Origin of the sequence: Buttiauxella sp. S19-1, assembly GCF_022134725.1 — a bacterium.
Lineage (GTDB): Bacteria > Pseudomonadota > Gammaproteobacteria > Enterobacterales > Enterobacteriaceae > Buttiauxella > Buttiauxella ferragutiae.
Window position 1 is genome coordinate 1 of the sequence record NZ_JAHWLU010000005.1, and the last position, 57671, is coordinate 57671.

The 57671-nt window shown below is 50.6% G+C and carries 44 protein-coding genes and 1 pseudogene (1 of these 45 running past the window's edge); 30 read left to right on the forward strand and 15 right to left on the reverse strand.

The annotated features are described in order from the left end of the window. Window positions 1–735 (reverse strand): 2-hydroxyacid dehydrogenase (locus MES37_RS02235; protein ID WP_237930013.1); only part of this gene is annotated, 735 nt, incomplete at its 3' end. Between the two features lie 222 nt (window positions 736–957). Between MES37_RS02235 and MES37_RS02240 the strand changes: the two genes are divergently transcribed. From MES37_RS02240 to MES37_RS02265, 6 genes are all read left to right on the forward strand, one after another. Then, window positions 958–3600 carry a YdbH family protein gene (locus MES37_RS02240; RefSeq protein ID WP_237930014.1) on the forward strand — a complete coding sequence of 881 codons (2643 nt, stop codon included), beginning with the start codon at window positions 958–960 and terminating at the stop codon, window positions 3598–3600. Beyond that, window positions 3597–3797: a YnbE family lipoprotein gene (locus MES37_RS02245; RefSeq protein WP_064546921.1), complete on the forward strand. Its 201-nt coding sequence runs from the start codon at window positions 3597–3599 to the stop codon at window positions 3795–3797. Before MES37_RS02240 ends, MES37_RS02245 begins: the two co-directional genes overlap by 4 nt. Before the next feature lie 5 nt (window positions 3798–3802). Then, window positions 3803–4126: a YdbL family protein gene (locus MES37_RS02250; RefSeq protein ID WP_064546919.1), complete on the forward strand. Its 324-nt coding sequence runs from the start codon at window positions 3803–3805 to the stop codon at window positions 4124–4126. A gap of 106 nt (window positions 4127–4232) precedes the next feature. Next, a complete protein-coding gene (locus MES37_RS02255; protein WP_121813407.1) occupies window positions 4233–4538 on the forward strand; it encodes a hypothetical protein in 306 nt (101 codons plus the stop codon). Between the two features lie 530 nt (window positions 4539–5068). Beyond that, a complete protein-coding gene (locus MES37_RS02260; RefSeq protein WP_133521417.1) occupies window positions 5069–6454 on the forward strand; it encodes a diaminobutyrate--2-oxoglutarate transaminase in 1386 nt (461 codons plus the stop codon). Window positions 6455–6472: 18 nt separating this feature from the next. Beyond that, window positions 6473–7945, forward strand: coding sequence for a pyridoxal phosphate-dependent decarboxylase family protein (locus tag MES37_RS02265; protein WP_232885919.1), 1473 nt, complete (start codon window positions 6473–6475; stop codon window positions 7943–7945). A gap of 487 nt (window positions 7946–8432) precedes the next feature. On the opposite strand, the gene MES37_RS02270 is transcribed toward MES37_RS02265, so the two are convergent. Continuing rightward, on the reverse strand, window positions 8433–9767 hold the full coding sequence (locus tag MES37_RS02270; protein ID WP_237930015.1) for an aminotransferase-like domain-containing protein: 1335 nt from the start codon (window positions 9765–9767) through the stop codon (window positions 8433–8435). A 114-nt stretch (window positions 9768–9881) separates the two neighbouring features. Here MES37_RS02270 and MES37_RS02275 point away from each other — a divergent pair, with 114 nt between their 5' ends. Together MES37_RS02275 and MES37_RS02280 are read left to right on the forward strand one after the other, a co-directional pair. Continuing rightward, the gene (locus MES37_RS02275; RefSeq protein WP_237930016.1) at window positions 9882–10772 is read left to right on the forward strand and encodes a DMT family transporter; all 891 of its coding nucleotides are present in this window, start codon (window positions 9882–9884) and stop codon (window positions 10770–10772) included. 28 nt (window positions 10773–10800) lie between these two features. Beyond that, window positions 10801–11691, forward strand: a complete 891-nt coding sequence (locus MES37_RS02280; RefSeq protein WP_237930017.1) for a dihydrodipicolinate synthase family protein — start codon at window positions 10801–10803, stop codon at window positions 11689–11691. 81 nt (window positions 11692–11772) lie between these two features. On the opposite strand, the gene azoR is transcribed toward MES37_RS02280, so the two are convergent. Then, a complete protein-coding gene (azoR, locus tag MES37_RS02285; RefSeq protein ID WP_064546909.1) occupies window positions 11773–12378 on the reverse strand; it encodes an FMN-dependent NADH-azoreductase in 606 nt (201 codons plus the stop codon). Window positions 12379–12584: 206 nt separating this feature from the next. Here azoR and hrpA point away from each other — a divergent pair, with 206 nt between their 5' ends. The 15 genes and pseudogenes from hrpA to MES37_RS02360 all read left to right on the forward strand — a co-directional run bounded on the left by hrpA (window position 12585) and on the right by MES37_RS02360 (window position 30163). Beyond that, on the forward strand, window positions 12585–16484 hold the full coding sequence (gene hrpA, locus MES37_RS02290) for an ATP-dependent RNA helicase HrpA (protein ID WP_237930018.1): 3900 nt from the start codon (window positions 12585–12587) through the stop codon (window positions 16482–16484). Between the two features lie 342 nt (window positions 16485–16826). After that, window positions 16827–17591, forward strand: a complete 765-nt coding sequence (locus MES37_RS02295) for an SDR family oxidoreductase (protein WP_121813413.1) — start codon at window positions 16827–16829, stop codon at window positions 17589–17591. Window positions 17592–17772: 181 nt separating this feature from the next. After that, a complete protein-coding gene (locus MES37_RS02300) occupies window positions 17773–18897 on the forward strand; it encodes a 1-propanol dehydrogenase PduQ (protein WP_237930019.1) in 1125 nt (374 codons plus the stop codon). 2 nt (window positions 18898–18899) lie between these two features. Continuing rightward, window positions 18900–19556 carry a phosphate propanoyltransferase gene (gene pduL / locus MES37_RS02305; protein WP_237930020.1) on the forward strand — a complete coding sequence of 219 codons (657 nt, stop codon included), beginning with the start codon at window positions 18900–18902 and terminating at the stop codon, window positions 19554–19556. A gap of 13 nt (window positions 19557–19569) precedes the next feature. Then, complete coding sequence (locus MES37_RS02310) at window positions 19570–20274, forward strand: hypothetical protein (protein WP_237930021.1); 705 nt, start codon at window positions 19570–19572, stop codon at window positions 20272–20274. 8 nt (window positions 20275–20282) lie between these two features. Then, a complete protein-coding gene (locus MES37_RS02315; RefSeq protein ID WP_237930022.1) occupies window positions 20283–20552 on the forward strand; it encodes a EutN/CcmL family microcompartment protein in 270 nt (89 codons plus the stop codon). A gap of 12 nt (window positions 20553–20564) precedes the next feature. Next, entirely contained in the window at window positions 20565–21074 is a 510-nt protein-coding gene (locus MES37_RS02320; protein WP_237930023.1) for a GlcG/HbpS family heme-binding protein, read from the forward strand. An 89-nt stretch (window positions 21075–21163) separates the two neighbouring features. Beyond that, a complete protein-coding gene (gene tdcD / locus MES37_RS02325) occupies window positions 21164–22360 on the forward strand; it encodes a propionate kinase (RefSeq protein WP_237930024.1) in 1197 nt (398 codons plus the stop codon). Between the two features lie 185 nt (window positions 22361–22545). Then, a complete protein-coding gene (gene grpH / locus MES37_RS02330) occupies window positions 22546–22827 on the forward strand; it encodes a propanediol utilization system shell hexameric protein GrpH (RefSeq protein WP_064546893.1) in 282 nt (93 codons plus the stop codon). Window positions 22828–22848: 21 nt separating this feature from the next. Further along, window positions 22849–23634, forward strand: a complete 786-nt coding sequence (pduB, locus tag MES37_RS02335) for a propanediol utilization microcompartment protein PduB (protein WP_121813420.1) — start codon at window positions 22849–22851, stop codon at window positions 23632–23634. Between the two features lie 52 nt (window positions 23635–23686). Continuing rightward, window positions 23687–25198: an aldehyde dehydrogenase family protein gene (locus MES37_RS02340; protein ID WP_237930025.1), complete on the forward strand. Its 1512-nt coding sequence runs from the start codon at window positions 23687–23689 to the stop codon at window positions 25196–25198. 11 nt (window positions 25199–25209) lie between these two features. Beyond that, on the forward strand, window positions 25210–25509 hold the full coding sequence (locus MES37_RS02345; protein ID WP_064546887.1) for a BMC domain-containing protein: 300 nt from the start codon (window positions 25210–25212) through the stop codon (window positions 25507–25509). A gap of 84 nt (window positions 25510–25593) precedes the next feature. After that, entirely contained in the window at window positions 25594–28131 is a 2538-nt protein-coding gene (gene grpM, locus MES37_RS02350) for a glycyl radical protein (protein ID WP_237930026.1), read from the forward strand. Window positions 28132–28393: 262 nt separating this feature from the next. Next, window positions 28394–29316: pseudogene (locus tag MES37_RS02355) on the forward strand (glycyl-radical enzyme activating protein). 37 nt (window positions 29317–29353) lie between these two features. Continuing rightward, window positions 29354–30163, forward strand: a complete 810-nt coding sequence (locus MES37_RS02360; protein ID WP_133521429.1) for an MIP/aquaporin family protein — start codon at window positions 29354–29356, stop codon at window positions 30161–30163. A gap of 122 nt (window positions 30164–30285) precedes the next feature. Here MES37_RS02360 and MES37_RS24715 read toward each other — a convergent pair whose 3' ends face one another. The 5 genes from MES37_RS24715 to pepT form a co-directional block, all read right to left on the reverse strand. After that, window positions 30286–30690, reverse strand: a complete 405-nt coding sequence (locus MES37_RS24715; RefSeq protein WP_121813426.1) for a BMC domain-containing protein — start codon at window positions 30688–30690, stop codon at window positions 30286–30288. Between the two features lie 27 nt (window positions 30691–30717). Next, window positions 30718–31866 carry a methionine adenosyltransferase gene (gene metK, locus MES37_RS02370; protein WP_237930027.1) on the reverse strand — a complete coding sequence of 383 codons (1149 nt, stop codon included), beginning with the start codon at window positions 31864–31866 and terminating at the stop codon, window positions 30718–30720. 145 nt (window positions 31867–32011) lie between these two features. Next, complete coding sequence (locus MES37_RS02375; protein ID WP_064546880.1) at window positions 32012–33064, reverse strand: response regulator transcription factor; 1053 nt, start codon at window positions 33062–33064, stop codon at window positions 32012–32014. A gap of 18 nt (window positions 33065–33082) precedes the next feature. Continuing rightward, complete coding sequence (locus MES37_RS02380) at window positions 33083–34312, reverse strand: sensor histidine kinase (protein ID WP_133521433.1); 1230 nt, start codon at window positions 34310–34312, stop codon at window positions 33083–33085. Between the two features lie 136 nt (window positions 34313–34448). After that, entirely contained in the window at window positions 34449–35678 is a 1230-nt protein-coding gene (gene pepT, locus MES37_RS02385; protein ID WP_237930028.1) for a peptidase T, read from the reverse strand. A gap of 134 nt (window positions 35679–35812) precedes the next feature. Here pepT and MES37_RS02390 point away from each other — a divergent pair, with 134 nt between their 5' ends. After that, on the forward strand, window positions 35813–37426 hold the full coding sequence (locus MES37_RS02390) for an ABC transporter substrate-binding protein (RefSeq protein WP_237930029.1): 1614 nt from the start codon (window positions 35813–35815) through the stop codon (window positions 37424–37426). Window positions 37427–37577: 151 nt separating this feature from the next. Here the strand turns inward: MES37_RS02390 and MES37_RS02395 are convergent, their stop codons facing one another. Continuing rightward, complete coding sequence (locus MES37_RS02395; RefSeq protein ID WP_237930030.1) at window positions 37578–39968, reverse strand: glucose/quinate/shikimate family membrane-bound PQQ-dependent dehydrogenase; 2391 nt, start codon at window positions 39966–39968, stop codon at window positions 37578–37580. Between the two features lie 214 nt (window positions 39969–40182). Beyond that, a complete protein-coding gene (locus MES37_RS02400; protein WP_237930031.1) occupies window positions 40183–42480 on the reverse strand; it encodes an FdhF/YdeP family oxidoreductase in 2298 nt (765 codons plus the stop codon). A gap of 246 nt (window positions 42481–42726) precedes the next feature. On the opposite strand from MES37_RS02400, the gene MES37_RS02405 reads away from it, so the two are divergent. After that, window positions 42727–44421 (forward strand): methyl-accepting chemotaxis protein, encoded by a 1695-nt coding sequence (locus MES37_RS02405; protein ID WP_133521438.1) that lies wholly within the window; start codon window positions 42727–42729, stop codon window positions 44419–44421. A 72-nt stretch (window positions 44422–44493) separates the two neighbouring features. Here the strand turns inward: MES37_RS02405 and MES37_RS02410 are convergent, their stop codons facing one another. From MES37_RS02410 to MES37_RS02420, 3 genes are all read right to left on the reverse strand, one after another. After that, window positions 44494–46218 carry an ABC-F family ATP-binding cassette domain-containing protein gene (locus MES37_RS02410; RefSeq protein ID WP_064546864.1) on the reverse strand — a complete coding sequence of 575 codons (1725 nt, stop codon included), beginning with the start codon at window positions 46216–46218 and terminating at the stop codon, window positions 44494–44496. Between the two features lie 289 nt (window positions 46219–46507). Beyond that, window positions 46508–47974 carry an aldehyde dehydrogenase gene (locus MES37_RS02415; RefSeq protein WP_237930032.1) on the reverse strand — a complete coding sequence of 489 codons (1467 nt, stop codon included), beginning with the start codon at window positions 47972–47974 and terminating at the stop codon, window positions 46508–46510. 83 nt (window positions 47975–48057) lie between these two features. Beyond that, window positions 48058–48960 (reverse strand): LysR family transcriptional regulator, encoded by a 903-nt coding sequence (locus MES37_RS02420; protein ID WP_232885901.1) that lies wholly within the window; start codon window positions 48958–48960, stop codon window positions 48058–48060. Window positions 48961–49057: 97 nt separating this feature from the next. On the opposite strand from MES37_RS02420, the gene MES37_RS02425 reads away from it, so the two are divergent. The 5 genes from MES37_RS02425 (at window position 49058) to MES37_RS02445 (ending at window position 53810) form a co-directional block, all read left to right on the forward strand. Continuing rightward, a complete protein-coding gene (locus tag MES37_RS02425) occupies window positions 49058–50023 on the forward strand; it encodes an NmrA/HSCARG family protein (RefSeq protein ID WP_064546855.1) in 966 nt (321 codons plus the stop codon). A 76-nt stretch (window positions 50024–50099) separates the two neighbouring features. Further along, complete coding sequence (locus MES37_RS02430) at window positions 50100–50897, forward strand: MBL fold metallo-hydrolase (protein WP_237930033.1); 798 nt, start codon at window positions 50100–50102, stop codon at window positions 50895–50897. A gap of 286 nt (window positions 50898–51183) precedes the next feature. Further along, window positions 51184–51750 (forward strand): hypothetical protein, encoded by a 567-nt coding sequence (locus MES37_RS02435; RefSeq protein WP_237930034.1) that lies wholly within the window; start codon window positions 51184–51186, stop codon window positions 51748–51750. Window positions 51751–51822: 72 nt separating this feature from the next. Continuing rightward, window positions 51823–53133 carry a murein L,D-transpeptidase catalytic domain-containing protein gene (locus tag MES37_RS02440; RefSeq protein ID WP_237930035.1) on the forward strand — a complete coding sequence of 437 codons (1311 nt, stop codon included), beginning with the start codon at window positions 51823–51825 and terminating at the stop codon, window positions 53131–53133. A gap of 56 nt (window positions 53134–53189) precedes the next feature. Then, entirely contained in the window at window positions 53190–53810 is a 621-nt protein-coding gene (locus MES37_RS02445; RefSeq protein ID WP_121813441.1) for a hypothetical protein, read from the forward strand. 75 nt (window positions 53811–53885) lie between these two features. On the opposite strand, the gene MES37_RS02450 is transcribed toward MES37_RS02445, so the two are convergent. Both MES37_RS02450 and MES37_RS02455 read right to left on the reverse strand, forming a co-directional pair. After that, window positions 53886–56018 (reverse strand): virulence factor SrfC family protein, encoded by a 2133-nt coding sequence (locus MES37_RS02450; protein WP_237930036.1) that lies wholly within the window; start codon window positions 56016–56018, stop codon window positions 53886–53888. Continuing rightward, a protein-coding gene (locus tag MES37_RS02455; protein WP_237930037.1) for a virulence factor SrfB crosses the window boundary here: on the reverse strand, window positions 56015–57671 show its 3' portion. The gene runs 1316 nt beyond the window's last position; 1657 of the gene's 2973 nt are visible here — the last part of the coding sequence; the start codon falls outside the window, past its right edge; it ends in the stop codon at window positions 56015–56017. The genes MES37_RS02450 and MES37_RS02455 overlap by 4 nt, the downstream gene beginning before the upstream one ends.

Below are 57671 nucleotides of genomic sequence, written 5' to 3' on the forward strand. Positions count from 1 at the left end.
ATCGATAGCCGCCTGCGAATCAATCAAACCACCACGACTGGTGTTGATCACCATTACGCCGTTTTTCATCTGTTCAAACGATGAACGGTTTAGTAAATGGTAGTTTTCTGGTGTCATTGGGCAGTGCAGAGAGATAACGTCAGACTGCGCAAACAGGGTTGGCAAATCGACATATTCCACGCCCAACTCAAGAGCTGCCGCACTTGGATACGGATCAAACGCCAGCAGGCGCATACCAAAGCCTTTCAATATTTTCAGCGCGGCAAGGCCAATCTTACCGGTACCAATCACACCCGCCGTTTTGCCGAACATAGTGAAGCCGGTCAGTCCTTCGAGAGAAAAGTTCGCATCACGGGTACGTTGATAAGCGCGGTGGATACGGCGGTTCAGGCACATCATCATACCGACCGCATGTTCAGCGACCGCTTCTGGAGAGTAGGCTGGCACGCGTACCACAGGCAAACCGAGTTCTTTAGCCGCGTCGAGATCGACGTTGTTAAAACCGGCACAACGCAGCGCGATAAATTTCACACCCTGCTTTTTGAGCTCTTCCAGCACCGGGCGGCTGGCATCGTCGTTCACGAAGATACAGACACCGTCACAACCAAGAGCAGTTTTGGCTGTCTTTTCGGTTAGTAAGAAGTCATAAAATTCAAGATCAAAGCCATATTCAGTGTTAACCTGCTCCAGATACTTTTTATCGTACTGTTTTGTGCTATAAACTGCCAGTTTCATGAGACTTATCTCCAGAATGATATTGCTGTAAAATTACCACGCTTAAAATAATCATACAAATTTTAAACTATATTTTTAGGCATGAAATTCTGCTGCTAACTCAAGGTTAGCTACGCTTAAACCAGGCTTGACCTTCACGCCCGGGCTGAATCATGTAAGAATCATCGTATTTACCGAATCGCCGGGTACAAAATTGTCGCTTAATCAGGATCTTAATCGCCCATGAAGGGTAAATATAAAGCCATTATTGCGTTGCTGCTGGTTATCATCTTACTGTTGCTAACGCTCACGATGACTATCGCTAATTGGCTGCCCACGCTTGCCGGAATCTGGCTGCCGCAAGGGACTCGCATCGCCCTGGAGGCCAGCCCAAAATTTAAACGTGGCGCAATTATTGTTCCTGATTTGCGTTACCTTGCCGGGGACTGCGTACTGGCGACAATTAAAGACGCCTCCTTGAGCCATCCGCAGCGCTGGCGCATCCACCTTGATACGCTCAATCTTAATGTCGATTGCCTGAGTAAAATACCACTCGACCAGTCGGGACCGGCAGCACCGCGTTCGCTTGCCGAATGGCAATCATTGCTTCCCGAAAGCCTTATCACTATAGATAAGGTCAACATTACCCCGTTTCAACAGTTCTCTGGCGCCTTACGCCTGACTCTCTCACCGCAGCAGCAATCTATTCATTATGCTGGCGCTTCCTTAAGTGTAGATGCGCAACTGAACGGCCCGCTATTAGAGTTACAAAAGTTAAAGGTTCAGGCGATAGCGGGGATGGAGCCGCTTGAATTGGCTGGCCAAATAACGTTACCACCGCTTACTGACAGCTTGCCGGAAGAAGGTCATCTCGAGACAAAACTGCGCATTCCACAAGAACCTGAGCTGGTTGATGTCGCGCTGGGCTGGAAGGCCGAAGAAGGGGCTTTAACCGTGACAAAACCAGGTGCGGCTGAACCTTTGGTTACACTGCCCTGGACTGTCAGCGATAAAATTTTTGAAGTAAACGGCGGACAGTGGTTCTGGCCATATACCGGTGTTCCATTGCGCGGAGGCATTGCGCTACGGGTGGATAACTGGAAACAAGGGTTCGAAAACGCTGTCGTCAGTGGCCGGATGAATGTCGTTACCCAGGGGCTGGCGGGTAAAGCCAACGCGGTGCTCAATATTGGCCCAGGTAAACTGAGTCTGGAAGACAGTGCATTGCCGGTGCAGTTAACCGGTGAAGCCAAACAGAATGGAATGGTGTTTTATGCGGTGTTGCCGGGGGAAATTAGCGGGGCGATTGCTGACCCTAAACTCCTGTTCCGGCCTGGCGCGCTGTTGCGTTCACGCGGGCGAGTTATCGACTCTATTGATGTCGATGAAATTCGCTGGCCTTTGGCGGGCGTTAGCGTCTCGCAACAAGGTGTTGACGGGCGTTTGCAGGCGATCGTACGTGCGCATGAGAATGAGACGGGTAACTTCGTGCTACATCTTGATGGCAAAGCCGACAACTTTTTACCGGATGCAGGTTTGTGGCGCTGGAAATATTGGGGTAATGGCGAATTCACACCGATGCAGGCGCGCTGGGATGTGCGTGGCTATGGGGAATGGCGCGATAGTGTGATTGAGTTAACGTCGCTATCGACCGGTTTTGACAAACTTGAGTATGGCTCAATGCTTGTTAGCGAGCCGCGCCTGAAACTCGACAAACCGTTGCACTGGCAACGAGATGAAACCACACCCTCATTTGATGGTTCGTTCACGTTAAATGCCGGGAAAACTACCTTCAGCGGTGGAAGCACGTTGCCTCCGTCGGCATTAACCTTCAGCGTCAACGGCGTTGACCCATCATCGTTCCAATATAAAGGAGACCTGCATGCCGGAGATATAGGTCCGGTACGGGTCAATGGTCGTTGGGATGGGGAACGCCTGCGCGGAAATGCCTGGTGGCCGCAACAAGTCCTGACCGTATTCCAGCCGCTGATCCCAGATGACTGGAAAATGGTCTTAAAGGACGGCACGTTGTATTCACAGATCGCTTTTTCCGCGGCACCGGGTCAGGGATTTGAAGCAGGTGGGCATGGCGTAGTTAAAAATGGCAGCGTCTGGATGCCGGATAACCAGATTAATGGTGTTGATTTTGTGCTGCCATTCCGTTTTGGTGACAGTACCTGGCAGTTGGGAACGGACGGGCCGGTCACTCTGCGCATTGCCGAAATCAAAAACCAGTTCACTACCACCAACATTACTGCGGATCTTGAAGGCTGGTATCCGTGGAGTGACGCACAACCGCTGATACTCAGTAACGTAAATGTTGATATTTTGGGTGGAAAAATGCGTGTGCAGCAGTTGCGTTTACCACAACGGGACGCAGCCTTGCTACGCTTAGAAAATATCTCTTCAAGTGAATTGATTACTGCGGTCAATCCCAAACAATTCACCATGTCTGGCCGGGTAAACGGCGCTCTGCCGCTGTGGCTTAATCATCCGCAATGGATAATTAAAGATGGCTGGTTGATGAACCCAGGGCCGCTGACATTACGACTGGATAAAGACATGGCGGATGCCATTGTTGAGAATAATATTGCCGCAGGTGTTGCTGTTAACTGGTTGCGATATATGGAAATTTCTCATTCCTGGACCCATATTAATTTAGATAACCTTGGGGTATTAACTTTGCAGGCGAATGTGCAAGGCATTAGCCAGGTTGAAGGGAAAAGGAACGCAGTAAGGCTGAATTACAGCCATCAGGAAAACCTCTTTACGCTTTGGCGCAGCCTGCGTTTTGGGGATAATTTGCAAACCTGGCTTGAGCAACATACCGCGCTACCGGATGTGCGTTGTCAGACACGCGATAAAGCTTGTGAGGAAACACAATGAAAATCGTCATCGCTTCACTCCTGGCGACAGGGATTGCCACATTAACGGGTTGCACTCCGCGCATAGAAGTGGCGGCGCCCAAAGAACCTATCACCATTAATATGAACGTTAAAATTGAGCATGAAATTCATATTAAAGTGGATAAAGACGTGGAAACGTTGCTTAAAAACCGCAGCGATTTGTTCGGCACGGAGTGAGCGTCATGAAAAATATCGTTAAAGGCGTTTTGTTGGCGAGCATGATGTTTAGCAGCCAGGTGTTGGCGTTAACCTTGTCCGAAGCTCGCCAGCAGGGGCGCGTAGGGGAGACACTCAGCGGCTTTATTGCACCAATCAAACAGGACAAAGAGACGCTGGAGTTAGTGAAAACCATTAACGAAGCGCGTTCAGAAAATTATCAGAAACTGGCGGATAGCAATAATATTTCGGCCAATCAGGTTGCGGAACTGGCCGGGCAAAAGCTGGTGGCGCGGGCACAGCCGGGTGAGTATGTGCGCGGTATTAACGGGCAGTGGATGAAAAAGTAGCGCTCCACTACACTCAATTGGCAGCAATTCTGTATGCGTGAAATAGCCAGGGACGATTCATCCACTCAACTATTCCATACTGCCGGTATCGAATGGGGAACAATTGATGAAAAAGATTATTTTGGCAGTCGCGTTGTCTCTGGTTAGCACGGCGGTGTTTGCTCAATTAACGTCAACCTCTGGCATCAATGCTAGTTCAGGTAGTTCATCCAACACATCCAGCCAGCAAACGTCGACAGTTCAGGGCACCATCGATTTACTGGGGAGTGATACTGTCGCCGGTATTGGCACCAGCGATACGCTGGCAGGGCCAGGTAGCAGTGACTCGCAGACTTCCAATCCGGTATCTTCGCCAATGCCCGCCTTTGGGCATACGGGCAATCTCAGACAACCGGGTTCCATCCGTCACTAATACTCTTCAAACTTTAAGCTACATGTGCATTAGCAATACCCGGCGGAGCCTCGCTCCGTTGGGGTGAGGTAGAAGCGCTTAAATATAAATGCGTTAACAACCGATTAAACTCATTGAAGTACTTTCTTTTTATTCTGTTTACTCCTTTCTCTAATCTTCTTTTAAAGCTGGTATCACGTCAGAACAAACTTAGACCATGAAAAGTGTAACTTTGCCTGTCAAACCGCCTGAAAAACCCCATTAATACCCGTCAAAATTTGTGTACGAAGTGATATAAACTGCTGAAAATCTATTTTTAATCCAATTTAACACCTGAATATTGTTTTTTTTCAGCATGAGAATCCGGTCGACGTTCGTTGCATCGTTTTTCATCACAATGACAAACCAGAAACATTCGGAAATTGGAAAAATAAATTATTGAGCACAGAGCAAAAAGAACCTATATTGGCCGCGATTTTTATAGGGTCCTTAGTTTTTCTAATTCATTTAATCAGCTGCGAAATTAATGATTTAGCAGTTGTAGGAGAGATATGATGACGGATAAAGTCCGTATTGACAGTTTAGGTACGAATTCATTAAACGGAAACAATGAAACCTATTTAGCCAGACAGGCTGAATTTGAATCGAATGTTAGGAGTTATCCACGTAAATTGCCTTTTGCAATTGCGAAGGCCAACGGTGTTTGGATCACTGATGTTGAGAATAATCAATATCTTGATTGCCTTGCAGGGGCAGGTACGCTTGCTCTTGGACATAACCACCCTGACGTGCTGCAAAGCATCCAAAATGTCATTACTAGCGGCTTGCCGTTACATACACTGGATCTGACAACGCCGTTGAAAGATCAGTTCTCTGAATATCTTCTCTCTTTATTGCCTGGACAGGGTAAAGAGTATTGCCTGCAATTCACCGGCCCATCCGGTGCGGACGCGGTTGAAGCAGCGCTGAAACTGGCTAAGAAAGTGACCGGTCGTGCAGGCATCATCAGCTTCTCCGGCGGCTATCACGGCATGACCCACGGCGCACTTTCCGTAACAGGTAATCTGTCTCCGAAAGAAGCCGTCGACGGCATGATGCCTGAAGTTCAGTTTATGCCTTATCCGCATCAGTACCGCTGCCCATTGGGTATTGGCGGTGAAGCTGGCGTTAAAGCATTAACCTATTACTTCGAAAACCTGATCAACGACGTTGAGAGTGGCGTGCGCAAACCTGCGGCAGTCATTCTGGAAGCGGTTCAGGGGGAAGGCGGCGTGAACCCGGCTCCTGCTGAGTGGTTGCAGCGCATTCGCAAAGTCACCAAAGAACACGGCATTCTGCTGATCATCGATGAAGTGCAGGCTGGTTTCTGCCGTACCGGCAAACTGTTTGCCTACGAACATGCTGGCATTGAGCCAGACATCATCGTGATGTCTAAAGCAGTCGGTGGTGGTTTGCCATTGGCAGTGCTGGGCATTAAGAAAGAGTTTGACGCATGGTCACCTGGCCACCACACCGGTACTTTCCGTGGTAACCAACTGGCGATGGCTACCGGCCTGACAACGCTTAAGCATCTGACTGAAAACAAGATTGCTGACAAAGTGGCCGAACAGGGCGAGTGGCTGAAAGGCCATCTGGCAAGCATGCAAAAACGTTACCCGGTCATTGGCCAGGTGCGTGGTCTGGGTCTGATGATCGGTATTGAGATCGTTAAACCAAACGAAGCTAAAGACCATATGGGTTGCTACCCGTCTGACCCAGAATTGTCTGCATTGCTGCAGAAAAACTGCTTCAAAGCTGGGTTGATTCTGGAGCGCGGTGGCCGTAACGGTTGCGTGCTGCGTCTGCTGCCATCCCTGCTTATTACTAACGATGAGCTGGCTATTTTCCTCGATAAGTTTGAGCAGGCGCTGTTAGCGTCCGGCATCAAACCTGTCTGAGTGGAGCGAATGACCACGATGTCTGATTTAAACCCGATTCTGGCAGGCTCAGCGCAAAGCACTGAAGCCTACCAGCAGGCGATTGCACAGAGCAGCGCGGCTGTTGTGCAGTGGCTGCAGCAACCTGAGATGTATCAGGGCAAAAGCGTTACTGAACTGCGTGAGCGCATTCAACTGGATTTTAATCCGCAGGGCCTGGGCAACCAGGCTGCGATTGAACGTGCTATCGAGTTCTTTTTAAAAGACAGCCTGTCGGTGCATCACCCACAGTGTGTTGCGCATCTGCACTGCCCAAGTCTGGTTATCAGCCAGGCGGCTGAAGTGCTGATCAACGCCACCAACCAGAGTATGGATTCTTGGGACCAAAGCCCGTCAGCGACCATCATCGAGATGAAGCTGATTGAGTGGCTGCGTGCTCAAGTCGGTTATCAGGCAGGCGACGCGGGTGTGTTCACCAGCGGCGGCACCCAAAGTAACCTGATGGGCCTGATGCTGGCGCGTGATGCGTTCTTTGCTCGCCAGGGTCACTCTATTCAGCAGGATGGCCTGGTCGGTGATCTGAGAAAGATTAAAGTCATGTGTTCTGAAAATGCCCATTTCTCAGTGCAAAAGAACATGGCTTTGATGGGCCTCGGTTACCAGTCTGTAACGTTAGTTAAAACTGACGAATTTGCGCGTATGGATCTCAACGATCTGCGTGAAAAAGTGGCGCAAGCTCAGGCTAACGGTGAGCAGATTCTGGCGATTGTTGCTACTGCAGGCACCACCGATGCAGGCGCAATCGACCCGCTACGTGAGATTGCCGCACTGGCTGCACAGCACCAGATTTGGGTGCACGTTGATGCAGCGTGGGGCGGGGCATTGCTGATGTCCGAGCAGTATCGTGACTATCTGGACGGTATTGAATTAGTGGACTCCATTACCCTGGACTTCCATAAACAATTCTTCCAGACCATCAGTTGCGGTGCGTTCTTGCTCAAAGAAGCCCGTCACTATGAACTGATGCGCTACCAGGCGGCTTATTTGAACTCTGAGTTTGATGAAGCGGCTGGCGTACCAAATCTGGTGTCTAAATCTTTGCAGACCACACGTCGTTTCGATGCACTGAAACTTTGGATGGGCCTGGAAGCGTTGGGTCAGAAGCAATATGCTGCGATCATTGATCATGGCGTTACGCTTGCTCAGCAAGTTGCGCAGTACGTGACTGAACAACCTTCGCTGGAGTTGGTGATGAAACCACAACTGGCGAGCGTCTTGTTCCGTTTCCGTCCTGAACAAATGGCCAACAGCAGCGATGCAGCTATCGCGCTGCTGAACCAGCAGATTGGTGATGCGTTGTTAGAATCTGGTCGCGCCAACGTGGGTGTGACTGAGCATAACGGTGTTACCTGTCTGAAAATGACGTTGCTGAACCCAACTGTTACGCTGGAGGATATTAAACTCCTGCTGGCGTTAGTCGAAAAGACAGCACATCCGTTGCTGGAAAAATAAGTCATTTTGAATGGGCGGCTTAATACCGCCCATTTAATATTTACCCCACCTAATACCAACCTTTCTGTATATATAACTCTTTTTATATTCATTTAAATTATCATTTCTTTTTTCATTAATACTAACATCTTGATTAAATTCAATTATTTTATTAAATAACACTAATTGCAAAAGAAAATCCAGGCAGTTAGTATTACTTAAAATTAATTGAAGGCATGTTAAGCATTGCTCCACTCTTTGAGCCTACGCTTGTCTACGTTTCATGGATGAAAACGTTATGATTATTCTGACGACAATTACGATATATATTTTACGGTTATGCTATCCACAATATGACTGGAATGGTCTGCGAAGCCGTATTTTCTTTTGGTGGATAATGAACTGTCTTTTCGCATTTGCGTTTCTTTATACGCAATGGTTTGGATTAACATTTCTCATCTCCTCTTTCTTATTAATATTTATGTTCTTGTAAGTATCGTCATATCGTTCAGCGATATTGCTCATATTCAATTGTTTCACGCACCGTAATGAGTGCCTGACGAAGATTAACTTCGCTGACTGAACCCAATGCTAACCGAATGGCATGGGGGACGTTTTGTGAAGTGCTAAAAGGTTCTGCAGTGGAAATTGAAATATTTTTGTCCATCAACCTGCGTACCACGCTTTCTGCGCGTACTTCTTCTGGCAGCGGGAGCCAAATAAAGTAAGATACCGGATGGCTGATATACGGGAGTGGGGCAAGCAATTCACGAGCCAGGCTCTGGCGCTTTTGGGCATCCGCTCGCTTCAGCGATTCCAGCCTGCTGACCGTTCCTTCCTTAATCCAGCCGCAAACAATACTTGTCATCAGCGATGGCGTGTTCCAGGTGGTTGCACGTATTGCGCGCTCCAGGCTGGCACGATAGCGGGAAGGGCAAACAACAACTCCTACACGCAGACCCGTTGCCACATTTTTGGAAAAACCGGTGATATAAATTGTCCGCTCTGGCGCGAAACAGGCCAATGGTCGCGGTGGATGGCTGACCAGATAAGCGTAGGCGGCATCTTCTAGCATCAGAAGATCATACTCTCTGGCAATGGTTGCTAACTGCTGGCGCTGAACATCATTGAGAACCCACCCCAACGGATTATGCAGCGTGGGCATGGTATAAATCGCGCGCACACGTCTGCGTTGACACAATTTCTTTAGCACATTCAGGTCAGGCCCATTTGCAGATACGGGAATCGCTTCCAGCTCAAGGTGAAAGGTTGCCGCCAGTGTTTTAAAGCCTGGATATGTCAGCGCATCGACAGCAACAACATCTCCGGGTTTGAAACACCCCATGACGCTGACCGCCAGGCCATGCTGGGCCCCATTAACAATCAGAACATCAGCGGCGTCAGGAGTCATTCCACTCTCTGCAAGATGTGTTGCTATTGCTTCGCGATCGCTGAGTCGGCCCGCATGTGGCTGGTAACGTAGCATAGCTTCGAGATCACCAGAACTCGTGAGCTTGCGCAGCGCATCGCGCAGCAGTTCAGTCTGTTCGGGCAGAGCGGGATAGTTAAAATTGAGATCTAGCATATCCGTGGCGATGGCTTGCTGATCAATGCCATGTCCCGTTGGCAGAGAGATCTCCCTGACAAAAGTCCCACGCCCTGTCTCGCCGCTCACCAGCCCGATGGATTCCAGTTCTGCATAAACCCGTGTCGCCGTAGCGAGTGATATGTGCTTTTCAGCTGATAACCCCCGATGTGTAGGCAGCCGCGTTCCTGCCGGTAATGTGCCGGAACGAATCGCGGCTGCGTATTCATCAACCAATGTTTTATACCGAGCTTTCATTGAGTGTATTCATGACAATATTTTGATTGTCATGGATTGTGGCGATTATCATTCACTCTGTCTATGAAACAAGAAGCATTGTTTCTCTATTCTTCTGACAAAATGAGGATAATCGTGGGTCATTCAGCAGTAAGTAAAGCGGGGTCAGAATCATTTTCAGGGTGGCTACACGGTCTGATTGGCGTGATTATTTTTAGCGGTTCTCTCCCGGCCACGCGCCTGGCCGTGATGGATATCAATCCTTTTTTCCTGACCTTTATCAGAGCTTCTATCGCTGGCATGCTGGCGCTAATCTTGATTTTGATCTGCCGGGAAAAGCGTCCTCATTCATCGCAGATTTTCTCGTTAATGGTTGTCGCATTTGGCGTGGTTATCGGCTTTCCACTGCTGACAGCCATGGCGCTTCAGTATGTGACATCCGCTCACTCCATCGTATTTCTCGGGCTTTTGCCGCTGTCTACGGCCATCTTTGGGGTTATTCGTGGTCATGAACGGCCATCACTGGCATTTTGGGTGTTTTCCATATTGGGAAGCCTGATGGTGGTAGGCTTTGCCCTTTATCAGAATTTGTCCGTGTCGATAGCGGGTAATTTATTAATGCTGGCGTCAGTGCTGGTCTGCGGTCTGGGTTATGCAGAAGGGGCGACGCTTTCAAGGGCGTCAGGCGGTTGGCAAGTGATTAGCTGGGCCTTAGTTATCTCGCTTCCCTTCATGTTAGTAGCTTCGTTCATGACGATGCCAGACACGTTCAGCGATATTGGTGTTCAGGCCTGGATGGGGCTCGGTTACGTGTCACTTTTTAGCATGTTGATTGGTTTTATCTTTTGGTACAAAGGACTCGCCATCGGCGGTATTGCGGCAGTCGGACAGCTACAATTGCTACAACCCTTCTTTGGCCTGGCGCTTTCGGCGACACTGCTCCATGAAACAGTGAGTTTGCAAATGGTGGCGGTGACTTTCGGAGTAATTTGTTGCGTCATTGGCTCGCGTAAGTTCGCACGATAATCGGCGCAACTGTGTAAAAGGAATAAAGATGTTTAAGGGGCTTTGTGCTTTCCCGCTTACGCCGCTGATAGCTGGCGAAATAGACGAAAGAACTTTCGTTTCATTGATAACGAACCTGGCTGAAGCCAGGGTGGATTCGATTGGCGCACTGGGTTCTACCGGAAGTTATGCCTATTTGACTCGCGCGCAGCGTTTACGGGGCACGCAACTTGCCGTTACTGCGGCAAATGGTATTCCGGTAATGACCAGTATTGGTGCTGTACGTGTAGAAGAAGTACTGAATCTTGCCGATGACGCACAACAAGCGGGCGTGAGTGGTGTTCTTCTGGCTCCGTTATCTTATCAGCCACTTGGTGGCGATGAAGTTTACGAACTGTATAGCCGCGTAGTCCGCGAATTGTCGGTTCCACTGTGTGTGTATGACAACCCGGCGACGACCGGTTTTTCGTTTAGTGATGAACTACTTTCAGCTATTGCGGGCCTGCCAGGGGTAAACTCGGTGAAACTCGGCAGTTTGCCGGCTGAACGTGAAGAAGCCCGCGTGCGAATCGCGGCACTGCGCCGCAAAATTCCTGCCCATGTGACGATTGGGATTAGCGGTGATGCTCAGTCTGCTCGTGGTTTGCTTGCGGGATGTGACGTCTGGTATTCCGTTCTGGCGGGTTTATTTCCACAGTATTCGCGCATACTTACCCGAGCCGCTCAAGCCGGGGATGAGGAAAAAGTGAATCAGCTTGATGGTGCACTTGAAGCGTTATGGGTATTTTATCGACGTTATGGAAGCCTGCGGGTTATTGCTACGGTTGCCGAACTACTGGGTAGAGTTCAAACGCCATGTCTGTCTTTCCCGTTACGAACAATACAGGGTGGAGAACGGGAACTGTTGCAGCAGAAATTGAATCTGTTGAATTTGTATTAATAAAAACGGCAAACATTATGTTTGCCGTTTTTTCACGTAGGGTGGATAAGCGTTAGCGCCATCCACCATTTGCATCAAAAACTATGCAGTTACGATGCTATCAATTGCCGCTTTTGCGTCAGATTGCGCTTTGCTCGCCACTTCCGGACCGTAAGCAATCCCTTCAGCGAACACATAGTTCACATCGGTAATCCCGATGAAGCCGAGGAAGATGTTCAGATATGGTACCAGCAGATCGGTTGGGGTATCTTTATGAATACCGCCACGGCTGGTCAGGATCACAGCACGCTTACCGGTAACCAAGCCTTCTGGGCCTTTTTCGGTGTAACGGAAAGTCACGCCAGCACGCGCCACCAGGTCGAAATAGTTCTTCAACTGTGTTGGAATGTTGAAGTTGTACATTGGCGCGTTGATAACAATCACATCGTGAGCTTTCAGCTCAGCAATCAGTTCGTCAGACAGCGCCAGCGCTTCTTGCTGACGTGGAGACAGTGGGGCGTCGCTTGGACGCAGTGCGCCAACCAGCTCGCCATCCAGTACCGGGATTGGGTTTGCAGCCAAATCACGCACGGTGATCTCATCTGCGCTATGCTCTTCACGCCATTGTTCAACAAAATAGTCGGACAGTTGATTTGACTGAGAGTAACCTGCCAGGATACTGGACTTCAGGACTAATACTTTGCTCATGGGTGATTCCTTTATTGTGTTCATTCGGACAGATTGCCCGTTCGCTGAGGGTTACTTTATTCACAATCCGATTGCAGTGATAGCGCAATATATCGAACTCTATGTTCGATTTTATTGAACAAGGCGTCAAAAGGCGTGATGTGCTAATCTAGCGCCAATTAACGATAAAGACTTACCAGGCAGTGCGCTGCCCAGATGACTACGCAATGGAAAACATAAAACCCTCACTGTCCTCATTATTCTCTCGCCTCGACGGCTTAATGCTACGCGACAGACAACGCTTCTCCCGCCGTATACATGGCGCGAAGAAGGTGAAAAATCCTGAATCGCAGCAGGCGGTGTTAGAGGCTCTGGCCCAGGAAATCGAAGCGGCAGCCGGTAAGGTTCTGCTGCGCGCAGCCTCGCGACCGAAAATCACCTACCCAGAAAACCTGCCTGTCAGCCAAAAGAAACAGGACATTTACGATGCCATTCGTGACCATCAGGTGGTTATCGTGGCGGGTGAAACTGGCTCAGGTAAAACCACGCAGTTGCCAAAAATCTGCATGGAACTGGGGCGCGGGTTAACAGGGCTGATTGGTCACACGCAGCCGCGCCGTCTGGCGGCACGAACCGTTGCCAACCGTATTGCCGAAGAGCTGCAAACCGAGCCCGGTGGTTGTGTAGGCTATAAGGTGCGTTTCACCGATCACGTCAGTGAAAACACCATGGTCAAACTGATGACCGACGGCATCTTGCTGGCGGAAATTCAGCAAGACCGACTGCTGATGCAGTACGACACCATCATCATTGATGAAGCGCACGAACGCAGTCTGAACATTGATTTCCTGTTGGGTTATTTGCGTGAACTACTGCCGCGTCGCCCCGATCTGAAAATCATTATTACCTCGGCGACCATCGATCCTGAACGCTTCTCGCGCCATTTCAATAATGCGCCAATCATCGAAGTGTCTGGCCGCACCTATCCGGTTGAAGTGCGCTATCGCCCGATTGTTGAAGAAGCTGACGATACCGATCGCGACCAGCTACAAGCCATTTTTGACGCGGTGGACGAACTCGGTCATGAAAGTGCCGGCGATATACTGATCTTCATGAGTGGTGAGCGCGAAATTCGTGACACCGCTGATGCATTAAACAAGCTGAACTTACCGCATACCGAAGTGCTGCCGCTGTATGCACGCCTGTCGAACAGCGAACAAAACCGTGTGTTCCAGTCGCATGTCGGGCGGCGCATTGTGCTGGCGACCAACGTGGCTGAAACCTCGCTGACCGTGCCGGGAATCAAATACGTTATCGACCCCGGTACCGCGCGAATCAGCCGCTACAGCTACCGCACCAAAGTGCAGCGTTTGCCGATTGAGCCGGTTTCGCAGGCGTCAGCCAACCAGCGTAAAGGGCGTTGCGGGCGTGTATCCGATGGGATTTGTATTCGCCTCTATTCTGAGGATGACTTCCTGTCACGCCCGGAATTTACCGACCCGGAAATTCTGCGTACCAACCTGGCGTCCGTCATCTTGCAGATGACGGCACTCGGGCTGGGCGATATTGCCGCATTCCCGTTCGTTGAAGCACCGGACAAACGCAATATTCAGGATGGCGTGCGCCTGCTTGAAGAGCTGGGCGCGATTACCAGCGACGAAGAACATAGCGTCTATAAATTAACGCCTTCGGGCCGCCAGCTTGCTCAGCTCCCTGTTGACCCACGCCTGGCGCGTATGGTGCTTGAAGCGCAGAAATTTGGTTGCGTGCGTGAAGTGATGATCATAACCGCTGGTTTGTCGATTCAGGATCCGCGCGAGCGCCCGATGGACAAACAGCAGGCGTCCGATGAAAAACATCGTCGCTTCCATGACAAAGAGTCTGACTTCCTCGCGTATGTCAATTTGTGGAACTACCTTGGCGAGCAGCAAAAAGAGCTATCGTCGAACCAGTTCCGCCGCCAGTGCAAACTTGACTACCTCAACTATTTGCGTGTGCGTGAATGGCAAGACATCTACACCCAATTACGTCAGGTTGTGAAAGAACTCGGTTTGCCGATTAACAGCGAACCGGCTGATTTCCGTTCGGTTCACTGCGCCTTACTGACCGGCTTGCTTTCCCATATCGGCCAGAAAGATGCTGATAAACAGGAATACACCGGCGCGCGCAACGCCCGTTTCTCTATCTTCCCAGGCTCCGGTTTATTTAAGAAACCACCAAAATGGACGATGGTCGCCGAACTGGTGGAAACCAGCCGCCTGTGGGGGCGCATTGCCGCCCGTATCGACCCGGAATGGGTGGAGCCGCTGGCGCAGCATCTGCTCAAACGCTCTTACAGCGAACCACACTGGGAGAAATCCCAGGGCGCGGTAATGGCGACAGAAAAAGTCACGCTGTACGGCTTGCCGATTGTTGCTGCGCGCGGCGTCAATTACAGCCAGATTGACCCAGCGTTATGCCGCGAGTTGTTTATTCGCCATGCGCTGGTGGAGGGCGACTGGCAAACTCGCCATGCCTTCTTCCGCGACAACCTCAAATTGCGCAATGAAATTGAAGAGCTGGAACATAAATCCCGCCGCCGCGACATTCTGGTAGACGACGACACACTGTTCGAGTTTTACGACCAACGGATTGCCCATGATGTGATCTCTGCGCGTCACTTTGATAACTGGTGGAAACAGGCCAGCAAAGAGACGCCGGATTTGCTCAATTTCGAAAAGAGCATGTTGATCAAAGAGGGCGCGGAACAAGTCAGCAAGCTCGACTATCCGAACTTCTGGCATCAGGGCAATCTCAAGCTACGCCTGACTTACCAGTTTGAACCAGGTGCTGACGCCGATGGTGTAACGGTACATATTCCGTTGCCGTTATTAAACCAGGTGGAAGAGGCCGGGTTTGAATGGCAAATTCCTGGTGTGCGCCGTGAACTGGTGATTGCGCTGATAAAGTCACTGCCAAAACCGGTGCGTCGCAACTTTGTGCCTGCGCCTAACTATGCCGAAGCATTTTTAGGCCGTGCCACGCCGCTGGAATTGCCGCTGCTTGAAAGCTTAGAGCGCGAATTCCGCCGCATGTCGGGCATCACCATCGACCGCGAAGACTGGCATTGGGATCAGGTGCCCGATCACCTGAAGATGACTTTCCGTATCGTCGATGAAAACAACAAGAAACTCAAAGAGGGTAAAGACCTCACCGAGTTGAAGGGCGGGTTGAAGGATAAAGTCCAGCAAACGCTCTCTGCGGTTGCCGATGACGGCATCGAACAAAGCGGCCTGCATATCTGGAGCTTCGGTTCATTGCCGGAAAGCTACGAGCAAAAACGCGGTAACTACCGCATGAAGGCATTCCCGGCGCTGGTGGATGAAAAAGACAGTGTGGCGATCAAACTGTTTGATAACCCGCTCGAACAGCAGCAGGCGATGTGGCGGGGCTTGCGCCGTTTGTTACTGCTGAACATTCCATCGCCGATTAAATACCTGCATGAAAAATTGCCCAACAAAGCCAAGCTCGGCCTGTACTTTAACCCGTACGGCAAAGTGATGGATTTGATTGACGACTGCATCTCTTGTGGCGTGGATAAGTTGATTGCGCAGGCTGGCGGGCCAGTGTGGAGCGAAGAGGGTTTTGCCACGCTGCATGAGAAAGTGCGTGCAGAACTCAACGAAACCGTGGTGGAAATTGCCAAACAGGTCGAACAAATTCTCACGGCTGTTTTCAACATCAATAAACGGCTGAAAGGGCGCGTGGACATGACCATGGCGCTCGGTTTGTCAGATGTGAAAGCGCAAATGAACGGCCTGGTGTATCGCGGTTTTGTCACCGGAAACGGCTACAAACGTTTAGGCGATACGCTGCGTTATCTGAATGCCATCGAGAAACGCCTCGAGAAAATGGCGGTTGACCCACATCGCGACCGGGTGCAAATGCTGAAAGTTGAGCATGTGCAGCAAACCTGGCAGCAGTGGCTAAACAAACTGCCACCGACTCGTCGGGTTGACGATGACGTGCTGGAAATCCGTTGGATGATTGAAGAGCTGCGCGTCAGCTTCTTTGCGCAGCAATTAGGTACGCCGTACCCGATTTCCGATAAGCGTATTTTGCAGGCGATGGAAGCGATTACTGTTTAAAACAACCCTCATCCTAACCTTCTCCCTGAGGGAGAAGGGACTGTCTGGTGTTCTCGCTGTCCTGAGGGCTGTCTCTTAGTCACATCTGCGTGAGTCGGGAGACAGTTCCGTTCACCGTTTTCGGGGATTAAAGAGATAACTGAACGCACGGGTGAACGGAAAATCAGCGAGGCTTACAGATCTCACCCTGACAAAATTGCCAGAGTGAGTTGTGTATAAGAGACAGCTCCTGAAGGAGAGGGCCGGGGTGAGGGCATCCCTATAGCCAATAATGCAATAATCCCCTTCCGGAACCATACTCCATGAGTGGTCAAATTCTGACCGCTCCACTGGGGTACTTTCATGAAACGATTAGCCGATAAAGTTGCCATTGTTACCGGAGCCAGTTCTGGCATCGGATATGTCACCGCCAAACTGTTCGCCGCTGAAGGCGCAAAAGTGGTCGTCGGTGCCAGGCGTGAAGCCGAACTTGCTCAACTGGTTGATGAAATCAAAGCTGCGGGAGGCGAGGCCGTCGCCGTAACGGGCGATGTGCGCGAAGAAGCCTACGCTAAAGCGCTGGTGGAAAAAGCGGTGCAAACCTGGGGCCGCCTGGATATCGCCTTCAACAATGCGGGGACGTTAGGTGAAAATGGCCCGAGTACTGAAGTCTCAGCGGAAGGGTTTGCCAATGCGGTTGCCATCAATCTGACCGGATCTTTCCTCGGAGCTAAACATCAAATTGCCGAAATGCTTAAACACGGCGGTGGCTCGGTGATCTTTACGTCTACGTTCGTCGGCTATTCCTTCGCATTCCCACAAGTCGCCTCGTACGCCGCCAGCAAAGCCGGTTTGATTGGTTTGACTCAGGCATTAGCCTCAGAATTTGGCCCGCAGAATATTCGCGTCAATTCTGTTTTACCGGGCGCGGTGGATACCGATATGTATCGCGATATGAATGATACGGCGGAATCGCAGGCATTTATTACCGGGTTACATGCACTCAAACGGGTAGGGAAACCGGAAGAAATAGCGCGAGCGGTATTATGGCTGGCGTCTGATGAATCGTCGTTTGTCACGGGCACCGCGTCTTTAGTAGACGGAGGGGCATCAATTAACGGAGTTTAAGTTTAGTGATACCCCCGAACCACAACATTGTGTCTGTCGTTCGGGGGTGTTTTTTTGCTGCCTTTAAAAACAACCGGGCAAAATAATCCTTATCCTGCACAAGCATTGGTAGCCTGTTTTAAATTCCCTCATGCTAGCTTAAAACCCTCTTTTTCGGTTGGTATTTATAGGTATTTAAGCGATGGCGAATTATTTTTTCTCCTGCCCAAAAATTTATTTTGGTGAAGAGGCGATAAGCTCATTAAGTGCGTTAAATAATAAACGCGTCGCCATCGTTACCGATGAGTTTATGGTGTCATCCGGTAAGACTCGTTATCTGATTGATGTGATGCCACATGCGGCAATATCCATATTCAGTGAAGTAAAACCTGATCCGAATATCGACATTTTAAAAGCAGGTGCGGAAAAATTTAAAGCATTCAAACCGGATGCCATTATTGCATTGGGCGGTGGTTCGGCACTGGATGCGGCGAAAGGCATTAAAGTCACACTTGAAGAACACTATCGCTCACAGGCAATCGAACTGATTGCGATTCCTACCACCAGTGGTTCGGGTTCTGAAGTCACCTCTTACGCGATTATTTCTGACCCGAAAAATGGCCGTAAATATCCCTTAGTGGCGCAAGAATTGGTTCCCGACATGGCCATTCTTGACCCTAATCTGGTGCTAAGCGTACCGCGACATATTACCGTTGACACAGGAATGGATGTGCTGACGCATGCGATTGAAGCACTCGTCTCAACGGGTGCTAACGATTTCAGTGACGCACTGGCGGAAAAGGCGATTGCGCTGGTCTGGCAATATTTACCGCAAGTTTGTAACGATGAGAGCAACCTACAGCTCCGATCGCATATCCATAACGCTTCTTGCATGGCAGGCATGGCATTTAATTCTTCCGGTCTGGGCCTGGTTCACGGTATGGCGCACGCCATTGGCGGCATGCTGCATATTCCCCACGGCAAAATTAACGCCATGTTGTTACCCCTGATCATTGAATTTAATGCCGCTGCTGCGGCACCGCTTACGCTCGAACGCTATATCAAATGTGCTCGAATTATGGGCATCGAGCATGAAAACTCACAGATTGCTATTTCCCATCTGATCAAAAAAATCCGCCTTATTAATCGCCAGTTCGGTATTCCGGCCACATTAAAAGAATTGGGGACCGATAAGCCGTTATTTGAATCGTTATGCCAGCCATTAATTGATGCGGCGCTTGCCGATGGTTGCACCATAACCAATCCACGCCAGCCCAATGTTCAGGATATTGACCGCTTACTTTCACTTATTTATCAGGCCGCTTAGCTATGAATGATATCCAGCAACAAGCCGAATGGATCACCCGGCAAATTATGCAGGAATTAGCTGCCGGTAAAAACCACCCACCGTTGATGATTCCGGTGGGGGTTTCTAACCGCCATATTCACCTGTGCCGCGAAGATATGGACGTGCTGTTCGGTTACGGTTCCACCTTGACGCGCATGAAAGCGGTTAAGCAACCGGGGCAATTTGCCGCTGAAGAGACAGTGACATTGCGCACTCAAAAAGGCGATATCCCCAACGTCAGAGTTTTGGGGCCGTTACGCAACTCAACGCAAATAGAGATCTCGGTAGCAGACAGTTTCGTGCTGGGCGTGAAAGCGCCGGTGCGCATGTCCGGCGATCTCCATGATTCGCCAGCCATCGAAATCATCGGCCCGAAAGGGCACGTCGCGAAACCGCACGGCACGATTGTCGCCTGGCGTCATATTCATATTTCCCCGCAGGAAGCGCAACGGCATGGCCTGCGCGATGGCATGGAAATCGATATTCAGGCCGACGGTTTGCGGGCCGGTGTTTTGGGGCATGTGGTAGTGCGCGTCAGTGCTGATGCGGTGTTGGAACTGCACATCGATGTCGAAGAAGCCAATGGCTTCGGGCTGCGTAACGGTGACCTGGTTTATCGAATCAACCCAACCGTTTGATGTGAGGGGCGCTATGGAACACCGGGCTTTATCCCAACGGTTGGACACTCTGATTGCTGCGTTGCTGGAACAAAAACGCCGCGAGTTAAACGCCGGACGCAAAAAAGTTCGCGTGGTGGTAACGGGCGACAATTTCAGTAGCTTGCCTGCGGCATTGCTCAGCCTTGCGGCGCTGGATCGCGCGGGATATCAATTGCTGGTGACATTCTCCCATAGCGCCAGCGTATCCGGACTGAAAGCCGCTTTCATCAGCGAGGTCGACTCGACTTGTGTTGGGGCATTGTATGGCGAACAAGAACCCGCCGCTGGTGACGATGATTACAGCAGCCTGTTTTTACCAGCACTTTCTACCAATAGCCTGAGCAAAATTGCGCTGGGAATCAGAGACAACATCGCCAGTTCATGGGTGTTTCATGCACTCAATCGGCGCATAAAAGTGATCGCCACCTTAAATCATGAATGCCTGAATCACGAGGCCACGGGGCTTCCGCTTTCGCTGCTTTCACGCCTGGCAGAGTACGTCACCACGCTTGAGCAATATGGCATTGTCATTGCGGGCAAAAAAATACCGACGGCAGGCCAAACGCTACTCACGTTGAGCGACATCCGCACATTTTCAGGGGATGCGGGTTTGCGTGTTGCACGCCACACCCTGATTACCCCTGCCGCGCGGGATGAAATTCGCCGTCAGAACATCACGATTATTCAGGAGCCTTAGGAGGAAATATGTACCTGGCAAAAGTCACGTGTGCGTTGGTTTCTACCACCAAACATGCCTCATTAAACGGCTGCAAATTGCTGGTTGTTGCACGGCTCGATGAACACTACCAACCGACCGGCAGCGCCCAGGTGGCGGTGGATTGCGTGGGGGCGGGGAACGGTGAAATCGTCATTATTACTACCGGCAGCTCTGCGCGTATGAGCAACAGCAAAGACCATTCAGTGATTGATGCGGCGGTGGTTGGCATCGTCGATGCGCTGGAATCTAACGTTTAACGAGGTGCGGATATGTCACAGCCATCAGCCATAGCGTCATCAACCATGGATGGTTGGATAGCCTCAGCGATTACGCGCCAGTTACCTGAACGGCGGCTCTCGCTCAGCCTGGAAGATGCCGCAGCACTTGGGCGTTATGCCTGTCTTGAAGCGCAGGTTTTCGACCTGCCAATCGTCTTCAGCCTGGTAGATGCCAGCGGTCAGCAACGCTACTTTTTCAGCCAGGATAACGCGCTGTTGGTAAGCCAGCGCCTCGCTTTCCAGAAAGCCTGGACGGCCATCGCACTCAAAATGGCGACTCACGAATTAGCGCCTCTGGTGCAGCCCGGTGCCAGCCTGTATGGCCTCCAGCACGAAAAAGACATCTGCTGTTTTGGTGGCGGGGTGCCGTGCTGGGCAAATGGCGCGTTAGTGGGTGCTATCGGCATTAGCGGCGGCAGTGTTGAACAAGATATGGCTATTGCCAGCAACACGTTGCGCCGTTTTAGCCGCGAACATTTCGTATTAACGAGCAGCAAATAAAACATGTTGTCGGATGACGCTTCGCTTATCCGACCTACGGTAGGGGGATAAGCGAAGCGTCATCCACCATTTTCTTTGGGATTACCACTATGTCCAACGTTTCACTGGTTTTAGTTATTAATTGCGGGTCGTCCTCGCTGAAATTTTCGCTGATCCCTTTTAACGATGGTGCTCCCGTGCTTTCCGGGCTTGCTGAAAAGCTCGGGCTTGAAGAAGCCTGCATCACGTTTAAAGACCAGAAGGGCAATAAATCAAGCCACGCACTGCCGGAGGCCAGCCATCCCGGTGCGTTGCAAGCCTTGTTTGCTGAACTGAATCAGCGCCAATTGCTGCCTGCGGTGAAGGCAATCGGGCATCGGGTCGCCCACGGCGGCAACGAATTTAAGCAGTCCGTCGCGATCAATAGCGAAGTCATTGAAAAGATCCGCACACTGTCCGCGTTAGCGCCGTTACATAATCCGGCCAATCTGATTGGCATTGAAGCGACGATGGCCTTGCTGCCAGCGGTGACACAAGTTGCGGTATTCGATACCGCTTTTCACCAGACGTTAGCGCCGGAAGCCTACACCTACGCCATTCCGCTGGAATATCAGGAGCGTTATCAAGTGCGGCGCTACGGTTTCCATGGCACATCACATCGTTACATTGCCGCCGAAGCTATCAATGCATTTGGTCTTGATCCTGCCAATCACGGCATTCTGATTGCTCATTTGGGTAACGGTTCGTCAGTTTGCGCAGTGAAAAATGGCAAAAGCGTGGACACCTCAATGGGGATGACGCCGCTGGAAGGGTTGGTGATGGGCACGCGTTGTGGCGATCTGGATTTTGGCGCCGCGGTGTATATCGCCTCCTGTACCGGGCAATCCATTGAATCGCTATACAAAATGGTGAATAACGAGTCCGGGCTGTATGGGGTGTCCGGGCTTTCCAGTGACTGCCGTACTTTGCAGGAGGCACGCCGCCAGGGCAATAAGCGTGCGGCATTAGCGATTGATGTGATGGTGCACCGCCTGGCTCGTCATTTAGGCGCGCATCTCACTTCGCTTCACCGTTTTGATGCATTAATTTTCACTGGCGGCATTGGGGAAAACTCGGCGTTAGTCAGGGAATTGACGGTTAAACGACTCGGCGTGCTCGGTTTACAGCTCGATGAAAAGAAAAACCAACAAATGTGTGGTGGCTTGAGTGGGGTTATTTCAACAGCCAATAGCGCGTGGGTGGCGGTATTACCCACGAATGAAGAAAAAATGATCGCGATGGATGCCGTCGCTATTTCTTCATTGTGATAACCAAAACAGGATTTTATTGTCTGGAAGCGTTCCTGAAAACAAAATAATCAAGCTAACGGGCAAAACATTTTGTCCTGACATCTCTAGTATTGTAATACGAAAATATATTACGCGCAGAAGAAAAACCTTATTGGTTATTCCTCTGCGTATATTCAATTACCAATGAAATACATAAGGTCATTATGCAACAAGAAGCGCTGGGTATGGTTGAAACAAAAGGTTTGGTTTCTGCAATTGAAGCGGCAGACACCATGGTTAAATCGGCGAACGTCACTTTAGTCGGTTACGAAAAAATTGGTTCTGGCTTGGTGACCGTGATTGTGCGTGGTGACGTGGGTGCAGTGAAAGCCGCGACTGACGCGGGTTCTGCTGCAGCCATTAAAGTGGGTGAGCTGGTTTCTGTCCACGTTATTCCTCGTCCCCATATGGAAGTAGAAAAAATTCTGCCTAAAGCCGTCGGTTAATAATGCCAGAGGATACTGACCATGAGAGATAATCTTGTTGAGCAGATTATATCTGAAGTAATGAATAAACAGACTGATGTCAGTGCAACGGGTAAAAATACCGCCAGTATTGCCGCATGTGGTTTAACAGAATTTGTTGGCACTGCAATGGGGCACACAATTGGTTTGGTGATTGCCAATGTCGATAATCAATTACATGAAGTGATGAAAATCGACAAGAAATATCGCTCCATCGGTATTCTTGGCGCGCGTACTGGGGCTGGGCCACATATATTTGCGGCTGATGAAGCCATTAAAGCGACCAACAGCGAAATATTATCCATTGAGCTGGCTCGCGATACAGAAGGCGGTGGTGGACACGGTTGCCTGATTATTTTCGGTGCAACCGATGTTTCTGACGTGCGTCGTGCCATTGAAGTGGCGCTGGCAGAAATCGACCGCACCATGGGCGATGTTTACGGTTCTCCTGCAGGTCATCTGGAATTTCAATACACCGCACGCGCCAGCCACGCGTTGAATAAAGCGTTTGGTGCACCGGTGGGCAAATCCTTCGGCATGACCTGTGCTTGCCCGGCGGCAATCGGCGTATTGATAGCTGACGCCGCAGCAAAATCAGCCATTATCGAGCCGATTGGTTACGCCAGCCCGGCAAACGGCACCAGCTTTAGCAACGAAGTGATCTTCACCTTTGCCGGTGATTCCGGAGCGGTTCGTCAGGCAGTGATTGCGGCACGAGAAGTCGGGTTGCAACTGCTCGCCACCCTGGACCCCGCACCGATTCAGTCTGCTACCAAACCTTATATCTAAGCCGCGGGCGCAAAATGCTTGTGAAGCGATGTGCAGCAAGGAAATTAACAGCATGAATGATAATGACATTGCTCAGGCGGTTTCGAACGTGCTGAGTAAGTACACCAAAACCACGCCGGATGTCGCTCCACAGGCCAAACCTGCTGCTACGACCGGGCAGGAAAGCGATCCACTGGATGCGATTATCGCTAAAGCGTTGGCACAGCAACCTGCAATTTCTGTGGTTCGCGAGCCAATGACCGCGGGCAGCGGCACTTTCGCCTCCATGGATGAAGCCATTGCGGCGGCAGTGGTTGCCCAGGTTCAGTATCGCCACTGCTCGATGCACGACCGCGCCAACTTTATTCAGGGTATCCGCGAGGTTTTCCTGCAAGATGATATCTTGCGTGCCATCTCGCGTATGGCGGTGGAAGAGACGGGCATGGGGAACATAGAGGATAAGTTCACCAAAAACCGTCTTGCAGCGCTTAAAACACCGGGGCTGGAAGACCTCACCACCGGCGCGTTAAGCGGTGATAACGGCCTGACGCTGACCGAATATTCCGCGTATGGCGTGATTGGTTCGATAACGCCGACCACCAACCCCACCGAAACCATCATCAACAACAGTATCGGCATGCTGGCCGCAGGGAATACCGTGGTATTCAGTCCGCATCCCCGTTCACGTAACGTTTCATTGTATGTGGTTGAATTAATTAACCACAAGCTGGCAAGCCTTGGGGCGCCCGCCAATATGGTCGTCACGGTAACGCAACCTTCTATTGATAACACCAACGCGTTAATCAACGACTCGCGTATCAATATGCTGGTGGCGACAGGCGGCCCGGCGATAGTGAAAACTGTGATGTCATCGGGGAAAAAAGCCATTGGTGCTGGTGCAGGTAACCCGCCGGTGGTGGTTGATGAAACGGCAGATCTTGAACAAGCGGCCCGTGACATCGTTAAAGGTTGCAGCTTCGATAACAACCTACCGTGCATTGCGGAAAAAGAAGTGATTGTGGTCAACCAGGTCGCGGATTATCTGATTCATTGCATGAAAAAAAGCGGAGCGTATTTGCTGTGTGACCCGAAACTGATTCAGCAACTGCAAACCCTGGTGTTAAACGAAAAAGGCACGGGCCCGAATACTGCTTTTGTCGGCAAAGATGCACGCTACATTCTGCAACAACTGGGCGTAAACGCACCGATTGAGACAAAAGTCATCTTAATTGAAACTGAGAAACATCATCCATTTGTGGTGCATGAACTGATGATGCCGGTGCTGCCGGTGGTGCGGGTCGACAACGTCGATGAAGCGATTGAATTAGCAGTACAAGTCGAACATGGCAACCGCCACACCGCCATCATGCACTCTACCAATGTCGACAAACTCACCAAAATGGCACGTCAGATCCAGACCACTATTTTTGTCAAAAATGGGCCGTCGTATGCGGGACTGGGTGTTGGCGGAGAAGGGTACACCACCTTTACCATTGCCGGGCCGACCGGTGAAGGTTTGACGTCGGCGCGGGCTTTCGCCAGAAATCGCCGTTGTGTGATGGTTGAAGCGCTGAACGTGCGCTGAGGTGCCAGAAGATGAAAAAACGCATCATTAATGCACCCACACCTGAAACCCTGGCGATGCTGAAACGGCGGATGCCCAGTGAGTTCCGCTCACGTCTGGACTCGATTCGCATTGATGCGATTGGCCTGGCGATGTTGCCAATACCCGATCTCTATTTCTTTGCCGATGTCGCCAGTAAAAGTGCGCATGTTGTGGTTTCGGAAATTCATGGCAGTTGCCCACAACACGTTACCACCCTTGCCATATTTGGCGAAGTGTCAGCCGTTAATGAAGCCATGCGATTAATAACAGACGACGTTAATACATTCTGAGCATTTGCGATGGAAAGAATATGACTTCTCGCAGGTGATTTCTCTGAAGCCTATTAGATTAAATAACTCATTCCAGGAGTATTTATGTTAGAGAAAGGTTTTACTCATCCAACCGACCGTGTTGTCAGACTCAAAAATATGATCCTACAGGCTAAGCCTTATGTGGAATCTGAGCGTGCAGTGCTGGCAACCGAAGCTTATAAAGAAAGTGAGCAACTGCCTGCTATTATGCGTCGGGCAAAAGTAGTTGAGAAAATATTTAATGAATTACCGGTAACGATACGTCCGGACGAATTAATTGTCGGCGCAGTCACTATTAATCCGCGCTCTACAGAGGTCTGCCCGGAATTTTCTTACGACTGGGTAGAAAAAGAATTCGACACCATGGAGCATCGTGTTGCCGATCCTTTTATTATTCCGAAAAAAACCGCCCAAGACCTGCATGAAGCTTTTAAATATTGGCCGGGTAAAACCACCAGCTCGCTGGCGGCATCGTATATGTCAGAAAGTACCAAAGAGAGTATGGCGGGCGGCGTGTTCACCGTAGGGAACTACTTCTACGGCGGCGTAGGTCACGTGAGTGTGGATTACGGCAAAGTGCTGAAAATCGGTTTTCGCGGCATCATCAATGAAGTGACGCGTGCGCTGGAAGCGCTCGACCGCAGCGAACCGGGGTACATCAAGAAAGAACAGTTCTATCGCGCGGTAATCATCAGCTATAACGCCGCGATTAACTTTGCTCATCGCTATGCGCAAGAAGCGACTCGCCTTGCTCAACAGGAAAGCAACCCGACGCGTAAACACGAACTTGAGCAAATTGCCCAGAACTGTACGCGGGTACCTGAATTCGGCGCGACCACCTTCTGGGAAGCGTGCCAGACATTCTGGTTCATCCAGAGCATGTTGCAGATTGAATCCAGCGGCCACTCTATTTCCCCAGGGCGTTTCGACCAGTATATGTATCCGTATCTGGTGGCAGACCAAGCTATCTCCAAAGAATTTGCTCAAGAACTGGTGGACTGCTGCTGGATCAAACTTAACGACATCAACAAAACGCGTGATGAAGTCTCCGCGCAGGCCTTTGCCGGTTATGCGGTGTTCCAGAATTTATGCGTCGGCGGCCAGACCGAAGAAGGGCTGGATGCCACCAACGACCTGAGCTACATGTGTATGGAAGCGACGGCCCACGTTCGCTTGCCGCAACCGTCGTTCTCGATTCGCGTCTGGCAAGGTTCGCCTGATACCTTCCTGTATCGTGCTTGTGAACTGGTGCGTTTGGGGCTGGGTGTACCAGCGATGTACAACGATGAAGTGATCATTCCGGCGCTACAAAACCGTGGCGTATCGCTACGTGATGCGCGTGATTACTGCATTATCGGCTGCGTGGAACCACAAGCCCCACATCGCACAGAAGGCTGGCATGATGCGGCATTCTTTAACGTGGCAAAAGTCCTCGAAATCACCCTTAACAACGGGCGTGCCGGTAGCAAACAACTCGGCCCTGTGACCGGGGAAATGACCCAGTACACCAACATTGACGATTTCTATACCGCGTTCAGCAAACAGATGGCGCACTTTGTTCATCAACTGGTTGAAGCGTGTAACAGCGTCGATATTGCACATGGCGAACGTTGCCCGTTGCCGTTCTTGTCGGCATTGGTGGATGACTGTATCGGGCGCGGTAAATCTTTGCAGGAAGGTGGGGCAATCTATAACTTCACCGGCCCGCAGGCATTTGGTATCGCTGATACCGGCGACTCGGTTTATGCCATCCAGAAACAGGTATTTGAAGATCGCAAACTGACGCTCAGTGAACTGAAAGGGGCGCTGGATGCCAACTTTGGCCATCAGGTGGGAAGCGTGGCGGCGAAATCCTCTTTGGGTGAGCAAGACGTCTACGAAGTGGTAAAACGCATTATTGATAGCCACGGTTCGCTTGATGCGGCGGCGATTAAAAATGAAGTTTACCGCCAGCTTGCCAACGTATCTGCGGCTCCGACAGCCAGCGGCAACAGTTCCCGTTTTGAAGAAATTCGCCATATTCTGGAAAACACGCCGTGCTTCGGTAACGACATTGACGATGTTGATTTTGTGGCGCGTCGCTGTGCGCTGATTTACTGCCAGGAAGTGGAGAAATACACCAATCCGCGCGGCGGCCAGTTCCAGGCGGGTATCTATCCAGTTTCGGCTAACGTGCTGTTTGGTAAGGATGTGAGTGCGCTGCCGGATGGTCGCCTGGCGAAAGAACCGTTGGCCGATGGCGTTTCTCCGCGCCAGGGTAAAGATACCTTTGGCCCTACGGCGGCGGCAAATTCGGTGGCAAAACTCGACCACTTTATTGCTTCTAACGGAACGCTCTACAACCAGAAGTTCCTGCCATCCTCTTTGGCCGGGGAAAACGGTTTGCGCCACTTCAGTGGCCTGGTGAGAAACTACTTCGACAAAAAAGGGATGCACGTTCAATTTAACGTTATTGACCGTAACACCCTGGTGGAAGCGCAAAATAATCCTCAGCAGCATCAGGATTTGGTGGTGCGCGTCGCCGGATACAGTGCGCAATTTGTGGTGCTGGCGAAGGAAGTTCAGGACGATATTATTAGCCGTACCGAGCAACAGCTTTAATTAATATTTATACCCGTCATCCTTCAAGCTGCAGGGGTGTTGGCTGCACTCACTAACCCCAGTCACTTACTCAAGTAAGCTCCTGGGGATTATGAGCCTAGTCCATGAGGCTCACCCTTCGGGCCAGCGCAAGCGCTGTTCAAATCTGTTCCAGACAGATTTGTAGCTCCCTTGCCGCCTACCTGCAACTCGAATGCTAACGGGTATCGAACCTGTGGGTCACATGACCCTTTTATTAATTGCTGCTTAGGGCGTGAGCAATATGCTAAATAATAAAGTGGATGACCAAATGGAAGGCGTGTTATTTAATATTCAGCGCTATTCTTTGCATGATGGCCCCGGCATTCGCACCATTCCTTTTTTAAAAGGATGCCCATTATCGTGTAAGTGGTGTAGTAATCCAGAATCACAACGGCCACAGCCGGAATTAATCTTTAAAAAGAATGACTGTATTCGTTGTGGCAAATGTGTGGATATTTGCCCGCAGCGAGCGTTATCAGTCACCAATCCTTATTTCATTGACCGTTCAGCTTGTATTCAGTGCGGGAAATGCTGCGAAGTTTGCCCAACTCAGGCTCTGGAAATGAAAGGTAAACGCATGACGGTGGCTGACGTAATGCGTGAATTACAAAAAGAGGAAAACCTGTACCGGCGTTCAGGTGGCGGTATTACGCTATCTGGCGGCGAACCGCTGGCGCAACCGGAGTTTGCTCGTGAATTACTGAAAGCGTGCAAGGCAAAGGGTTGGCACACCGCCATTGAAACAACTGGTTTTACTCAACCTGAAGTGATTGATGAAGTATTCCCGTATGTTGACCTCGCACTGGCTGATATCAAGGCGATTAATCCCACAGTGCATCTCAGTAACACCGGTGTGGATAACCGCCGCATTCTTGAAAACCTGATCAGAATGTCGTTTATCACCAAAGTGATTGTCCGTATTCCGGTGGTTCAGGGCGTAAACGACAATATCGAAGAGATTCGCAGTATCGGTGAGTTTGCCCGCTTAATGTCGAATGTCGACACCATTCATTTATTACCTTATCACTCTTACGGCGAAAATAAATATCAGCTTTTAGGCCGTATTTATCCGCTGGGTGATGTTCAAAAAATAAGTGAAAAAAAATGACGCTATTAAAGAATGAAATAGAGTCATTAGGGTTTCAATGTCATATCGGCGGTTAGTCGATATATGAATAATCAATCACAAACAGGGTAACCTATGAACGATTCACTCAGAGCCCAATGCACCGCGGAATTTCTCGGCACCGGATTGTTTATGTTTTTTGGTATCAGTTGCCTGGCGGCAGTAAAAGTCGCTGGCGCGAGTTTTGGTTTGTGGGAAATATGTATTGTCTGGGGGTTGGCCATCTCGCTGGCGGTCTATTTAACTGCTGGGATCTCCGGTGCGCATCTTAACCCGGCGATTACCATTGCACTATGGTTATTCGCCTGCTTCCCGGCGCGCAAAGTACTCCCATACAGCATTGCCCAAATTGCCGGTGCTTTTGGCGGCGCAATGCTCGCTTATCTGATGTATCACAACCTTTTCACGGACTATGAGACCGCGCACAACATGGTGCGGGGTAGCGTAGATAGCCTGCAATTAGCTAGTATTTTCAGTACCTTCCCGTCGCCAGCTATTAGCGTCTGGCAAGCTGCGTTTGTAGAAATCGTCATCACTTCTATGCTGATGGGTTTGATTATGGCGCTGACTGATGATGGTAACGGCGTACCGCGCGGCCCATTAGGCCCATTGTTAATTGGTATTCTGGTGGCGGTTATCGGGGCGGCGACCGCACCATTGACCGGGTTTGCGATGAATCCTGCTCGTGATTTTGGTCCTAAATTATTTACGTTCTTCGCCGGTTGGGGAGAGGTATCAATGACCGGTGGCCGTGATATTCCTTATTTCATTGTGCCGATAGTCGCGCCCATTATTGGTGCCTGTCTTGGGGCGGCAATCTATCGCTTCGGTATCGCGAGGAATTTGCCGTGTAATACGTGCAAGGTGGAGGATAGCCAATTGTAGTTTACGAGATGCAGCGTCGGATGGCGCTGCGCTTATCCGACCTGCGCGGTTTCATAAGTATTTGTTTTAATAGGGTGGAAAAGCGCGAGCGCGCCATCCACCATTACCAGGCGACTCACGGCTTAGCGCTTTTTATGTTTCCCTGAACCCGGCTTTTTCTTGCTTTCGTCTTCTAACATCACTATCGGTATTTCAAGACTGACCACCGGCGGTGCTTGTTGCGTTATTACCGGCGCAAGCCCCACGGTATCGGCGGAGTGAATAAAGTTATCAATACCCTCGGCGGTGCGCGCGATAACCCGATGAGCGTAAACCGTGCTCACTTTGTTCGCCGCCGCTACACCTGCGGCAACCGCCGCATTAATCGAGCCTACATCGCCTTCAAATTTGACGGTGACCATGCCGCCACCTTTAGTCAGTTCATAACCTACCAACTGGACATTGGCGGATTTCATCGCGGCATCAGCGGCTTCGATTGCCGCCGCTAGCCCAATGGTTTCAATCAAACCTAAACTTTGCCCGGACATAACGTTCTCCTGTGAAAAACTTTGGGGTTAGCGCGCATCAGCGCGCAGAACCGCTGCTTTATCTGTTTTTTCCCATGGGAAAATATCCCGGCCAAAATGGCCGTAGCAGGCGGTTTGACGATAACGTGGCACCAGCAAATCCAGCGATTTTATGATTCCGTAAACGCTGAGATCAAAATGACGAGCGACCCGCTCCTGAAGGGTACTGGCGGCAAGTTTCCCGCTGCCAAAGGTATTGATACGAATCGACACGGGGCGAGGCAGACCGATAGCCCACGCCAGCTGGACTTCACAACGTGTTGCGAGACCTGCCGCGACAATATTCTTCGCCACATAACGCGCCGCATAGGCAGCTGAACGGTCAACTTTTGAGGGATCTTTTCCTGAAAAAGCGCCACCGCCGTGGCAAGCGGCTCCGCCGTAGGTATCGACAATAATTTTTCTCCCCGTCAGGCCGCAATCACCCACCGGGCCACCAATCACAAAGCGCCCGGCGGGGTTAATCAGAAAACGGGTTTGCGGGGTAAGCCACTGAGCAGGAATCACCGGTTTTACAATCTCTTCAATAACCGCTTCGCGCAGTTGCTCCAGTGAAATATCCGGGTGGTGCTGCGTGGAAACCACAATCGTATCCGCAGCCTGGATCTGGCCGTTGCAATAACGCAGCGTCACCTGGCTTTTGGCGTCCGGCAGCAGGAAGGGCAGTCGTCTGGACTTGCGCAACATCGCTTGTCGCGCCATTAAACGATGAGCGTAAACCAGCGTTGCGGGCATTGCTTCGGGGGTTTCGTTACAGGCAAAACCAAAGGTGATCCCTTGATCGCCTGCGCCGAGTAATTCGCGAGTGGAGCCCGCAATACCGCTGGCAATATCAGAAGATTGTTTACCGAGAATATTCAGCACGCCGCAGGTATTACCGTCAAAACCGAGATCGGAATGGTCATAACCAATGGCTTTAATCGTGTTGCGCACAATGGTTTCAACATCCACCACCGCAGAGGATGCGATTTCCCCGGCCACGATGGCGATACCGGTTTTCACCATGCACTCGCAGGCGACTTTTGACCACGGATCCTGGAGCAGATACGCGTCCAGAATGGCATCGGCAATCTGGTCAGCCATTTTGTCCGGGTGCCCTTCGGCCACGGATTCGGAGGTAAATAGATAATCGTCCAAAGGAGATCCACTCTGAAAAACAGGATTTCTCCATCTTAGAGGGCAAGGCTGGCTACAGAGGTAAACTATCTTGTTGGCATGGTGGACTTTTTTGCTTTACCCACAACGCCTTGCGCAATATTGCCAAGGCGAGTGGGGGGAGCGATTAATGCAGTTCGGGAGAGACAATTTTGCGGTAGTCAGATGGAGCCATACTGGTCTCTTTTTTAAAGATGCGGCAGAAATAATTCGCATCCTGGTAAGATAATTCAAGGGCAATGGTATTGACCTTAAGGTTACTGAATTGCAACAGCGATTTCGCAATGCTTATTTTTCGGCTGGCAATATAATTTGAAAAACCGGTGCCAATATTTTTCTTAAATGCACGGCTTAAATAGCAGGTGCTCACGAAAGACTTCGCGGCGATATCGTCAAGCGTGAGATTGTTTAACACATTCTTTTCGATGTGGAATTTTGCCCGCTCGGTGAAGTCCATATTGCCGTTGAAATGCTTCAGAGCATGGTCAAACACTTCTTCACTGATGGTCAGCAGGCCGATCATTATCCGGTAATAGGCCGTGCTGGTTAAACCGTGCTGGGTTATATCCTGAATGAGTGCGGCGATTTTTTTCCCGGTAGGCACCATTTTGTCGCCCTGCGTCGTAATATATTGATGCAGTATTTCCAGCACATCCGTCACGGTTTTACGTTGATCGGCCGTCAGCGATTTGCGGGTGCAGGCATCATCGAGTTTTTTAAAGATAAAACTGTGCCATTGGGCGTAATCGCAACTTTCGATCAGGCAAATAATAGTCTGTTTTAGCTCTTTGAGCGCGGCAATATCGGCTTCATTAACATCCAGCGTCTTTTTAATGGTTTCGGTCAGAATGCTTTGTTTCACCGGTTTAAGCAGGTAGTCGTCAACTTTCAGGTTCAACATGCTGCGCACCAGATCAAAATCGTCATTGGCTGTCGTGACGATCACTTTGGTGTCATTGTTTTTGCTTTTTAAATACTCAATAACCTGATTGCCGTTAGGCAACGGGATATTAATATCGACAAACATCATATCGATCTGTTCCAGCGTATCAATGAGATGAATGGCTCTTTTCCCAGTGGCGGCTTCATGGATCACCGCATTATCCACGCAACGTGAAATAATGCGCCGTAATGACTCAGTTTCAATCGGCTCATCTTCCACAATAACAATGTTGTACATGTTAACTCTCCGTCGTTATCAGGCTTGCAGCATAGGGAAACGCAGTTTGATAGTGGTGCCCATTGCGGGTTGATGAGCACTGATAATTTCCAGCCCATAACTTTCACCAAATAACAAGCGCAGGCGGTCTTGAATGTTATTAATACCGATACTGCCTTTCAGGCGATTTTGATCGCCTGATAAAATATTGGCAATGTTCTCTTGTGAAATGCCATCGCCATTATCGGTGACTTCAAGAATAACATCACGTCCATCGTCGACTGCACGTATCAGGAGGAAACTGCTGGTATCCCGTGGCTCTACTACATAATTGAAAAAGTTTTCAACCAGCGGTTGTAGTATTAAGAACGGGCAGACAATATCAAGATATTTATCGGGGACGTCACACTGGTAATCAAAACGGTCGCTCATTCTGACTTTTTGGATCGACATATAACTCTTAACATAGTTTATTTCATGATTCATGGTAATTAACCCATGGTTACTTTTGCGTAATAAATAACGCATCATGTCAGAGAAGTCATGAACCATTGTTTCGGTACGCGTGGCATCTTCCAGGTAAGCCAGTCGTCCGATAGTATTTAAAACATTAAACAAAAAATGGGGGTTAATTTGATAAGACAAGGCTTTAAATTCAGCCTCATGTAATGAACGTTCAATCTCAACACGTTTTCTGAGTTCATCAGTAAGTTCCAGATCTTTTTTATGCAACTCACGTTGAATATTATTAGCATGAGCTTGTTCGACTAAATAAGAAGAAACATGCAGCAGTGTGGAGGCGGTGGACTCAAAACGTTCATAAGGCATTCTTTGGGTGTTGTCATGTAAATTAATTAACCACGGGTTTTTCTGCCAGACCTCATTATTATCCAGAATATATGGAATGGTTTGCTCCATTTCCTCTTCAACTTTTACCTGGCCAGAAATAAAGGCTCCCAGATAATGGTCATTAATCATGATTGGCACGGCAAACTCGACAAACCCGCAGTAACAGCGATACACCACAGGTTTAAGGGTTTCCATTGCTGCCCGGCCACCGGCGTTGTCGCTTTCATGGCAATGTTGGGCAAGTGCTGAGTTAAGGCGGGAACGCGCACAAAAATTGGAAAACCCACTCGGAGTCGTCACCGGAATGCCATCGTTATCAACCACCACGAGGGCAATCATCATCGACTTGCTAAAATTATCCTGTAACGTCTGAAGCCGTTTGACATCAAGAAATTCGTGTAATTTATATTTATTATTCATTCCAATTTCCGACCAATTTAATTATTGACAGACATTGAAAATATATCCTAAAGGCTCCAGTAAAAAATTGAATCGGGTCACATGCAGCGTCAGAAGGGAAGACGGGTTCACGCTAACACCAGAACCCGGAATAGATCTATTTTGCGGCCAGCAGGCAAAGTTTTAATGCCACGTTATACGAAGCTTCAAATGCCCGTAGTGGTAAAAACTCAAATTTAGAGTGGAAGTTATGTGCACCAGTAAAGAAATTAGGTGTTAATAACCCTTTGGCGGAAAGTGCCGCGCCGTCAGTGCCGCCGCGCATCGGAATAACTTTCGGCTCGATATTCAACTCTTTCATAGCATCAAAAATAAGATCAATGGCCCGGCGATCTTCTTTAATCGCGTTGCTGATATTACTGTAAGTATCACTAATGGAAACGTCGACTTTAGCTGTTGGGTGCTGTGCAGCAATTATCGCGGCGACATCACGAATCTGTTGTTTACGTGCTTCAAACGATTGGCCATCAAAATCACGAATATTCGCCTTCAATATCGCGTCATTTTGGGTGGTGTTCAAGCCGTTAAACCAGATATAACCTTCGCGTCCTTCGGTATTCTCCGGTGTTTGATTACGGTCGAAATGGCTAATAAAATCGTGCGCCATTAATAATGGGTTCACTAATACGCCTTTGGCTGACATCGGGTGGGCGGTTACGCCAGTAAAACGAATCTCAGCATGGGCGGCGTTAAAGTTTTCATACACCACTTCGCCTAATTCACAGCAGTCGATAGTCCAGGCAAAATCGACATCAAAGCGCGCAAGATCCAGCGCTTTTGCGCCGCATAAACCAATTTCTTCATCGGGTACAAAGGCGACAACAATATCGCCATGCGACATGTCAGGTGTCAGGTTTTCCAGCAGCGTCATCACCACCGTAACGGCAGCTTTATTGTCGGCGCCCAGCACGCTGGTGCCATCGCTAAAAATAATTTCTTCACCTGGATAGGCCAGGATTTCCGGGTGTTCAGATGTGCGCAGCCAGACATCTTGTTGGGGGTTAAGGCACAGATCTTCACCGTTAAAACGTAACACCTGCGGGTGAATATCCGGTGACAGACCGACATCGACGGTATCAATGTGGGTGATAAACCCCACGCGTGGCGCTCCTTCAACGTTGCCTTTTTTGACTGCCGTGACGGTGGCATGTTCGTCAATCACTACATCATCAAGACCGAACTCACGCAGTTCGCGGGCGAGTAACTGCGCCATTTCATGCTGGCCGGGTGTGCTTGGCAAAGTGGTTGCACCGGCCTGGCTTTGGCTGGTGATCGCGAGGTAGCGGAAGAAGCGTTGCGTTAATTGGTTTGCGAGCGGCGATGACATTGTTAATCCTTCTTTTGGAATCTGCTGGATATATTCAATTGTTTGCAATCTACTTTTAATGTTATTTATTAAGCTGCTTTGCACAAGCGTTAATTCTTTCTGGGTCAGGAAAATATAAAATTATAAGGGCAGGCATGAAAACTTCCATCACAACACTCTCAACAACAACCACAAAACTTGCATTGATAATAGCCGCGTTGACAGTCAGTTCCACTGTTGCGGCCAAAACATTAGTGTATTGTTCCGAAGGCTCACCGGAAAACTTTAACCCGCAGTTATATACTTCCGGGACCAGCGTTGATGCCAGCGCGGTACCGGTTTATAACCGTCTGGTGGATTTTAAAGTAGGTACCACTGAATTGCAGCCAAGCCTGGCTGAAAGCTGGGATGTCAGCGAAGACGGCAGGGTCTATACCTTCCATTTGCGCAAAGGGGTGAAATTCCAGAGCAACAAATACTTTAAACCAAGCCGTGATTTTAACGCTGACGATGTCATTTTTTCGTTTATGCGTCAGAAGGACCCAAAACATCCTTACCATAATGTTTCCAATGGAAACTATTCTAATTTCGAAAGTTTAGAATTCGGAAAATTAATCACCGCTATTGATAAAGTCGATGATAATACCGTGCGCTTTACCTTGACTCATCCTGAAGCGCCATTTATTGCCGATCTCGGCTGGTATTTTGCCTCTATTCTTTCCGCTGAATACGCCGACAACATGTTAAAAGCGGGCACGCCAGAACGCGTGGATATGGACCCAATCGGCACAGGACCATTCCGTCTTGCACAATATCAAAAGGATTCGCGCATTCTGTTTACCGCATTTCCTGAATACTGGCAGGGTAAAGCCAATATCGACAAACTGGTGTTCTCGATAACTCCGGATGCCTCGGTGCGTGTGGCAAAACTTGAGAAGAACGAATGCCAGGTGATGCCATTCCCTAATCCAGCGGATTTGCCACGCCTGAAAGAAAACGCCGATATTAACCTGATGCAAAAAGCGGGACTGAATACCGGTTTCCTGTCCTTTAACACTCAAAAAGCGCCAACGGATAATGTGAAAGTTCGCCAGGCATTAGCCATGGCCATCAATAAACCGGCGATTATTGACGCGGTATTCCGTGGCACCGGAACAGCGGCAAAAAACCTGCTACCACCGGGCGTGTGGAGTGCTGACGACACGCTCAAAGATTACGAATATGACCCGGAAAAAGCCAAAGCTTTACTGAAAGAAGCAGGTTTCACCAACGGTATGACCATCGACCTGTGGGCGATGCCGGTGCAGCGTCCGTATAACCCGAATGCTAAACGCATGGCCGAGATGATTCAGGCCGACTGGGCGAAAATTGGCGTGACGGCGAAAGTGGTGACTTACGAGTGGGGCGAGTATTTAAAACGCGTGAAAGACGGTGAGCATCAGGCGGCGCTGATGGGCTGGACCACGGCAACCGGCGACCCGGATAACTTCTTCGGCCCGCTGTTTACCTGTCGTGCAGCCGATGGCGGTTCTAACTCGGCGAAATGGTGTTATCAGCCGTTTGATAAGCTGATCCTTGAGGCGCGGACGTCTAGCGACCACGAAAAACGTGTGGCGTTATATAAAGAAGCGCAGCAGATGATGCATGACCAAATGCCTGCGGTGATGATTGCGCACTCGACGATTTTCGAGCCGGTTCGCAAAGAAGTGACGGGCTACGAAGTTGATCCGTTTGGTAAACACATTTTCTACCAGGTGGATGTGAAGTAATTGGTTGTCGGATGACGCAAGCTTATCTGACCTACGAAAAGCGAACAGTTGTTGTAGGGGGATAAGCGTTAGCGTCATCCACCATTTACGTCAATGCAGGCAACAAATGATGAAAAGCAAAACGGGTGCCAAATGCACCCGTTTTTTTGGCTTATTTCGCGTCTGGCAACGCGTAAGCAATAATGTAATCACCACGGTCTGGAGACTGACGTGCTCCGCCTGCGTTAATCACAATATATTGCTTGCCGGTCTTCGGTGACACATAGGTCATCGGGCCAGACTGGCTGCCTACTGGCAGGCGAGATTTCCAGATTTCCTTGCCGTTTGCGGTATCAAAGGCGCGCAGATAGAAATCTTGTGTCCCCGCGAAGAACAGCAGGCCAGACTGGGTTGAAAGCGATGCGCCCAGCGTTGGCATGCCGATGGGGATCGGCAGGTGCATACGAATGCCCAGCGGGCCGGTGTCCTGCACGGTACCCACCGGAACCTGCCAGACCACTTTCCCGGATTTCAGATCGATGGCTGACATGGTACCAAACGGTGGTTTCTGGCACGGAATACCCAGCGGCGACAGGAAACGCTCGCGCATTGCGCCGAACGGCGTGCCGTCCATTGGTACAATACCCATCTCGATACCGCTGGCGTTTTTCGCCACATTGGCACGCGGCACCATATAGTTTGCCAGTCCCAGACGCATATCGTTGACGAACATCAGGCTGTTGTTCGGGTCAACAGAAACGCTTCCCCAGTTCATGCCACCCAGTGAACCAGGGAATTGCAGCGAACGATCCAGACCCGGCGGGGTGTAAACACCTTCGTGGCGCATCTCTTTAAATTCGATACGGCAAATCAACAGGTCGATTGGCGTAGCGCCCCACATGTCCGACTCGTTCAGGGTTTGGTTGCCAATCATTGGCATCCCGACAGAGTACGGCTGGGTTTTTGAGTAGCGTTCACCTTCAACATTACCTTGTGGAACGGGACGTTCTTCCACTTTCGCCACCGGTTCACCTGTGGCGCGGTTAAGCATGAAAATCATGCCCTGTTTGGAGGTCTGCACAATCACCGGCGTGGTACTACCTTTGCCGTCTGGCAAGTCATACAGCAGCGGTTGCGACGGTAAATCGAAGTCCCACAAATCGTGGTGAGTGGTTTGATAATGCCAGCGCACCTGGCCCGTTGCGACGTCGACCGCCACAATAGAAGAGCTGTATTTGTCGTCTTGCGCAGTACGTGTGCCGCCGAAGAAATCCGGTGTTGCGTTACCGGTTGGCAGGTAAACCAGGCCGAGTTTTTCATCAAAAGACATGGCAGACCAGACGTTTGGCGTACCGCGTGTATAGGTCTGGCCTTCAGGTGGAACACCGGTAATCTCCGGGTTACCCGGGTCCCATGCCCATGCCAGTTTACCGCTGTGCACGTCATAAGCGCGCACCACACCAGGAGGTTCGCCAGTGGAGAAGTTATCTGCCACTCGGCCACCGACGATCACCATATTCCCTGCTACCAACGGTGTAGAGGTTTGCTGGTAATAGCCCGCTTTGACTTCACCCATGCCGGTTTTCAGGTCAACGGTGCCGTGGTCACCAAAGTCATCGCACAGTTTGCCGTTGTCGGCATTAATCGCAATCAGGCGTGCATCGGTGGTTGGCAAGAACAGGCGACGAGGGCAGGCCGCAGGTTGCGCAGGTTCTGCAACAGGGGTTAAGGCTTGTTGAGTGGTTTCCTCAAAATAGCCTAATCCACGGCAGCGTTGCCAGTTTGGCGCGGTTGCTTTGCTATCAAAGCGCCATTTTTCTTTACCTGAATCGACATCCAGCGCCAGCACTTTGCTGTACGGCGTGCAGACAAACAGCGTGTCGCCAACCTGCAATGGCGTGTTCTGATCTTCCGCGCCGGAACCGTTACTTTGTGGGATGTCGCCAGTGTGGGCAATCCACGCCACTTTCAGGTCGTTGACGTTGCCTTTGTTAATTTGATCAAGGGCAGCAAAACGGTCGCCGTGAGTGGTATTACCCCAATGCTTCCAGTCTTTTTGCGCATCCGCCGCAGTAACCGGTTTGACCGGCACGTCTTCATTGGCGGCAACTTGTACCTGTGGCACAAACATCCAGCCTGCGCTCACCAGCATACACACGGCTAGCAGGGCGGCGATGCCATAAGCAGGTGCTTTTTTTACCGGAGCACGACTGTGTGCAGCACGTAAAATCGGCCACGCGATGGCGGCGAGGAATGCCAGCACCGCGAAGGTAAACAGGCGCGAGAATAACGGCCAAAAATCCATTCCCGCATCGCTAATTGCCCAAAAGATAGAGCAGATGAATGCCAGACCATAAAGCAGCAGACCAGCAGTTTTCTTTTTCAAAATCAAAACAGCGGAGATAAGCATCACGATGCCCATCAGCAGGAAATAAAAAGTCCCGCCGAGTGCGACGAGATAAGCACCGCCGATACCAATAGCGAGGCCAATCAAAGCCATCAGCCCGCCGAGAACCCACAGCAGCCCTAATGCCAGGCCGCGCGGGGGAGTGTAACTTGCCATAACGTTCTCCTGTCGAAGTGTGTTCCATTCACTTCTTTATGATAAAAACCACATAACGAACCAAATGGTTAATTGTGCGGATATCATAATCTCACGTTATGATATTGCAAAGTTGTTAATGAGAAATCGCGCATTTATTGCGAATAGGTAATGAAGTGCGTTGAGGTGTCGGGTAACAGGGTGCTACCCGACAAGTGCTTACAGGAAGGGAGAGTTAGGCGATACGCTGGCTTTCAACGGAAACGGTACGGCTGATTTTTACCGGTACAGATTTTGAAGTTGGCGTCCCAGTGTCGTCACCGACGCTGGTCAGTGGAACCAATGGGTTCGTTTCCGGGTAATAAGCCGCCAGATTGCCACGCGGAATATTGTACGGCACGATTTTGAAGCCGCTGACTTTGCGCGTAATACCATCGTTCCAGATAGTCTCAATATCCACTAAATTGCCGTCATGCAATTCCAGTTCGGCAAGATCTTCAGGATTAATAAATAAAACTTCGCGTTGGCCGTAAACGCCACGGTAGCGGTCGTCCAGCCCATAAATGGTGGTGTTGTACTGGTCATGCGAGCGCAAAGTCTGTAGCACAAACGGTGCGGTTAATTCGCCGAACAGGGACTCCGGCAGCGCGGCGGCACTAAATTCCGCTTTGCGCGATGGCGTATTGAAACGCAACTGCGCCGCCGCATTGCCAAGATAGAAACCACCAGGGTTTTCGCACCGCTGGTTGAAGTCTTTAAAACCGGGAAGGGTGGCGGCGATGTGGTCGCGAATCAGATTGTAATCGTCTGACATGGCCAGCCAGTCCAGTTTTTCACATCCCAGAACGGCTGCGGCAATTCCGGCGACAATCGCCGTTTCTGAACGCTGAGTGTTGGCAATCGGTTTACCGATCCCTTCGGAGGCATGCACCATACTGAACGAGTCTTCGACGGTGATAAACTGCCGTCCGCTGGCCTGCATATCTTCTTCGGTGCGCCCAAGCGTTGGCAGGATTAATGCCGCTTTACCTGGCACCAAATGGCTGCGGTTGAGTTTGGTGCTGATATGCACCGTCAGGCCGCAGCGCTGTAACGCTTCTTCAGTGCGCGGGCTATCTGGTGCCGCAGCCGCGAGATTCCCGCCCAGCGCAATCAGCACTTTAACTTCATCGCGCAGCATAGCGGCAAGCGCTTCTACGGTATTGTGGCCGCGAGCGCGTGGCGGTTCAAAATCAAAATGCGCCGCCAGGCTGTCGAGTAACGCCGCCGAGGGTTTTTCATCGATGCCCATCGTGCGGTTACCTTGCACATTACTGTGGCCGCGCACCGGGCAAAGTCCGGCACCAGGTTTACCTAAGTGACCACCCAACAATTGCAGGTTAACGATTTCACGAACGGTATTCAGTGAATGTTTGTGCTGCGTAATCCCCATCGCCCAGGTGCAAATCACACGCTCAGCCTGCTGCCAGACGGCGGCGGCATCGCGAATTTGTTGTTCGCTCAAACCGGACTGTTGGGTAATGTGCGCCCAGCTGGTGTTGTCGATTTCGGCAAACCAGCCATCCACACCGTGAGTGTGTTCAGCAATAAATGCCTGATCAAAAATCCCCGCTTCGCCTTGTGCCAGTTGCCCACGATGCACTTCCAGCAACGCTTTCGCCATACCGCGAATCGCCGCCATATCACCGCCCAAATTTGGCTGGTAATAATACGTGCTGATATTACCTGCCAGCGGCGTTACCACTTCTAACGGTTTTTGCGGATCGGCAAAACGCTCAAGTCCGCGTTCGCGCAGGGTATTAAAGGTGACGATTTGCGCGCCGTTCTCTGCAGCGTGGCGCAAACTGTGCAGCATGCGTGGGTGGTTGGTGCCAGGGTTTTGGCCAAACACGAAAATCGCATTGGCTTTATCAAAATCATTAAGATGAATGGTGCCTTTGCCGACGCCGATACTGCGCTTCAGGCCGCTGCCGCTGGCCTCGTGGCACATATTGGAGCAATCCGGGAAATTGTTGGTTCCGACCGTGCGGCCAAAAAGTTGATACAGATAAGAGGCTTCATTGCTGGCGCGCCCCGAGGTATACAGCTCCATCTGGTCAGGATTATCCAGCGCTTTGATATGCTGAGCGATTATCGCCAGCGCGTCGTCCCAACTGATGGCTTCGTAATGGTCGGTCTGCGGGTTGTAGCGTAGCGGTTCAGTCAGTCGGCCTTGATATTCAAGGAAATAATCGCTTTGTTGATACAGTTTGCTGACGCTATGTTGGGCGAAAAACTCATGGTCGATAAAACGACGAGTCGCTTCCCATGTCACGGCTTTTGCGCCGTTTTCGCAGAAGCTAAAGGTACTTTTATTGTCATCACCCCATGCGCATCCCGGGCAATCAAAGCCTTTGGCTTTGTTCATGCGCATTAAATTACGCAGATTTTTTAAGGCATGTTTGCTGTCGATAACAAAGCGAGTGGTGGCTTCAAGCGAGCCCCAACCACCGGCTGCCGCATGATAGGGTTTTATTGCAGATTTAAATTTCATAATGCTTATTCGTGTCCTGAGGGCGACCGCACGCGGTGACGCCATTTACTGTTACATTGAGTTTACTCCTGTTTAACTTTTATGTAAGGCACACTTATTGCGGGAAAATACTGTGATTTGGTTAGCTTTTCGTCATTAAAGTGTTAACCACAGCACAAAACAACAACGCGATATTCAACCTTTTGTCTCTGCTGGCCGATGAACTTTCTGGAACAACAACCATTAACCAGAAGAGACACCCAGGACATGGCAAAAACAAAAATCTCCCCGCAAGGGGCCGTTCGTTTCTGGCATCACATTCGTCTGGTGCCGTTATTTACTTCCATATTGGTTGGCATCTTAGTTCTGTTCGCGTTGTGCGTTGGGCTGGCGAGTTACTTTTTAGTGCAGAGTGACAAAGCACTGCAAGACGTGACTAACGAAATTCAGGTGCGCATCGGTCTGTCTGATAGCTCCACTGATTTACGCAGTGCACGTTTAAATTTCATTCACGCGGGAGCGGCAGGGCGCGTGGCTGACATGGACGATATGAAGTCTAATATTGCTGAGGCCGACAGGTTGATTAAACAGGCGCAGGCGAGTTTTGATATTTATATGGCGCGTGCTGACAAAGTTGAGGAAGGTGCTGCGCTGGATAGCCAACTGCGCGACCGCTTCAACGAGTACCTGAGCAAAGGCATGGCACCGATGATGAAATACGCCAAAAACGGCATGTTTGAAGCCATTATCAACCATGAAAATGACCAAGCCCGTCAGCTTGATGCCGACTACAACAAGGTCCTGATGCAAGCGGCGAAAATCCGTACCGAACGCGCGATGGCGCTTAAAGAACAAGCTCAGGCCCGTTCTCATTTTAGTGTGATGCTGATGGCAGGAGCATTTGCGCTGGCTATCTTCATGACCGTTTTCACTTTCGTGGTGCTGCGTCGTGTGGTTGTCCAACCGCTGCAACAGGCGGCAACGCGCATCGAACATATCTCTCAGGGGGATTTAACCCTGGCGTCGGCCGCCTATGGTCGCAGTGAAATCGGCAAGCTCAATCAGAACCTACAGGAAATGCAGGCCTCACTGGTGAAAACTGTCGGTGAGGTGCGTTCTGGAGCGGAGGCGATTTATCAAGGTACCAGTGAGATTTCTGCCGGAAACACTGATTTATCGGCCCGTACTGAACAGCAAGTGGCGGCTCTGGAAGAGACTGCGGCTAGCATGGAGCAGTTAACGGCGACCGTGAAACAGAACGCGGATAACGCCCATCACGCCACCAAACTGGCTGAAGAAGCGTCGCACAAAGCCAGCGATGGCGGGCGCATTGTCTCGGGTGTGGTCAGCACCATGAACAACATCTCTACCAGTTCGAAGAAAATTTCCGAGATAACGGCGGTGATCAACAGCATTGCATTCCAGACCAATATTTTGGCGCTCAATGCGGCGGTAGAGGCGGCGCGTGCCGGTGAACAAGGGCGCGGTTTTGCGGTGGTCGCAACCGAAGTACGCACGCTGGCACAACGCAGTGCACAAGCAGCCAAAGAAATTGAAGGGTTGATCAGTGAATCAGTGTCGTTGATTGATAGCGGTTCAAATCAGGTCGCACATGCCGGAGAAACCATGACCGGAATTGTCAGCGCAGTGCGTCGTGTCACCGATATCATGCAGGAGATCGCCGCGGCGTCTGACGAACAAAGCCGTGGCATCCAGCAAGTGGGTCTTGCGATCAACGAAATGGATAACGTCACGCAACAGAACGCTTCGTTGGTTGAAGAAGCGTCGGCAGCGGCGGTGTCACTGGAAGAACAAGCGGCGCGGTTAACCGCAGCGGTGGGGATTTTCCGTTTAAGCCATCAGCCAAATGGGGTGACAGCGAAGGCAGAAAAACCAAAAAAAGCCGCGCCAATATCGCGCACCAGTGTGGTGACTGATGACGATAATTGGGCGACCTTTTAGTTTGTGAACCCGTGGATGACGCTAACTACCCATGCCGCTTGTAGGTCGGATAAGCTCCGCGTCATCCTGCACTTACTCCATATCCAGCCGCACGCTAAGTGCGGCTATCTCGTGGCGCCATTGCTGTTGCAACGCGGGTTTCTGGTGGCCGGGCTTACGCGCTAAATCCTGTGCAAGCTTCTCCTCCAGTTCCACTAAACGCTCCAGCCAGCCGTCGGCCTCTGTATGACTAATCACTGGCTGAACAGATTTGGATGGTGACAACGTCACGTCAAGGCTTTCACTGGTCAGTTGCGCATACAACCCCTCCAAAGAGTGCCACTCGCTCAGCTCGCCATTATCAATCAGCCAGAAGCGGTTACAGCTCTTAGCGATTAACGTGCGGTCATGCGTCACCAGTAACACGCCGCCTTCGTAACTTTGCAGTGTTTCTGCCAGCGCCTCTTTGCCTTCCATATCCAGGTGGTTGGTCGGTTCATCGAGCAACAGCAGCGAATAACGTGCCAGAGTCAGCCCGACAAATAACAGCCTGGAACGCTCGCCACCGCTTAACGTGCTGACCGTTTGCCCGTGGCGCAACCACGCAAAACCGGCACTGATCAACGCCATTTTGCGATCGCGCTCGGTTAACGGCGCAAACGGTTCGAGTGCTTCAAGCAACGTGTCGTCATCACGCAACTGGTGCAGCGTTTGGTCGTAATAGCCCATTTCAACGCGCGGGTGCAGACGAATCGCCTCGTCATTCAGCGGTTGCTGATATTGCTGCCACAGCAGGCGCAATAGCGACGATTTGCCACAACCATTACGGCCAATTATTGCTACCCGATCACCACTTCTCAGGCGCTGTATTTGCAGGGTGAACAGTGGCGGGCAATCGGCTGCCGGGCTGACGGACAGGTTTTCCATCTCCAGCAAACGGTCAGCGGGTAACGCTTCACCTTTGAGTATCAGTTGCCACAAATTCGCGGCACTCAGTTCGGTCTGGCTGTCTTTTAACTTGTCGACGCGCTTTTCCATTTGCTTTGCTTTGCGGGCGAGGTCTTCGTTATCGTAAACCTTTCCCCAAATAGCGAGGCGTTTGGCACTGGCGGCAATGCGGTCGATCTCCTTTTGCTCAGCCTGGTGACGGTGGGCATCGGTTTTATCGCGCTCATCCAGCGCCTGGCGCGCCGCCGAACAGGGCAACTGGAAGAAACTGAGCGTGTGGTCACGCAAGATCCACGTGCCGTTGGTGACGCTATCCAACAGATGTTGATCGTGAGAAACCAGCACAAAGCTGCCATTCCAGCTGCGCAAGAACTGCTCCAGCCACAGCAAGGTCGGCAAATCAAGGTGGTTACTCGGTTCATCGAGCAGCAGCAGATCGGGTTCGGTGATCAACGCCCGCGCCAGCAATAAACGCGTATGTTGCCCACCGCTCAGTGTTCCGGCGGTGAGTTGCCACGCCGTTTCATCAAAGCCCATGCTGGCGAGAAGCGCTTGTGCCCGCCAGCCATCGGTATGGCGTTGTGCATCACTTAAACGCGCCATTACTGCATCAAGCAACGTAAGAGGGTGCAATTCCGCCGGTAAATGCTGTTCGACTCGCGCCAGCAGGCAGTGATGCGCACGCGTCACGCAGCCAGAATTGGGCAAAATCGTGCCATCGAGTAATTTCAGAAGGGTACTTTTACCGCAGCCGTTATGGCCGATTAAGCCCAGGCGGTCGCCTTTTTTCAGCGTAAAAGTGATGTCAGCCAGCAGTGGGCCGAAAGCGGTATCAAGGCTAAGAGATTGTGCGGTTAATAATGTGCTCATTGTTGCTTACTCAAGAGTCAGGCGATAAAACGCCTCGTCAGAATGACGATAACCCGGTAAGCCCGAGGGAAGATTTAGTGTTGGGTTGCTTCGCTCAAGCCGGATTATCGCAGTGCGATATCGATAACGCTTGAGCTATGACGATCGCCAAAAGTCTGCGAAATAAACAACATTTCACAAAACAGCATGGGATCCTCCTTATATTCAGTTAGTTGATGAGTGGTGAAATCCTGGCAGAAATAATCAATAAATGCCAGCGGGCCAGGCGCTGGCATACACTATTTGTGACTCAAAACGGTAGTGAGCGCGGCTGCATTTGCATCGTTATCCAGCGTAACTCAGTAAACTCTCTGACGCCCGCAAGCCCACCAAAGCGCCCGTAGCCTGAATCTTTGACGCCACCAAAGGGCATCTGCGCTTCATCGTGTACCGTTGGGCTATTGATATGGCAAATGCCACTCTGAATGCGGCAGGCAATATTCCATGCCCGCGCGGTATCACGGCTGAACACGGCGGCTGAAAGCCCAAGCTCATTATCATTGGCGATAGCCACCGCTTCCTCTTCGCTTTCAGCGCGGATCACCCCTTTAACTGGCCCGAAGGATTCTTCGTGGTAAATACGCATCTCCGGGGTGACAAAATCCAGCACTGTGGCGGGCATCAATGTTGAACTGGCTTTCCCGCCGACCACAATTTTGGCCCCTTTAGCCAGCGCGTCATCAATTAAATCATTGCAGCGCAAAACGGTCTGCACATCAACAACTGAACCCAAAATCGTCGGGCCAAGGCGAGGGTCGCTACACGGTAAACTGGCGGCTTTGGCCGCAAATTTCGCGACAAATTCATCGGCAACGCGCTCATCGACAATGATCCGCTCGGTCGACATACAAATTTGCCCGGAGTTGGCAAACGCGCCGAATGCTGCACAGTTCACCGCAAGCTCGATATCGGCGTCGTGTAACACCAGTAACGGTGCTTTGCCGCCCAGTTCTAACACCACCGGTTTGAGATAGCGCGCGCAGGTTTGTGCAATGATCCGCCCGACATGCGTCGAACCGGTGAAATTCACTCTGCGCACCGCCGGATGGGCAATCATTGCCTCGACAATGCTGGCGGCATCCTGCGGCGCGTTAGTCACAAAGTTAACCACACCGGCAGGGAAACCCGCTTCACTGAGCACTTCGATGATTAAACCGTGGGTAGCCGGGGAAATTTCAGAGCCTTTTAGCACCACGCAGTTGCCACATGCCAGCGGAGTCGCAATCGCACGGACACCAAGGATGACAGGCGCATTCCACGGCGCAATCCCCAGCACGACGCCTGCAGGTTGGCGGATGGCCATAGCTAAATTGCCTGGCACATCAGAGGGGATGACTTCGCCGTTAATTTGTGACGTGAGGGCGGCGGCTTCACGCAAAATCCCGGCACCTAAATGCACGTTAAATTCTGCCCATTGCGCTGTGGCACCGGTTTCTGCCGCCATGGCGGCGACAAACGCGGCTTGCTTTGCTTCCAGCGCATCAGCGGCTTTCAGAAGCAAAGCGCGGCGCTGATTCGGGCCAGTTTGTGACCAACTGACAAACGCCAGGCTTGCGGCTTCGACGGCGGCACGTGCATCGTGGGTTGTGGCGGCGGGTGCGATAGTGGCGACGTGTTCATCAAGCGGGTTACGGCGTTCAAACGTGGCCTGGTTTTGTGCTTCAACCGCTAATCCATTGATGAACATAGAAATAGACACAGGGGATGTTGGTTGCATAGGACACCTCTTTTGTTATTGAAATGTTAAGGTGTCATCGAGTGTAGACAGGTTCAGGCTGTTTTCCCAGTGGTTTACCCGGCTTATGAGTGGGAGATCAATTCAGCAATTAACTCGCGAACCCAGCGATGCCCGGCATGCCCGTGGCTGCGTTCGTGCCACACCAAATTGACATCAAATTGTTCCGCAAGCCACGGAAGTTCAATCACTGAGAGTAGTTCTGATTTCACCTGCAATAAGCGTCGCGGAACCAGTGCGACAAGGTCGCTGATGGAAACAATCTGAGGTACGAACAAAAATGTGGCCGCCGACATCACGACATTACGTTTGTGGCCGAATGTCGCCAGTGCGTCATCGATGGGCGTGGTAAAGCTGCCACCGCTGGGGGAAACAATCACATGCTCCAGTTGCACAAACTCTTCGATAGAGAGATTTTCTTTAAGAGCAGGGTGATCGCGTCGGCCAATTAGCACATACGTTTCGTCAAACAAATGGCTGCTTCTTAAATGCGATTTCGCTGCATCATGCGAGGCAATAGCGATATCAAGTTCACCGCTCGCCAGCTGTTGTTCAAACTGGGCAGGATTGTAGTGACGGGCCGCGATGCGCACGCCAGGGGCTTGTTGCCGCAAAGCCAGCACCAGCGGCATCACAATCGCCGCCTGCGTGTAGTCGGTGCAGGCGATATTAACGGTCAGTTCTGCTCGTTGCGGGTAAAAATCTTTGTGGGATTGCAGCGTTTGCCGCAATTTTTCAAGAGACTCGCGTACCGGAATAATTAATTCCAGCGCCTTGGCTGTTGGCGTCATTCCGCGTCTTGCTGGGATCAGCAGTGGATCATCAAACATATCCCGCAGGCGGTTGAGTTGGGCGCTCACGGCGGGCTGGCTGAGATGAAGCCTTGCCGCTGCTTTCGTTACATTCTGTTCCGCAAGCAAGGCTTCGAGCGTCAGCAGCAGGTTTAAATCAAGACGTGTGGTATCCATTGGGTGGATTCCTTAATAAAAAACAATCGATTTCTCTTATCTCTGAAATCTCCTGATAATTCAAGCCACACACATATGAATCATCAGGAGAAAGACCATGTCATCGAATCAAAAACCCGTTATCACTGTAGTTGGCGCACTGAGCAAACAAGGGCGCAGCGTAGTACGCACACTACTGGAAAGTCAGCGTTACCAGGTGCGGGCATTAACCCGCCGCATGGATTCCCCGCAAGCACAGGAGTTGGCAAAACTGGGTGTGGAGTTTATCAATGTGCCGCTGGAGCCAGGTCATAAACAGGATTTTATTCAGGCTTTTAAGGGCGCACACGGCGTATTTATGATGACACCGGGTATTACACCAGAAGCGGTTAACGCATCGACACATGAAACGGAATTAGGCAAAGAAATTGCCGATGCCGCCGTGGAAGCGGGCGTGCAGCATCTTGTCTTCACCAGCCTGGAAAATGTCGACCGTATTACCGACGGGGCGAAATGGGTGCCACACTTTACCGACAAGGGGCGCATTGAGGACTATATCCGCACGCTGCCCATTTCCAGCTCTTTTATTATGATGGCGTTTTTCTATACCAATTTGCTTGAGTATTACCAGCCGCGCTTTGAGGGCGATACTTTAGTTTTCCCCATCTATTTACCCGAAGATTTTCACGCCCCGTTTGTGGACCCTTTAACTGCAACTGGCCCAGCGGTGCTGGAGATTTTTGATAATCAGAATAAATACACAGGCTGCGCTTTACCGGTTGTTGGCGAATTTCTTTCACCAAAAGAGATTGTTGAAACCTTTAGCCGTGTGACCGGGATAAAAGCCGCTTATCGCCCGGCGATGACGCGTGACGAAATGCTGCAATATTTCCCATCATTTGCTGATATGGGCGGGTTAGTTGCTGAGCTGGTCGGGATGTCTGACTACGCCGTTGAATATGGTTACTACAGTAAAGAACGTGATGTGCAATGGAGTCGCCAGGTTAATCCAAACGCATTAACCTGGGAGCAATTTTTGCAAACCACGGGTTGGCAGGGGCAAGGGCATTCTTTCGGGCTTTGAGTCGCCAGTCACTGCGCCATTCAGAATAATCCCGCAAACTAAGAGGAAATGGATTTCCTCTCAGGCAAGAGCAAACATGGCATTAACGATCAGGGTATTACTGGAAAACCGGCGTGCTGACGGCGCAGATGAATTGTTGTGGGCTAAGGCAGGATTGAGTTTGTTGGTGGCGGATGAAACCACCAGCGTTTTATTCGATACCGGCCCTGATAGTAGCTTCGTGCATAACGCAGAAATTCTGGGTGTCGATCTGACAAGCTTAACCGCGACGGTACTTTCCCATGGTCATTATGATCATTGTGGCGGTGTGCCCTGGCTACCCGACAACAGCCGCATAATTTGCCATCCACAGATAGTCAATGAGCGATACGCGGTAGTGAAACTGGCGGGTGTTAGCCGAAAAATTAAGAAATTATCGCTGGATATTGATTACTCCCGTCACCGCATGGAGTACAGCCGCACGCCTGTACAGATTAGCGATCGTTTCTTATGGTCGGGAGAGATCCCTGTTGATGAACCCCGAGCATACGGGATGATTAGTGGTAACCCTGCGGCTGCGGATTACGTTATTGACGAGGGCGTTCTGATATATAAATCCGAGCATGGATTGGTGATTATCACCGGTTGCGGGCACCGGGGGATTATCAATATCGTGCGCCATTGCCAGGATATTACAGGCATCAGGAAGGTCTATGCGCTGATTGGCGGGTTCCATTTACGCAGCGCGCCACCGTGGGAATTGTTGCGGGTCAGACGTTTTCTCCATCAACAACAAATAAACAAAGTCCTGGGGTGCCATTGTACCGGTGCATGGGGGCGATGGTGGTTGCCGGAGGTTATTGCTCCGGCGACGGGAGATATTTTTACTTTGTAACGTCAATGCCGGATGTCACGAGTGCTAATCCGGCCTACGAACGGCATTTGTGGGGCAGATAATTAATAACGACTATATCTAATTAAATAATGATAGTTATGCATGATGGTATTGGCTGTTCTGATGAACATAATCAGGATGAGTGATTTATGAATAAACGGTATTTTGCTGTCTGCACAAAGGTAATGTATTCGCCGTGACAGGAATAATTTAAAGAGCATATTTATGTCGCGCAACTCTTGTCGAAATAATATCCGCGCTTGCGGACAATATTGGAGACGAATGTATGTTGCTTATCAAAAAATTCTCGTTGGTATTCTCAACCGCTATTTGCTGTTTCTCAACAGTAGTACAGGCCCAGGCACCCCAACCTACTTGGGTTCCACATCCACCCTCAGCGGTATTTCTCTACCTGATTCCAGGGGTAGTTATCTTTGGGTCGTTGATAGCGATACTCGCTATTCGCGGCTCACTTCCTAAGGAGTGGTCTTTAGCCGACGCACTTTCTGAGGATGTGTTGCTGCCAGCCTTCATCGAAGTTACGACGAAGGACCAGGATGGCGTACCAGTGGTCACAAGACAGCCAATCTATGACAAGAACGGCACACCTGTGCTTGTACCTGTCATGAAGGCAAGTTCGAGTCGCTTAATCGCGCTTATAGGGATGCTGGCCATTCTCTTTATGTACATCGGGTTCGGTTCGTTTGTGTTGTATGACTTTGGGGCAACGAGTACGGTTCCCGACTCGATCACCCAAATAGTCAAATTCCTTCTGGCCGGAATGACACTATTTGCTCCCTACGTAGTGAACAAATTTTCTTCATTATTTAGCGGCCTCACTGCGGGCAAATAATGATTGACGTTTATTCCTTCGCTCGCTAATTGAATAGTCTTTTACGTCGAACGCTCTATAGAGGAGATCGCTATGTTTGCTCAAAATAAGATAGAGTCACTTCAATTATCACTTAAGTCATTAGAGTTATATGAGGATAAAATAGATGGAATCATTGGGCCTAATACAATAGCTGCGATAAAAAAACTCGAAGCACTGGTTCACGAACAACCCAGCATCGAAAAACCAATATCTGGCGATTCAGCAGAAAAACCCGATGTGATCAATACTCTCACTGACGGGCAGGGCGCAGATATCGAAGATGCGCTGATATTCACCTTGAAAAATGAAGGGGGATATTCAGAACATCCAGATGACAAAGGAGGGGCGACGAATAAAGGAATTACGATTGGCACACTCTCCACATATCTTGGAAGAAAAGATGTCTCTAAAGATGAAGTAAAAAATTTAAGCTATGAAACAATAAAGATGATTTATAAAAGATATTATTGGGACGCATTAAACCTTGATGCTGTACAAGATCAAAGTATCGCAACTGCGTTGTTCGATATCGGGATAGTGTGCGGTACCGGTACCGCCATTGGTTTTTGCCAGGAGATATTAGGGTTACCCCAAACCAGGAAAATGGATACCGCTACACTAAATAAAATTAATAGCACGACAGATGAAGAATTGATCCCTCCCTTTGCCGAGAGAACGATTAGCTATTTCGACGCTATCGTTGCAAAAAAACCATCCCAGGCCGTTTTTTTAAAAGGCTGGAAAAACAGAGCCAATCGGCTGTTATCACTTATTGATAAGGATGATTTTGAAGCCGTCGTTCCTGTATCGGTGGACGGTATTATTGGCGAAGGGCTTCAGCAACTTGCGAAGCAAGCTGGTGTTCCACAGGCAGATATTGACAAAATGATCGACTGGCAGACCCAAAACAAACCATTATCCAACCCTCGATATTGGGTTGTTTTTAAGATCCATGAGCATTCAAAAAATAAAAGAATGCATATTTTTGACCGTGTAGCGAATACCGTCCAAAGTATTCACGCGGTTCATGGTACCGGTAGTGATCCGAATAATGATGGGTTAGCCACTGAATTTTCAAATATCCCAGAGTCGCACCAGAGTTCATTAGGGCTTTATAAAACCCTGGGAACTTACACTATGGCTAAACATGGCAGGGCGCTAAGGCTCGATGGACTTGAAGACACTAACAACAATGCTTTGAAACGCGGAATCGTGTTTCATGGTGTCCCTTATGCGGGAGATGAGTACGTTAAACAACATGGTCGGTGTGGGCGCTCTTTTGGTTGTCCGGCAGTAGAGTATGCACTTGTTCAGGATCTCATCGACAAGATTAAAGGCGGTTCGCTGTTGTTAATTTCATGAATTATCTGGTTTGTTGTTAAACACCATAATCTCTATCTAAATCACAGGTGACTAATATGGCCTTTGACCCTAAGAAAGATAATATTGCAATTACACTCAGCTATATGAAGTTATTGAAAAGCTCAGACATATTTTTTGATGGTTATAGTGAACCCTATGTCCTTTCGCTTGCCATTGATGCTGAGAATGCGAAAAACCCAACTCTGTATTACCAAACTATTCCCTTTCCAAAGGTGAAGGAGGGTGGCTCCGTATCCATAATGGGTGATGGCCTTCTTTTATATGGCCCAAAAAATCCGGGGGCATTTGTTACGTTATCTGCTCTGTTTATGGAATCAGATCGTGATGTCAGAAAAATGGGTGGGATAATAAATGGTATTATATCCAGCCAGGCAGCTGAATTGGGCCTCAAGGCTGCCATTGCGGCGAATCCTGGTTCAGCGATAGCGATTGCCATCATAAAAGAATTAGCACTTTATGTTTCCGGTGCCTTAGCAAAAAATGGAGACGATGAACTATTCAAAATAGAAGGATCATTTTTACGGGATCAATATTCTCCTTACCATGTTAATCATGTTTATGAATATAGAAATGAATATATTGGTGCAAATATTAATATATTGCCACTTAAGTCTGGTGACGACAGTACAGGAGAGGTCAATAAGATAGATCTATGACCCAATAATATGCACCCAACACGTCCGAAAGATTTGTTGGGTGCATCAGTGCAAGTGTCATCCACCATTTTCAGATCAAACCAATAACTCCCGCAACTGCTGGCGTTGTTGCTCGCTCACATCCAGCGGATGGCGATAACCGATGTTTTCCAGCGCGCGGGTGTACAGCGCCACCAGCCAGTCGTAAACATACAGCGTATTGCCGCGAGCAGGTTGGTCGCCCAAACGCACCAGGCGGGTGCTGGCGGTTGCCTGGGCTTGCGGGGTAAACACGGGTGAACCTTTGTTGACGCGGCTTGCCGGGCGTAATACCGGTTCAATCTGCGCGTAGCCTAACCAACTGACAAAATCGCCCAACACCGCGCTTACACAGGTGATTTCCTGCGCCATGCTGCCATCGCCATGGCGCAACGCCGTGTCGAGTTGTTCCGATAGTTTCAGGCGATAACTGGCGATGATCAGCAACTGGCACAAGGCCTGAAGCTGCGTGTTGTCCAGCCCGCAAAGCTCGGCAATTTCCCGGCGCGCCGCCAACTGGCGCAGATGGTTAATCCACAACAGATGCACCACGCTTGCGAAGCTGTCGATGCCCGCTGTTTGTGGGCTATGGCTCTCTTCGTCGGCGAACAGGTCGATATCCAGGCTAAAACCAGCGGGTTGTTGTTTGCGCAATTGCTGATGGCTCAACCAGCTTTGTTGCAGCACATGGCGTTCTGGCAGCAGGCTGGCGAGCAGTTCACCATGGCTGGCAGCGCGAGTCTGTAGTGTCCGCACCAGATCTTCTGCCTGCGAACGTGCGCGCTCCGGCGTGAGGTTTTCGCCGTCGAGAAGATGAGCGAACAGGGCGCTGATTTCTGTGTTCAGCGCGGCCTGTAACATTTCAATGCGCAGCGTGCGTTGCGCGGGAACCAGTGCGTCCGTCAACCATCCCAGCAAACGGTGCATATTCCGGCTGTCCAGCGCTTGCAGCGTACCCCAGCGTTTGCCCGGCAGGCCGATAATACGCTGCACGCCTTCATCCAGATTTGCGCCGCTAAAACGGGCATCTCGCGGGGTAATCGCCCAAATTAAACCTGGCGTGGTGGCGTTGCTGGCCTGGGTTTTATCTACCCAACGAGCCAGCATTTTACCTGCGGCGTTCACTTCGCTGCGCTCTGATGCCGCATTGCACACCACTAATTTATCGGGTTGCAGATATTGTGCGTAATCGTCGAGTTGCAGCAGGGGAATATCCACCACATCGACGTGTGGCAACTGGGGTAAATGGTTAAGCGTCAGCGTGATTTCGGCACACAGTTGCTGCAAATCAAGCAGTGAAAGACTCACTTGCGTAGCGATTTCCTGATTGAACAGCGGGCAGACCAGCACGTCGGCATTGATTTCCACCACGTCTGGTGTGGTCGGGAACAGAAAACCTTCCACGGGAAGTAAAAAGGTATCCACCAGCAAATTGGCAGGCGCCAGCACCTGGCGGGCATAACCCAAATGATTCAGCATCTCGGCAAGATGTTGCCACTGCGCGGTGCTGGTGGCGTTGTCCCCCCATAGCGGAGCCAGCAGCGCGGCCTGATCGGCACTGCTCAGCCACGGCATCAGCTCAGCCATTTGCTGCCACAGCGCGCTGCCCAGATGATACTGGCGACGCACCACTTGATGATAAGCCTGCGCAATATCAGACAGTTGCAACTGGGTTATCGCTGGGTTAGGTTGCGCCAGGCGCTTAGTCTGCAATTCCCGAAGTCTTGCGGCGATCGCCTCAGGTTGCGCAAAACGGGTAGCTGACGTGGCGTGATACTGGCGAATCAGGCGTTGAGCCAGTTCGCTTGCATTACACAGCGTCAGCAGCAGCGGGTAATGTTCCGCAACCGGTAATTCGCGACGGGTAAAGCGCACCGCCACACTCGCGGCATGGCCAGGGTTAATGTGCGTCAGGTAATCCAGCACTTTGCCGCCAAGCAAAATCTCAATGCGCTGGAAGTTATCGCCCAATAACGTGGTCAGCAGATGGTGTTTGCCGTCTACCGAGTGGCCATATAAACCCAAAGTTAGTGGCTGCTCCGCCTGCAAGTCAATCTGAATCTGGCGTTGCTGAAGGGCGGCCATGTTATGTAGTAGCCCATCGGCTTCGTTATCAATGAACGGAACCGACAGACGAGCCTGCTGTAGCCAATCCACTAATTGTTGCAGCGTTGAGGTTTTTGAAGTCATTTTTGGTACACGCTCCCGCTGTCAATCCAGTAATGGCTGGCACCGCTGTAGCTTCCTGCCAGAGTATTCAATTTAAAACTTAATTGGTTGAGCGGCACTTTGCTGCCGTCCTGCAACCAGGCTTCCGCCAGCACAAAAGCGTCGGCTTCGCGCGTTTGTTGCAAGCGAACGTTTAATACGCCTTCTCCGGCAATGGCTTTGGCTAGTTGCGGCGAGTTGATTGCCAAAGTGTAGAGCGGCGTGGCAGGCCAGCGCGCATCGTCAAGCTGGCGGAACCCCAGGCAGGCGTTACCGCGCAGTGGGAAATGCAGGCGGGTATCCAGTGTGGATTTGGGATCGTCGAGATCGATATCGCGATACCAGACATTTTTCTCGACCAGTGTGTTGTTGCCATCCAGCATCCCCAGGTAACGCACTGTGGAATAAGCCTGAATGTCGGACGCTTTAAAGTTAAAGCCAGGCAAACGTAAATCCATCGCCAGGCTGCACAACATGGCCCCTACGGCCGCGGTGGATTTCGGGTTGCCGATGCGGCCTTGCTGGCTAAACGGATACCATTCATGAGTCTGATAGTTATCCAGCCAGACGATACGGTTGACCGGCACCGGCTGCTGGTAGCGTAACAGCGCCTGCACGCCCGGCAAGCAGCCTGGTCGGCCAGTGACCAACAACACATCGCAACAGTAATGGCTGATGACTTCACACAACGCTTGCAGCGGGGTGGTCAGCGTAAACTGGCCTGCCAGCATCGCTTCTTGTAACTGGGCCAACTCAACATGTAGCGGTACGCTAAACAAATCAAATGCCGGGGCATCGGCAGGCAGGGCGTGTTGCACCGCCTGTTGAACATAGTTGATCACGTTATCGGTTGGGCGCTGGGTTAGCAGTTCGCCAAACGTCGCTTCCAGCATGGCGTGGCTGTCATCCGGGTCGCTATTTTCCCAGCACGACAACACGGCATGGCCAAGCGGGATAAACAGTTGCAGCGCCGTTTGTTGGCGCAGCGTGCCACGCGTATCCATCCGTCCGGATTCGCCAAACAGCGTAGTCATTAATCCTGCGGTATCTGCCACACCCGCCTGATGAATTTGTGTCTGAAGTGCGGGCAATACGCAACGCTGGATAACATCCAGCAGAATGTCGTCTCCCGCCACTTTGAACCCTTCACGGAACAGTAAACGTGGCGTGATTTTGACGTTGCTGCCGACTCCTTCATCCAGATGATATTGGGTGATCGCCATGTCCGTGGTGCCGCCACCAATATCAATTGAGGCGACACGCAGCGTTTTACCCGGTAGCTCATCGGCGGCTAATTTGCGGTCTGGGCGCGCCAGGCTTTGGAAGAAGTTCCCGCTTTGCCCCGCATAGTTGACCAGCGCTTCGTTATACAACCACACCAGTTGCCCGCAGGTGGCTTCGTCCCATTCCATCTGCACATCAGGAACCGGAACCACACTTTTCTGGAAATCACGATCGTTGCTGAAACCGTCATCGGTCGGGTGCCATTCCATTGCTTTCCACACCAGCCCAACCGCTTCCTGCATCCGCTGGCGGAAGATTTCACGCTCTTGTTTCGGCATCGCCGACGGCAGAGTGAGGATCAGATGGCGCAACTGCCGTGGCGCATTCAGGTGGCCCATGCTTTGGCGCGAG

Bases quoted from the DNA above. Each gene is read 5' to 3' on its own strand.
- grpH (WP_064546893.1), top strand. From the start codon at position 22,546: ATGCAACAAGAAGCGCTGGGTATGGTTGAAACAAAAGGTTTGGTTTCT.
- MES37_RS24715 (WP_121813426.1), bottom strand. From the start codon at position 30,690: ATGTCCGGGCAAAGTTTAGGTTTGATTGAAACCATTGGGCTAGCGGCG.
- MES37_RS02425 (WP_064546855.1), top strand. From the start codon at position 49,058: ATGTCATCGAATCAAAAACCCGTTATCACTGTAGTTGGCGCACTGAGC.
- pduB (WP_121813420.1), top strand. From the start codon at position 22,849: ATGAGAGATAATCTTGTTGAGCAGATTATATCTGAAGTAATGAATAAA.
- MES37_RS02260 (WP_133521417.1), top strand. From the start codon at position 5,069: ATGATGACGGATAAAGTCCGTATTGACAGTTTAGGTACGAATTCATTA.
- MES37_RS02265 (WP_232885919.1), top strand. From the start codon at position 6,473: ATGTCTGATTTAAACCCGATTCTGGCAGGCTCAGCGCAAAGCACTGAA.
- MES37_RS02280 (WP_237930017.1), top strand. From the start codon at position 10,801: ATGTTTAAGGGGCTTTGTGCTTTCCCGCTTACGCCGCTGATAGCTGGC.
- MES37_RS02360 (WP_133521429.1), top strand. From the start codon at position 29,354: ATGAACGATTCACTCAGAGCCCAATGCACCGCGGAATTTCTCGGCACC.
- MES37_RS02435 (WP_237930034.1), top strand. From the start codon at position 51,184: ATGTTGCTTATCAAAAAATTCTCGTTGGTATTCTCAACCGCTATTTGC.
- MES37_RS02340 (WP_237930025.1), top strand. From the start codon at position 23,687: ATGAATGATAATGACATTGCTCAGGCGGTTTCGAACGTGCTGAGTAAG.
- MES37_RS02270 (WP_237930015.1), bottom strand. From the start codon at position 9,767: ATGAAAGCTCGGTATAAAACATTGGTTGATGAATACGCAGCCGCGATT.
- MES37_RS02415 (WP_237930032.1), bottom strand. From the start codon at position 47,974: ATGCAACCAACATCCCCTGTGTCTATTTCTATGTTCATCAATGGATTA.
- MES37_RS02315 (WP_237930022.1), top strand. From the start codon at position 20,283: ATGTACCTGGCAAAAGTCACGTGTGCGTTGGTTTCTACCACCAAACAT.
- tdcD (WP_237930024.1), top strand. From the start codon at position 21,164: ATGTCCAACGTTTCACTGGTTTTAGTTATTAATTGCGGGTCGTCCTCG.
- pduL (WP_237930020.1), top strand. From the start codon at position 18,900: ATGAATGATATCCAGCAACAAGCCGAATGGATCACCCGGCAAATTATG.
- MES37_RS02400 (WP_237930031.1), bottom strand. From the start codon at position 42,480: ATGAAATTTAAATCTGCAATAAAACCCTATCATGCGGCAGCCGGTGGT.
- MES37_RS02440 (WP_237930035.1), top strand. From the start codon at position 51,823: ATGTTTGCTCAAAATAAGATAGAGTCACTTCAATTATCACTTAAGTCA.
- MES37_RS02390 (WP_237930029.1), top strand. From the start codon at position 35,813: ATGAAAACTTCCATCACAACACTCTCAACAACAACCACAAAACTTGCA.
- MES37_RS02240 (WP_237930014.1), top strand. From the start codon at position 958: ATGAAGGGTAAATATAAAGCCATTATTGCGTTGCTGCTGGTTATCATC.
- MES37_RS02255 (WP_121813407.1), top strand. From the start codon at position 4,233: ATGAAAAAGATTATTTTGGCAGTCGCGTTGTCTCTGGTTAGCACGGCG.
- MES37_RS02450 (WP_237930036.1), bottom strand. From the start codon at position 56,018: ATGACTTCAAAAACCTCAACGCTGCAACAATTAGTGGATTGGCTACAG.
- MES37_RS02430 (WP_237930033.1), top strand. From the start codon at position 50,100: ATGGCATTAACGATCAGGGTATTACTGGAAAACCGGCGTGCTGACGGC.
- MES37_RS02345 (WP_064546887.1), top strand. From the start codon at position 25,210: ATGAAAAAACGCATCATTAATGCACCCACACCTGAAACCCTGGCGATG.
- MES37_RS02405 (WP_133521438.1), top strand. From the start codon at position 42,727: ATGGCAAAAACAAAAATCTCCCCGCAAGGGGCCGTTCGTTTCTGGCAT.
- hrpA (WP_237930018.1), top strand. From the start codon at position 12,585: ATGGAAAACATAAAACCCTCACTGTCCTCATTATTCTCTCGCCTCGAC.
- MES37_RS02295 (WP_121813413.1), top strand. From the start codon at position 16,827: ATGAAACGATTAGCCGATAAAGTTGCCATTGTTACCGGAGCCAGTTCT.
- MES37_RS02380 (WP_133521433.1), bottom strand. From the start codon at position 34,312: ATGAATAATAAATATAAATTACACGAATTTCTTGATGTCAAACGGCTT.
- MES37_RS02320 (WP_237930023.1), top strand. From the start codon at position 20,565: ATGTCACAGCCATCAGCCATAGCGTCATCAACCATGGATGGTTGGATA.
- azoR (WP_064546909.1), bottom strand. From the start codon at position 12,378: ATGAGCAAAGTATTAGTCCTGAAGTCCAGTATCCTGGCAGGTTACTCT.
- MES37_RS02410 (WP_064546864.1), bottom strand. From the start codon at position 46,218: ATGAGCACATTATTAACCGCACAATCTCTTAGCCTTGATACCGCTTTC.
- pepT (WP_237930028.1), bottom strand. From the start codon at position 35,678: ATGTCATCGCCGCTCGCAAACCAATTAACGCAACGCTTCTTCCGCTAC.
- MES37_RS02375 (WP_064546880.1), bottom strand. From the start codon at position 33,064: ATGTACAACATTGTTATTGTGGAAGATGAGCCGATTGAAACTGAGTCA.
- MES37_RS02445 (WP_121813441.1), top strand. From the start codon at position 53,190: ATGGCCTTTGACCCTAAGAAAGATAATATTGCAATTACACTCAGCTAT.
- grpM (WP_237930026.1), top strand. From the start codon at position 25,594: ATGTTAGAGAAAGGTTTTACTCATCCAACCGACCGTGTTGTCAGACTC.
- MES37_RS02310 (WP_237930021.1), top strand. From the start codon at position 19,570: ATGGAACACCGGGCTTTATCCCAACGGTTGGACACTCTGATTGCTGCG.
- MES37_RS02300 (WP_237930019.1), top strand. From the start codon at position 17,773: ATGGCGAATTATTTTTTCTCCTGCCCAAAAATTTATTTTGGTGAAGAG.
- MES37_RS02395 (WP_237930030.1), bottom strand. From the start codon at position 39,968: ATGGCAAGTTACACTCCCCCGCGCGGCCTGGCATTAGGGCTGCTGTGG.
- MES37_RS02250 (WP_064546919.1), top strand. From the start codon at position 3,803: ATGAAAAATATCGTTAAAGGCGTTTTGTTGGCGAGCATGATGTTTAGC.
- MES37_RS02245 (WP_064546921.1), top strand. From the start codon at position 3,597: ATGAAAATCGTCATCGCTTCACTCCTGGCGACAGGGATTGCCACATTA.
- MES37_RS02420 (WP_232885901.1), bottom strand. From the start codon at position 48,960: ATGGATACCACACGTCTTGATTTAAACCTGCTGCTGACGCTCGAAGCC.